This window comes from Allobrachymonas chironomi DSM 19884 (assembly GCF_000374625.1).
Lineage (GTDB): Bacteria > Pseudomonadota > Gammaproteobacteria > Burkholderiales > Burkholderiaceae_C > Brachymonas > Brachymonas chironomi.
Map to the genome: position 1 here is coordinate 226,866 of NZ_KB894765.1, position 57,671 is coordinate 284,536.

The window sequence follows — 57,671 nt, forward strand, 5'->3', positions numbered from 1 at the left end:
AAAGTACCTCGGCAGCTGCTGCGCCAGTACTGGCCAGCGGGCAGTGAGCGTCTGGTAGCGAGATTGAGCACGTTCCCATCGTGCGGACTCACCAATCCACATGGCAACATCCTCTGGGCTGCCCAACGCCAGCTTCTCCGGGAGTCGCTGGACGCCAAGCGCTTTCCACCGGCGCTCACACCAGGATAGTGTGCCGCCCCCTTGCCAGCCTTGCCATGCGCTCACCCAAGCACGAACGCCGTCGACTTGTCTCAGTGCAGCTTGCTCCGTCGGCACACCGAGCGGAACCTCCAATGGCCATTGGCCCTCGCCCGGATCACCAACCAGCCACTCGCGGTGCTTACTTTGAAAGCGACGGGCAAGCAACTGTCGAACATCTTCAGGAAGCTTCAACGCTAGCCTCCTCTCGTGCGTGCTCTGGCAACTTCAACCGCTGACGATCACCGTCGTACTCGATCAGCAGGACGCCTGAGACTCGCCGATCGCTGATATCCACGAAGCAGGCGCCACCGATGAATGGTTCAAGGGTCATGACGGACTTCAGCGGCGTAGCGACCACCATCTGGAATCCGAAATTGGTAAAGATGTTCATCGCCAAAGCGGTGAACTCGTTATCCGCCTTGTCGAAGGCTTCATCCAGCACGACAGGCGCATACATCGGCACGCCGTGGTCGTTCCCGCCCAGTTGATATCGCAGGGCTGCGGCCAAGCACGTGGTGGCCAGCTTCTGCCGTTGGCCGCCAGACTTGCCTGCTCCGCTGCGGTAGATTTCGACCTCGACACCGCTTTCATCGATTTCCCGTCCGATGAACTCAACATGCTGTCGAACATCGAGCACAGTCTCACGCCAGCGCTTTTGCTCGGGGTCCTGACTGGCGAGTCGATCAACAAGTCGTCGCAAGGCTAGAAACCGCGCCTCGGCAAACTCGCGATCCTCCGTCCATGCATGGCTCAGTGCCTGCTGGATCTCCTGCTTGAATTCCTTGACGTCGACAAGCTGCCGATCACTGGCGTCGATGTGGAGATAGGTACGTTGATTGGCGCTCTGGTTGAACGGCACCTGACCAAGACTGTCGTTGACCAGATCCATCCGTTCCAGGATCGCCTTACGCGCATCGTTCAGGTAGGTGGAAAGCGCCGCCAGATTCTGGTGACTTTGGTTCTGCAGCAATTCAAAGAATCGCTGCTCATAGGCGGGTAGCCCATCCGTCTCCAGTCGAACCAGTTTGGCGAAGAAGTCTGGCGCGCTGGCAAGGCTCGTGTCCATGTCGCCCGCGTCCATCGGCCATTGCCGTTTGAAATCAGCAAAACGTGCTTCTATTTCCTTCTCGCAGGCACCAATCCCACGATTGACCTCTTCGATCTCAGCATTGAGTGCGCGTTCTACAGAAGTTGTCACCTTGTCGAGGTTGTCGAGCCGGACTGCATCTGACTGCTTGGCGAAGCGCTCGTCGAGACCCGACACCTGATGGGGCGTCAATGGAACGATAGACGCGTCCTGCAGGAGAGATTCCAGTTTCTGGGTGCTGGTCTTGATCTGGTCAAGAATCGAGTCGTGCGCGCGTGTTGCCTGGCGAAGCTCCTTATCAGCATCCTCAACGAGCTTCTTTTGTTCACCGATCTGCTCGCTGATTTGCAGCAGGGTGGTGTTCCCCTCGCGCGCTTCGCGGATCTGCCGCTCAATGGTGGAGATGCGATCCAGCAATGGGAGCACATCTATTTCCTGCCACTGGAGATTCACCAGAGTCTGGCACTGCATCGCTCGGGTCGCACGATTCTTGTCCTGGTCGGAGAGCTTGTCGATCACCCCGCCGAGGCGCGAAATGGTGTCAGCCAGCTCCTGCGCCTGAGCTTGAAAGAGCCCGAGCTTCTCGCGGTTATCGAATCCGAGCACCCAGTTTCGCCGGTCGCCGACACTTCTTCGGTCGTCTTTCTCGTGCCGGGTTTTGCTGTGCTTGACCTGCCCCTCGCGGGTGATGGCGCGATCAGCACTCCTGAACGACTGAATGGAATCGACGCACGCGTAATCGAAGCGTTGCCGTAGCTCGGCCTGGAGCCAATCGGCATACGCCCCCTCCTTGACGTTCAGCTTGAGGACGAGCGAGTTGCCACCAATGGGCTTGGCCTGCCAGGTCTCCGGGCGGCCAGTCCGGTAATAAACCAGGCGCTGGCCGAGGTGGGTGGTGTTGATGTGGTTGGCTAGCGCTGAATACTGGCGCTCGTCTACCAAGAGTGAGAGCGCGAATCCATGCAGTACGCGCTCAATGGCCCCCTGCCATTCGGCCTCGTCAGGCTTCACCTCGACGAGTTCGCCAACAAAGGGAAGTGCCGACTCCGAGATGCCGATGGCGGCAGCGATGTCTCTACGCATTTCCAGCATGTCCGCCGGAATGTTCGATGGTTGGCGCTGAAGTGCCTGCACCTCTTTCAGTGCTTGCGAAAACGCGGTCTCGGCATCTTTCTTTTCTCGGTCCAGGCGGAACTGCTCGGCCCGGCTATCGTTGCTGCGCTGTTCCCAATTTTCGACTTCCTGCCGCGCGTTGCCCAACAGTTCTGCGAAGGCTTGAGGCGAATCAGGAAGGCTCCAGCCCAGCTTCTTGCACGCATCTTCGGCCTGACCGCGTTTGCGCAGGCGATCCGTGCGCTGGCCCTCCAGCCCCGATTTCTCGGCTTCCCATTGCTCGATCTGATCACCGCCTGCTTCACGGTGCTGCCGCTCCAGATCGCGCAGGATTGCAGCGTGGTTTTCCAGAGTGCTTTGACGTCGCCCCACTTCGCCTTCCGAGCCGTTGGCTTGCACCTCCAGGGATGCCACGTGCTCCTTGAGGAGCTCAATACGGCGAGTCTCACGGTAGCCATCAACCCCCAGCCGAAGCTCATCCAAGCCATTGCGCTGCAGCATCAACGAGTCCCTGTGCTGATGCTGCTCCCGCGCTGGTGCGAGCGTTTGTACCTGTTCGCGAGCCGTGACAACTGCCTGGTGGGCCGCATTGAGTTCGCCGAATTCGCTGACCAAGCGATCCGCCACCTCGAAGGTCTCGGGCTTGTCGAGCATGAAGTCGCGCAGGAAAGTATTGAGGTCGCCGAGGTTCTTGGCCGACTGGGTTTTGTGCAGCAAACGCAGCGCCATTTCGCTCTCGATGCCGAGCAGACGACAGAACCGTTCGCAATAGGGACGAAATTCGTCGCGGGCAAACGCCTCGGGGAAAGACTGTTTGAGCTTTCGTATGTCGAAGTTGGATTGGCCGAAGTCCTCCAGTTCACGCAGGTCAAAGGCCCGCTCCATGACAAGGTAGTGGCGTTTGACGTCGGTACTGCCGTTTGCATTGCCCCGCAACCAGAACACCTGAACCAGCACCACAGACTGACCCAAGGCATTCTGGTAGGTCAGTGCCAAGGCTGACCAGGTCGTCCCTGCGCGCAGGTAGCGGGTCGCGATCTCTCCCGACTCCCCATCCTTCTGTTCAGCCCACGCACCACGTATGTAGGTGACGAGGTTTCGGTCACGACCGCTGCGGTCCGCCTCGCGTGCAGCAGCGTTGAAATCGATCCAGCGAGGTGGCGTCAGCAACGCCGAAAATGCATCGAGCAGTGTCGACTTTCCAGCGCCGGATCGACCCACAAACAGAAAGCCTCGCTCGCTGATCGGCACGTCGTGCAGGCCGGAGAAAGTACCCCAGTTGTAAACCTGCAGGCGGGTCATCCGGAACTGCTCGCGGGCAAACAAGGAGGCGGTTTGGGGTTCCGAGTTCATTGGTCAGCCTCCTCATCAGCTTCAGTCTGAACCAGCTGCGCTGGCGTTTCTCCGGCAGCCATGCGCTGATACAGGTGCGTCAGCGCTTGTATTTCCTCTGCCGAGAAGAGGAGCTTCAGCGTCGGCGAAATCTCGAAGCGATCCTCACTCGAGCGAATTTTCTGCAGGATGCTGTGCTTCTTGATCTTCTCGATGGAGGCATGAACCCGTTTCACGAACCCTGCACGGTCGGTGTTGGCGGCGCGCTCATAGAGGGAGAGAAACTCTGTGATCTCGTCTGTAGACACCACGGCACGGTCGCCCTGCGAGTCCGCCTGGGTCAATCGCTGGCGTAGGTGGAGCAGCAGAATGGAATCAATGAAGGTCAGTTGGGCGCGACGCAGCAGGAGTGGCACTTCGAGGTCGCCGGTATCTGCCTGGCGCGTGAAAGCCACTTGTACGTCTCGGTCGATAACCAGTTCGAGAAACAGCTCGGCAAGACGCCGACGGATCACCGCTTCGTCTCTTACCAAGATCGGCCAGAGTTTTGGATGCCGACGCCCGTCGAGCGACGGCCCTGCCAGCAGCTGCACCAGGGCGCGCCGGGTATCCAGTGCCAACTCGCCGCTGTCGCCCAGGAACAGGGGGTTGGCGGGTGCCGGAGCAGCATCGGGTGCTTGTGCCTCGGCTGGCACTGCCGCTTCGTCGCTGATGGACCCATTTTCAGACCAGTTCATTGGCCCGCTCCCTCAAAAAGAAGATCTTTGGAATTCGGGCGCTACGACGCTGCTCGTCGCCTCCAACCCAGCCTACGGTTTCACTGTGGTCGGCTTTGAACCCATGCCGACTGCCCAACGCCAGCAGGCCGACGACGCTGCCCAACCCCTGTGCAGCGGGGAACTGCTCCAGTACGTCGGCAATCGATGCCTGGGACCGTTGCTCCAGGACAGCCAGCACGTTGGCCTTCAGTGTTCGGAAGTCGATCTCGGACTGTGCGACCAGTTCGCTCACAGACTCAAGGTCGATTGGCGGCGCATCCCCTTCTGCCATCTGCCCAGGCAATGCTTGCAGGGATGGGTCGTGCAGCACCCATTGAGACAAGGAGCGCAACCGACTGCTCGTGAGTTCCAGCGTGTACTGGAGGGTCTCAGTGGCCCTGACTTCATCCTTCAGGCTCAGTGCTGCGCGCTGAGCGTCTTTCAGCAGGTGATTGAGTCGGCGTTGCTCGAGGTATTCACGACTCTGGACGAAGTGCTTCAGGCTGCGCGCGAAGGTCTGGAGCACCTCGTGAACCATGCCGCCCTGCTCAAGAAGGGTGCGCGTCAGCCGCAGAAGGAATCGTCGCTCCTTGGCCTCGAGCTGCCCCACGAACTCCCGCGACATAACGCTATCAAGTGCCTGATCAAGCGTGGCCGCCTGTTCTGGGTCCGTAAGCAAGCGCCAGAAAGCAGAGAAAGTCCTTCCGGCGTCGCTCTCTGAAATCAAATCGATTCCGGCGAACAGCGAATCCAGCACATCCCCTCGATTGCCATCGTTGTCCATGATGCGTTCACGGAGATCGCGATTGAGCTGGTCGAACTGATCGCGGACACGGCGGAAATCACCGGCCAGATCGTCGGCCAGCGTGATGATCTCCCGCGTGCGCTCGAGCGCCGTCGTATGGGGCAGCACGCGCATCTGCCCCTTCTGGATGGCGTCAATCTCCTTGTCGATGCGGGCTTGCTCGGCCATCAGCCGGTCGATGCGGCGGAACTTGTCGGTGTCTGTGTCCTCGGCAAGTCGGGCCAAGGCCTCTATGACGAGCGTCAGGCGGCTTTCGGTCGCGGCTGAGTGCGGTTGCGCCAGGCCAGAGACAAACCGAATGGCTTCGACGGCCGCCGTGGAGAGTTCATATTCCTCTTCTGAAGCCCCAGCCGGGAAGCGTCGCTCGAGGAACCCATCGGCGAGCCAGCTGGCGACATACGCCTGTGCCGTTTGGGGAAAGTCTTCGCCTTGGGCGCGCAGCTCTTCCAGATCCCTTGCGATGCGTTCGTGAAAAATGGAGGCAGGGAGGCTTCGCTCGCCCTCATACAGATGGGACTGAAGCAGGCCAATGACGGTAGGCCCGGTAGTCGAGGCAAGCAGACGCCACAGCGGCTGCGCCCGCATGCGCCGGTAGGTCGCGATGGCTTTGTCTGCTTTCACTCCCATGCTCCAAAGTGGGGGCATCGCCCGTCATGTGGTAATCACAATGCAACGTATACAAGAATCAAAAACATTGCATTGCCACATTCTAGAGCAGCTTATATACTTCCCGCAATAACCCGCACAAGTATTCGTTAACCCGATAGAGCACTCAGGAATGCCCAAAGACCAACTTGCAGAACTGACCCAGCCTCAGCGCGACCGGCTCGCGTTCATTGAGCTGCGCGTGCGCTTCGTGGGGGAGATCCGTCGGCAGGACTTGGTTGCGCGGTTTGGCATCCAGTCCGCAGCGGCAACCCGGGATTTGGCGCTCTATAAAGAGTTGTCTCCGGGGAACATCGACTATGACCCCAAAGGCAAGGCCTACGTCCTGGGGCCAGACTTCCGCCCCATCTTCGACTTTCCTCCGGAGCGGGTGCTGTCTTGGCTGACGCAGGGCTTTGGAGACGGCGAGCCGATGCGGCTCAAGGCGTGGGTGGCCAGCGAAAGCCCCTCACGGCTTACACACCCGGATCTCGATGTGCTGGCAAGCGTGACCCGGGCGATCCATCAGGGGTGTCCGCTTGGCGTTGAGTACTACTCAATATCTAGCGGCTGTACAGAGCGGGAAGTCGTCCCCTTTGCGCTGATCGACAACGGCCTGCGCTGGCATGTCCGTGCCTTCGACCGGAAGTCTCAGGAGTTCCGGGATTTCGTCATTACACGGATCAAGAACCCCGTCGTGCTCAAGGGGCAGCCAGTTGCAGCTCATGAGATGAGCGATCATGACATTCAGTGGACGCGGATCGTCGAACTGGAGTTGGTGCCCCACCCGGGTCAGCCCCGGCCGGAGATCACCGAAATGGATTACGGCATGCGCGACGGCGTGCTGCGGATGAAGCTGCGCGCTGCCACGGCTGGATACATCCTGCGCAAATGGAGTGTCGACTGTTCGCCCGATCATTGCCTGCGCGGACCGGAGTACCGGTTATGGCTCAAAGATCACTTGGCAATTTATGGAGTCAAGAATGCGATTTTGGCACCGGGCTATAAATCGCAAGAACAAAAATTAGTAAAAGCGGAGGCTGACTGATGGGCGACGTAATCCGTTCGTTTCGGTCAAGGGAAAAACAATGACAACCGTGAACTTGGACTCTTCCGCGCTGACTTCTGCGCTTGAACAGTTACGCCTCAAGCTATTAGATCTCACCGGTCGAAATCGCCTGATTAACTTCAAGCACACTGCTGGCAAGTCACTTCAGTTCATTGAGGGTCATCCCGCAGCGATCTATCAGCGACTGGTCGAAGCAAACAACAAAGCCAGCATCAGCATTCTCGGACTGCCAGAACCATCCAGAGGGGACTGGGTGGAGCGCAACGGTCGCTTACAAAGACCAGAGCCTAGGGAATGGGCCAAGTTCCAAGGCATCTCAACGAGCTACGACATCCCTGGTGTCGGTGAGAGCTCGGATGAATCGAATGTCCGATCACTTATGTACCCGGACGATCTCGCAAAGCACTGCCGCAAGATCGAGCGTGAGGCCACGCTCGCTATTGAGGAAACGGGCGCGAACATGCTGTTCTTGGTGCTTGGATTCTTAGAGTTCCCAGACCAGCGTGACAGCGATAAGACGTTCACTGCGCCCTTGATCAGTGTCCCAGTGTCGCTGCAGAAGAAGGAGATCGCGGGCATCCAGCAGTTCTCGCTCCAGTACACAGGCGACGACATTTCGGAAAACCTGTCTCTACGGGAGAAGCTGCGCAACGACTTCGGCTTGGTTTTGCCCGAGCTTGCCGAGGAGCAGATTGACGTCAACGGGTACTTTGCTGAGGTTCAGGCGATCATCAAAAAGCAGCCTGGGTTCGCCCTCAAGCACCGCGTCTCCCTGTGCTTGCTCAGCTTCAGCAACATGCTGCTGGTTCGCGACCTGGACCCCACCAAATGGCCTGAGAACGGCGACGAGAACTCACTGATCGACCACCCCATTGTCAGAGAGGTGTTCGAAGGACGAGCAGATGACGGCGGAGCTGGACTGAGCCTAGCCGAAGAACACCTGGTGGAAGAAGGCCCTGGTGCCAGCATCCCACTGGTCTACGACGCCGACAGCTCTCAGCACAGTGCCCTCATCGATGTCTTGTCACTCAAGAAGAACCTGGTGATCGAAGGCCCACCGGGAACAGGTAAGTCTCAGACCATCACGAACTTGATCGCTGCTTGCCTGGCTGACGGCAAGAAGGTGCTCTTCGTTGCCGAGAAGTTGGCGGCTCTTGAAGTCGTAAAAAACCGTTTGTCATTGGCTGGCCTCGATCCGTTTGTTCTTGAGCTGCACAGCAACAAGACCAACAAGAAGCGAGTCCTAGAGGAAATTTCTAAGCGAACCACCTTCAGGCCCAACCACCCCAATGACCTTCCCCGTCTGCAGCAGCAACTGGAAGCTCACCGCCAGGATCTCAAAGCCTACACAGACCTGATCAACTCCATCGCGCATAACGCGTTTGGTTTGACGCTTCATCAGATCATGTGGAGAGCCGAGAAGCACCGCCAAGGTTTGAGCAACGAAGAGAGCATGCTCAGCCAGATCAGTATCGGCGATGCAACTCAAATTTCCGAATTCGAGTTCGGTCGGCGCATGGACTGCCTGGGATACCTTGGGTCCCAATACAAGTCGGTCGGAGGCTTCGACGCAAGCTGCACCTTCTGGGGCTTCTACCCTGAGCGCCTGATCCCTGGCGATGAAGTCAAGCTGACCCAGCTTTTTGAAACAGCTGATGAGTGGGGCCGGGGCTTGGTAGAGGCCTCGAAGCACTTCTCGCAAGTGCTCGGAGGCCGTGTCCACAGCCTCTCTCTGGCGTTCAGCGGTGAGCAACTTGCCATACTGAAGAACCTGCTTGAGACTGCCAATCAGCAATTGCCGCTGCACCTCATCCCAGGATTCTTTGAGGACGACGAGACGGGAGCCAAAGCCGCTCAAGCACTCGACGCCTTCGCCAAACAAGTCGAACAGTTCCACAGCCTTGAAGGGGCCGTCAACACAGCGCTGAAGCTCGAATCCAGCGTCACGAAGTCCGGGACAGACGGCCTAAAGGGCTTGCAACGAATCGCGGGGAGCTTGGGTGCAGAGCTGGGCACGCTTAACGAGCTTCGCATCCTGCATCAACAACTGGTTGAGACGGCAGGCAAGCTTTCGACGGCAAACACCAACTTGGTGATATTCCTGGGCGAGAAGAAGATCCCTTACAACGGATCGACGCAGAAGCTGGAGCAGTTGCTCAGTTTTACCAATCTCGTGCTGGATGCCCCAGAGGAGCACTTCCACCTCCAGACCCCTGGACTGACTCGCGATGGCGCGGTCCAGGCTCTTGATCAGTTGCTTGCCCTCCAAGGAGAGTGGATCGGTCTTGAAAAAGAACTCGGGGACTCACTCTATGTGGATACCTTGCCCCATGAAGGAGATATCAAGCAAGCCATCCTGACCCTGCGAGAAGGCGATGCGTGGTACCGCATCTTCCAAGGTCGATGGCGCAAGGCAATAGGACTGCACAAGGCACTCCAACGCACCAAGCGCAAAATGCCTGGCCAAAAGCGGCTGGAGCAGCTCGAACAAATCGTCAAACTGACCGGTCTCAAAGAACAGTGGAAGTCCTCTCCGACCTGGACGCAGTTCCTCGGTTTTCCCGCGCCAGCTACCCCATCTCCATTGGATGGATACCTTGCGCTCGCGAAGTGGAATCGGGGCATCAAAGTCGCCTCAGAAGATATCCAAGCCGTTCTGATCGACCCAGTCAGCTTCACCGCCGACCAAGCCCGAGCCCTGCGCCGCGAATTCTCGACGGTCAAGATGGAGATCACGACCGCAATCGCAGCAGTCAAAGACATCAACGCAAAGCTTAAACGCCTCTCTGAATTCGGTGGCAGCAATCTTCTCGATAAGGTGTTGGAGAAGACCCGTGAATTCACAGAAGCCCTCAAAGACCAATTCGAATGGCTTGAGTTGGAGGTTCGCAGCCAGGCGACATTCAGCCAAGTGATCGCCGGATGCGATGCAGCCTTGGAGCGTTCGTCGCTGAAGTCACAGATTCAGGCCAATGCCCGCATCAAGTCGCTCCTCGGCGATCTCTATACGGGCGTGGATACGGACTGCGCGACCGCTATCGAGGCGCTGTCCTTCGGTCAAAGCATCGACGGTCTCAATTTGTCTCCACAGGTCAAGTACAAGCTGCGCACCGGGCATCCGATTGAAGCCTGCCGCACCCTGGCTGCCGCACTGGAACCCGTCCACACGGGACTGCAGCAGGTTGAGAGCCTGAGCAATGCTCTGTCTCAGTTCGGGAAGTTTGAACTGGAAACCTGGACGGGCGCACCTGCAGACGAGGACTTGGAGCTGTTTGTCAGAGCCTTGCATGGCGCAGTTCAAAAGGCAGTGGAGGACAAGGACCTTCTGATTCCTTGGTCCCTGTACCTGACTCGCCGCAAGGAGGCCAACGAGCTGACCCTGTCTGAGTTCGTCGAGCTTCTTGAGAGAAAGCGCATCAAACCTGACGAGTTGTCCGACGCCTACGCCTACTGCACCTACAGCACGATCACTCGGGAAGCCTTCCGCAACATCCCCGAGCTTGGGCGCTTCACGGGCCTCAAACACAACCAGATCCGCGACGAGTTCAAACGACTGGACAAGGAGATCATTGCTCTGCGTGGCAAGGCAATCGCCTACGAATGCACTCGCAAGGCCTCTCCGCCTCCCGGCAGAAACGGTGCCCGCGTTGACGATCGCACTGAGATGGTTCTCCTGAACTACCTCATGCCACAGCAACGCCCGCGCATGCCTGTTCGGAAAATCCTCACCCGGGCTGGTGGGTCGATTCAGGCGCTCAAGCCCTGTTTCATGATGGGGCCGCAAGCTGTAGCGCAATACTTGGCTCCAGGGATCATCAAGTTTGATCTCGTCATCATGGACGAAGCATCCCAGTTGAAGCCCGAGGAGGCCATTGGCTCGGTTGCCCGTGGTGGTCAATTGGTGGTGGTTGGTGATCCCAAACAGCTGCCCCCGACATCGTTCTTCTCCCGGATGACCCAGGACGGTGACGGTGGTGACGATCACTTCACCACCACGGATGCTGAGAGCATTCTGGATGTCTGCTCATCGCACTTCAGGCCAACTCGCTCCCTGCGCTGGCATTACCGTTCTCAGCACCATTCGCTGATCGCCTTTTCGAACCACAGCTTCTACCGTGGCAACCTGGTGATCTTCCCATCGCCGTATGGCCAAGGCGGAAAGCTCGGTGTGCGTGCCGTCTATCTGGCCGATGCCATCTACGAAAACCAGACCAATTTGCGGGAAGCCAAGCGGGTCGTGGATGCGGTCGTCGAGCACATTGCAACTCGCCCCAACGAGTCTCTTGGCATCGTCACACTGAATATCAAGCAGAGAGATTTGATTGCTGAACTGCTGGAAGATCGTCTGAAATCGGTTCGTGGTGCCGACTCCTACCGAGACCATTGGGCGACAGAAGGGCAGCCCTTGTTCATCAAGAACCTTGAGAACGTCCAGGGTGATGAACGCGACGCCATCATCATCTCTACGACTTTCGGCAAACCACCAGGATCCAGCGCTGTTCGTCAGAACTTTGGTCCCATCAGTCGTCACGGCGGCTGGCGTCGATTGAACGTGCTGTTCACCCGCGCCAAGAAGTCGATCGCCCTGTACACGTCCCTGCGTCCTGAAGACATCGTGATGGATGGGACCACTCCGGACGGAACCAAAGCCCTGCGCAACTACCTCGAGTACGCCCGCACAGGCTCTCTGCCGACCATTGAGGAAACAGACCGCGAGCCTGACAGTGATTTCGAGATCTCCGTCATGGACATGCTCAAGATGCGTGGCTATGAAGTCACCCCTCAGCTGGGCGTAGCGGGCTACCGCATTGACATTGCCGTTAAACACCCAGACGCACCAGGCTCGTATCTGGCAGCAATCGAATGCGACGGCGCAACCTACCACTCGGCCCTGTCAGTTCGCGACCGTGATCGCATCCGTCAAGAGATCCTCGAGTCGCTGGGTTGGCGTGGTCGCATTTGGCGTATCTGGTCAACGGACTGGTTCCGCACGCCACGACAGGAAACCGAGAAGCTCATCAGCTTCCTTGAGGATCTGCGCGAGAGCTGGAAGCCTGAGCACGCCTCTGGCGAGGCCTGGATCGAAGAAGGTCAAGGTGCAGATCCGACGATCTCCCGCGTGATTGAAGTAATTGAGCCGGTCGAGAACGCCGCACAAGCCGAAATTGAGCGTGAAGCAGTCAACTCCGTTCTGATCGACACCGAGGATGATCTAGAGGTCGACGTTGGGGATGTTGTTCGCTACGTGGATCTATCGAAGCCAAACGATGTGTTGACGGTTCAGATCACCAGAGGGAAGGACGATTTCTCCAACGGCATCGTGAATGAAAGCCGCCCTCTCGCGCAAGCCCTTCTGGGCGCAGTTGTTGGTGACGAGGTGGCTCTTCATCTTGCTGGTAGCGCATCCAAGACTTTTCAGATCGTTGAAATTGTCCGATCGGAAACGTTACCCAAAATCAATTGAAGCCTTCCAGCATACATAAAGAGATAAAACCAATGGCCAAGACACTTGAAGCCCACGACAAACTGATCCGGGAGATTTTCGAAGGCAGCTACCAGTTCGAGATTCCGGACTACCAGCGCCCCTACGCCTGGACAACCGAGCAGGCCACAGAGCTGTTCGATGATCTGTACTCGGCGATGCAGGATGCGCGTGTCTCAGGGGCAAGTAGCCAGTATTTCCTCGGCAGCATCGTTCTGATCAAGGAGGATCGAGATCCAAAGTCGTTTGTGGTTGATGGCCAGCAGCGACTGTCCACGCTCACCATACTGCTTGCAGTTTTGCGCGTCTTGATGCCGAACTCGGCGTCTTTCCTCACCAAATACCTCTACAAGGAAGGAAATCCTGAGTGGGGCGAGCTGAATGAGTATCGCCTGAAGGCCCGCGAGGAGGACGCCGACTTTTTCCGTACCTACATCCAGGAACAAGGCGGGTTGGAGCGTCTGGTTTCGAGCACTGACAAGTTGAAAGATAGCCGCCTGCGTTACCGAGAAAACGCCACGCTGCTGCTCGAAAAGGCCAAAGCGCTGTCACCTGCCGATCTGAACGCACTGTGGAAATTCCTTGCCAACGACTGCTCGCTGGTTGTCATCTCCACGCCCGACCTCGAAGCCGCATACCGCATCTTCTCCGTACTCAACAACCGGGGACTCGACCTCGCGCCTATCGACATCATCAAGGCGCAGGTGCTGGGCCTGATCCGCACCACAGCAGGCGACGTCAAGAGCCGCGCCTACGCCAAAGAGTGGAGCCGGATCGAAAGCTCGCTGGGTCGCGACGCCTTCGGTGACCTGTTTGGCCACATCCGCAGCATCTACGCCAAGAAGAAGCAGAAGTACATCCTGGTCAAGGAGTTCCAGGAGCACGTCACCGAGTACAAGACCCCCATCGACCTCGTCGACAAGGTCATCAAACCCTATGCCGAAGTGTGGGACTTCGTGCGCGATGCAGACTTCGAGGCCACCGAACACGCCGAGACGATCAACGAACACCTGTCTTGGCTCAACCGCGTGGACTTCAAGGACTGGGTGCCCCCGGCACTGGTCTACTTCAAGCGTTTTCGGCAGCAACCCAAACTGCTTGCAGAGTTTTTCCAGTCACTAGAACGCCTGACCTATTTCCTGTTGGTCACCAAGGTGGGCATCAATGAGCGCATAGAAACCTACGCTGCGCTCACCAAGGAAATTGAACCGGAGGCCTTCAAGGGAGATCTGGCTGCGCTCACCACGCTGACACTGACAGACGCGCAAAAGCGCAAGTTCGTCGCGGCACTCGATGGAGACGTGTACGACGATCTGCCCAAGGCACGGATGGCACTGGTCTTGCGCCTTGAGTCCTTGGTGCGCGCCCCCGGCGTGCAGCTTCAAGATGCCGTGTCTCTGGAGCACGTTCTGCCGCAAACCCCGCCCGACGGTTCGGACTGGATCAAGTGGTTCCCGGATGAAGACGAGCGCGACGGCTGGATGCACCGTCTGGCCAATCTGGTTCCGCTGGATAGGAACAAGAACTCCTCTGCCAGCAACTACGACTTTGCCAAAAAGAAGGACGCCTACTTCCGGGGCAAAGGCACGGCATCTCCCTTCGTGTTGACGCAGGAAGTCAGAGCAGAAAACGAATGGACACCCACGCTTCTGGCAGAGCGCCAGAAACGCCTTCTGGGCGTCCTCAAAGATCATTGGAATCTCGCCGTCTCCACAGGCACGGCGGCGAGCTGAGGAACGTATCGATGCAGAAGAAGCAACAACAAGACCAAAGCCAGATCAAGTGGATTTCCGACTTCATCTGGAACATCGCTGACGACCGCCTGCGCGACGTTTACGTGCGCGGCAAATACCGTGACGTCATCCTGCCCTTCACCGTGCTGCGGCGGCTCGATGCCGTGCTCGAAGCGACGAAAGACGCGGTGCTCGAGCGCAAGAAGTTCCTGGACACCCACAAAGTGGCCGAGCAGGACGGCGCGCTGCGCATGGCGGCAGGCCAAGCCTTCTACAACGTCTCGGAATTCACGCTGGCCAAGCTGAAGGCAAGCGCCGCAGGCCAGCGGCTGCGCGATGACTTCATCGCGTATCTGGACGGCTTTTCGCCCAACGTGCAAGAAATCCTCACCAAGTTCAATTTCCGCAACCAGATCCAGAAGCTGGTGGATTCCCACGTCCTCGGCTACCTGATCGACGACTTCCTCGACCCCGAGGTCAATCTCGCGCCGCTGCCGGTGAAAGATGCCGACGGCCGCATCAAGCTACCCGCGCTTGACAACCACGGCATGGGTACGGTGTTCGAGGAGCTGATCCGCCGCTTCAACGAAGAAAACAACGAAGAGGCAGGCGAGCACTTCACCCCGCGCGACGTGGTGCAACTCATGGCCAAGCTCCTGTTCCTGCCGGTGGCCGACCGGATCGAGTCCAGCACCTATTCGCTCTACGACGGCTCCTGCGGCACCGGCGGCATGCTCACCGTGGCCGAGGAAGCGCTACACGAACTGGCCGACCAGCACGGCAAGGAAGTATCCATCCACCTGTTCGGCCAAGAAATCAGCGACGAAACTTACGCCATCTGCAAGGCCGACCTGCTCTTGAAGGGCGAAGGAGCGGAGGCCGAGAACATCGTCGGCGGCGCGGACAAATCCACCCTGTCCGCCGACCAGTTCCGCAGCCGCGAATTCGATTTCATGATCTCCAACCCACCCTACGGCAAGAGTTGGAAGACCGATCTGGACCGCATGGGCGGCAAGAAGGAATTCAATGACCCGCGCTTCATCGTCAGCCACGCGGGCAACGCCGAATTCAAGCTCATCACCCGCTCCAGCGACGGGCAGCTCATGTTCCAGGTGAACAAGCTGCAAAAGATGAAGCACAACACGCCGCTGGGCAGCCGCATCGCGCTGGTGCATAACGGCTCAGCGCTGTTCACCGGGGACGCAGGCCAGGGCGAGAGCAACATCCGCCGCTGGGTGCTGGAGAACGACTGGCTCGAATCCATCATCGCCCTGCCGCTCAACATCTTCTACAACACGGGCATCGCCACCTACATCTGGGTGCTGGCCAACAAGAAGGCCGAAGCGCGGCGTGGCAAAGTGCAGTTGATCGATGCATCGCAGTGGTTCCAGCCGCTGCGCCGCAACCTCGGCAAGAAGAACTGCGAACTCTCGGACGGAGACATCCAGCGAATCCTCGACCTCTACCTCGGCGAGGCGCAGGAAACCGCCCAGTCCAAATGGTTCGACACCCAGGACTTCGGCTACTGGAAGATTACCGTCGAGCGTCCGCTGCGACTGAAAAGCCAACTCTCCGACGAACGCATCGAGCCCCTGCGTTTTGCCACCGGCGATGAGGCGCTGCGCGCCGAGATCTACGCCACCCACGGCGAGGCGCTTTATACCGAGTTCGCCAAGCGCAAACCGGCCATCGAGGCGTGGCTGAAGGGTGAGGACGAGAACGAAGACGACGACAGCGAAGACGGCGACAGCGGCGATGAAAGTGAAGCACCCGCCGCACGCAAGGCCGTGCCTGCCAAGCGCCGCAAGAAGCTGCTCGACGCATCGACGTGGCAGCGCGACAAGGGGCTAATGGAGGTAGCGCAACGGGCGCAGCAGGCCCTGGGCAGTGCTGTGTTCGACGACCACAATGAGTTCCGCACCCGCTTCGATGCTGCCCTGAAGGCGCAGGGCGACAAGCTCGGCGCGCCGGAGAAAAAGGCCATCTACAAGGCGGTGAGCTGGCGCGACGAAACCGCGCCGCCGGTTATCGCCAAGCGCAGCAAGCTCAAGGCAGGGGAACACTTCGAGCCCGGCTTCGACGGCGCGTACCTGGAAACCGTGGGCAAGGATCGCTTCATGGTCGAGTACGAGCCCGACAGCGAGCTGCGCGACACCGAGCAGGTGCCGTTGAAGGAGCCGGGCGGCATTGACGCCTTCTTCGCCCGCGAGGTGCTGCCACACGCACCGGACGCATGGATCGCCACGGACAAGACCCAGATCGGCTACGAGATTTCTTTCGCCCGCTATTTCTACAAGCCCACGCCCCTGCGCACGCTGGCAGAAATCCGCGCCGACATCGTCAAGCTGGAGCAGCAGACTGAAGGCTTGCTAGACAAGATCGTGGGAGGCGTGCCCGCATGAGCCAACGTATCGACCTTTTGGCGTCCATCGCCAACACGATTCAGGACTATCGGGGCGGGTCGCTCCCGCGGCCCATCCCCGACCACGTCGAGCATTGGGTGCAGCAATTCGACGCTGCTGTGCAGCTGCCCATCCTCCAAGAGATCGACCACGTACTCAAGAAAATCTATTTCTCGAAAGAGGACGTGGCCAAGTTCCTCCGTGGCGCGATGCGCACTCAGAAGCTCACCGGCGACAGACCCGACAAGTTCTGGCGATCCGCCAGCTTCCTCGATATTCAGGGCGGCGGCAGCAGCCAAACCGACATGCTCGCCCTGTTCTCCGAGCAACTGGAAGATGAGCACGGATTCGGCATCGACGACTGCGGCCAAGGTGACGAAGTCTTCATCTATTTGGATGACGGCATTTTCACCGGCAACCGCGTGCGACGTGATCTGGAAGGATGGATTGGTGGCAACGCGCCCGCGCAGGCTAAGGTGCATGTGATCTGCATCGCAGAGCACAGTGGCGGACGGTATTACGCGAACACCAAGATTCAAGAAGTCATCCGAGGTTCGGGAAAGAATATCGATATCACGTGGTGGCACGCCATCGAGCTGGAGGACAGAAAGACCTACAGCGCAACGTCAGACGTGCTGCGCCCGACGGCGATCCCGAACGATCCTGCGGTGCAAGCCCATGTGGCTGCCATGCGGTACCCGCCCACGCTCAGAGCCGCTGGCAACCCCGGCGCTGCGGGTCTGTTCTCCAGCGACGCGGCCAAAATTCTGCTGGAACAGGAGTTCCTGAAAGCCGGTGTCCACATTCGGCAGATTTGCCCCAACCTCAGTGCCGTCCAGCGCCCCCTGGGGCACATGACGCTGGAAACGCTGGGCTTCGGCTCGCTCATCGTCACCTACCGCAATTGCCCCAACAACGCGCCGCTGGCGTTCTGGGTGGATGCGCCGTGGTATCCGCTTTTCCCGCGAACCACGAACACGCAGACGGCGATGAGAAGGATGTTTGCCGATCTGACCGGAGGCGATCTCTGATGAGCGGAAGAGATCAGAGTCGCACTTACAGCCGCAAGGACAGCGTCGTCTTCCTCAAGACCGACGAACCGTTTGGTGGCCTATCCAACATGGCGGGGGGCTACCCGATCCATGTTAATGGGGTACGGATACTAACCTCCGAGGCGCTGTATCAGGCCTGCCGCTTTCCGCATCTTCCCGACGTGCAGAAGCTGATCATCGGCCAGATCAGCCCTATGACGGCCAAAATGCGGAGCAAGCCCTACCGTAAGGATTCGCGCCCGGATTGGGATCAGGTGCGCGTGCGCATCATGCGCTGGAGCCTGCGCATGAAGCTGGCCAACAACTGGAACGCCTTCAGTACGTTGCTGCTGAAGACTGGCGAGCGACCCATCGTCGAGGAATCGCGCAAGGACGATTTTTGGGGAGCCAAGGTCGTTGACGACGGCGACACGCTGGTCGGCATGAACGTTTTGGGCAGGCTACTGATGGAGTTGCGCGAGCAGGTGAAGCAGCAGGGGCGCGACGCAGCCCTGGACATCGCACCGCCGGACATTCCACAGTTCCTGCTGTTCGGGCAGGCGATTGAAGTGGCAGTGGGACTGCCAACGCCGCAGGCCGCCGAAGTACAGGAGCAGGGCTCCCTATTCGGTGCGGACACAGCCATCGCAGTCGAGGCTGTAGCTGATCCGGCACCGGTTGTTCCAGCCAAGACAGTAAATCAAGCCTTTCGCGCATCGGGTCTTCCTTGGGTACCGCATATACCTGAAAGCTGGCAAGTGCTGCGCAATGGCCGCCTATTCGGTCATCGCGTCGAAACGGGCTTCCCCGATCTACCCATTCTGGAAGTGTCGCTGCGCACCGGCGTGCGTGTGCGTGACATGGAAAACCTGAAGCGCAAGCAGGTGATGAGCCAGAAGGAGAAGTACAAACGCGCAGCCAAAGGCGACATTGCCTACAACATGATGCGAATGTGGCAAGGCGCGGTCGGCCCCGCGCCAGTCGATGGACTGGTCAGCCCGGCCTATGTGGTGGTGAAACCCTACGACGAGGCCAACAGCAGTTACTACAGCTACCTGTTTCGCACGGCGGCCTACATGCAGGAGGTCAACAAGTTCTCGCGCGGCATCGTGGCCGACCGCAACCGGCTGTATTGGGAATCCTTCAAGCAGATGCCTTCGCTCGTGCCACCGCGCCCCGAGCAAGACCAGATCGTCGCCTACCTGCGCGCGCAGGACGCGCACATCGCCCGCTTCATCAAGACAAAGCGTGATCTGATCAAGCTGCTCACCGAACAGAAGCTGCGCATCATCGACCACGCCATCATGCGCGGCCTTGATTCATCTGTGGCGCTGAAGGCATCCGGTATCGAATGGCTGGGAGAGGTGCCGGAGCACTGGCAGGTTAAGCGCCTTAAATGGGTTTGTCGGTTCACATACGGTGATTCACTTTCAGATGCGAATCGCCGCCAAGGCGATGTTCCGGTGTACGGCTCCAATGGCCAAGTGGGCGTGCACGACGAAGCCAATACAGTCGGCCCTTGCATAGTGATCGGGCGTAAAGGGTCTTTTGGGAAGGTGAACTATTCCGAGCGCGACCTGTTTGCAATCGACACTACCTATTTCATCGATAGAAGGTGCACGAAAGCTAATGTTAGATGGCTTTATTACCTATTGGTTTGGTGTCGGCTAGATCGAATCTCGAAGGACTCGGCGGTTCCTGGATTGGACAGAACTGACGCGCTGAACACCCTTGTGCCAGTACCAGATTTGGCGGAGCAGTCGCAAATTGCGAAGCAGCTCGACACCGACACAGCAGAGGTAAATGGCGCTATTGCCAAGGTGGAGGAAGAAATCAAGCTGATCCGGGAATACCGCGACCGCCTGATTGCCGATGTGGTCACCGGTCAAGTGGACGTGCGCGGCTGGCAACCCGGCCCGGACGACGTGGTGGACGACGCGGCGCTAGCCGCGCTGGGCGATGAAAACGAAGATGTGACCGAAGAGGAGGATGGCGATGGCGAAGACTGACACCAGCGAGCGCTGGTTCGAGGCGCGCGTCGTGCGCGGCTTGACCGGTGTGCCGCAGCCCGAGTACAGCCATGCGCTGGCTCCCACGGACTTCGCCGCCACCCACAACGGCTACGTGCAGGGCAAGCCCACCGACTACAACCGCGACGTGGCGCTGGATGTGGCGCAGTTGCTGGACTTCTTGCAGGCTACCCAGCCCAAGGCGGTGGACACGCTGGAACTGGCGGCGGACGGCATCAAGCGCACCCAGTTCCTGCACCGGCTGCAAGGCGAGATCACCAAGCGCGGCGTGGTAGACGTGCTGCGCAAGGGCGTGAGCCACGGGCCGGTACACGTCGATCTCTACAAGCTGCTGCCCACGCCGGGCAATGCCGCCGCAGCGGATGCCTTCGGCAAGAACATCTTCAGCGTTACCCGGCAGGTGCGCTACAGCAAGGATTCCGGCAATGAGCTGGACTTGGCTATCTTCATCAACGGTCTGCCGGTACTGACGTTCGAGTTGAAGAACTTGCTGACCAAGCAGACCCTGGCCGACGCCATCGTCCAGTACCAAACTACGCGCAGCCCACAGGAGCTGCTGTTCCAGTTGGGGCGTTGCGTGGCGCACATCGCAGTCGATGACGCGGAGGCCGCGTTCTGCACCGAGCTGAAGGGCAAGGCGTCGTGGTTCCTGCCGTTCAACCAGGGCTGGAACAGCGGCGCGGGCAACCCGCCCAACCCGGATGGTCTAAAGACCGATTACCTGTGGAAGCAGGTGCTGACCCGCGAGTCGCTGTCCAACATCATCGAGAGTTACGCGCAGGTGGTGGAGGAAGAAGAAGCAGACGCCAGCGGCAAGAAACGCAAGAAGCGCAAGCAGATCTTCCCGCGCTTCCATCAGTTGCGCACTGTGCGTGCGCTGCTGCGCCGCGCCCATACCGATGGGGTGGGCAAGCGCTATCTGATCCAGCATTCGGCAGGCAGCGGCAAGAGCAACACGATTGCCTGGCTGGCGCACCAATTGGTGGAGCTGCGCCGCGCGGACGACCCGATGACGGCGCAGTTCGACTCCATCATCGTCATCACCGACCGGCGCGCGCTGGACACACAGATTGCCCGCACCATCAAGGGTTACGACCACGTGGCGGCGATCTTCGGCCACTCCGACAACGCGCAGGAGCTGCGTGAGTACCTGCGCCGGGGCAAGAAGATCATCGTCACCACGGTGCAGAAATTCCCGTTCATCCTCGATGAGCTGGGCGACCTATCCGGCAAGAGCTTTGCACTGTTGATCGACGAAGCGCATTCCAGCCAAGGCGGCAAGACCACGGCGCGGATGCACGAAGCCCTCGGCGGCAAGGTCGCCGAAGAGGAGTTCGAAGAGGACAGCACGCAGGATGCGGTGAACGCGGAAATCGAGAAACGCATCGCCTCCCGCAAGCTGCTGGTCAACGCCAGCTACTTCGCGTTCACGGCCACACCCAAGAACAAGACGCTGGAGTTGTTCGGCGAGAAGACCCTGGTCGGCGAAAAGGTGCAGTTCCGCTCGCCCGAAGAACTGACCTACACCACCAAGCAGGCCATCCAGGAGAAGTTCATCCTCGACGTAGTGGAGAACTACACCACCTACGACAGCTTTTACCAAGTGGCCAAGACGGTGGCGGACGACCCGGAATTCGACAAGGTGAAGGCGCTGAAGAAGATTCGCCATTACGTCGAATCGCACGACAAGGCCATTCGCCGCAAGGCCGAGATCATGGTCGATCACTTCATCGCGCAGGTGGCGGGCAAACAGAAGATCGGTGGCAAGGCGCGGGCGATGATCGTGTGCAACGGCATCGCGCGGGCCATTGACTACTGGCGCGAGGTGTCGGACTACCTCACCCAGATCAAGAGCCCTTACAAGGCCATCGTGGCGTACTCGGGCGACTTCGAGATTGGCGGGCAGAAGAAGACCGAGGCCGATCTCAACGGGTTTCCGAGCAAGGACATTCCGACCAATCTCAAGCAAGACCCGTATCGCTTCCTGATCGTCGCCAACAAGTTCGTCACCGGCTTCGACGAACCCCTGCTGCACACGATGTACGTGGACAAGCCGCTGGCGGGCGTGCTGGCGGTGCAGACCCTGTCACGCCTGAACCGGGCGCATCCGCAGAAGCATGACACCTTCGTGCTCGACTTTGCCGATAACGCTGAGGCAGTGAAGGCGGCGTTCCAGGACTACTACCGCGCCACCATCCAGACTGGCGAAACCGACGCCAACAAGCTGCACGATCTGAAGGCCGAACTCGACGGGCAGCAGGTGTATAGCTGGCAGCAAGTTGAGGAATTGGTGGCGCTCTACTTGAGCGGTGCAGACCGCGACAAGCTCGATCCCATCCTCGATGCGTGCGTGGCCGAATACACCGACAAGCTCGGCGAGGACGATCAGGTCAAGTTCAAGGGGAAGGCTAAGGCCTTCGTGCGCAGCTACGGTTTCCTCGCCGCGATCCTGAGCTACGGCCACCCGGCGTGGGAGAAGCTGTCGATCTTCCTGAATTTCCTCATCCCCAAGCTGCCCGCGCCCAAGGAGGAAGACCTCTCCAAGGGGGTGCTGGAAACCATCGACATGGACAGCTACCGGGTTGAGGCCAAAGCAGCGCTGAAGATGGCAATGGGCGACGCCGACGCCACCGTCGAGCCAGTGCCGCCCGGTGGTGGAGGCGGCAAAGGCGAAGCCGACATCGACAGGCTCTCCGCGATCATCAAGACCTTCAACGACCTCTTCGGCAACATCGAGTGGAAGGACGAGGACAAGATCCGCAAGGTCATCGCCGAGGAGATCCCGGCACGTGTGGCGCAGGACAAGGCCTACCAGAACGCGCAGGCGAACTCCGACAAGCAAAACGCCAAGCTGGAGCACGACAAGGCGCTCAACCGCGTGGTGTTGGAGCTGCTGTCCGACCACACCGAGCTGTTCAAGCAGTTCAGCGACAACCCCAACTTCAAGCGCTGGCTGACGGACACCGTTTTCGATGCGACCTATCAGCAGGGGACGGTTCCGCCGAAGGCTCCGCCACAGGCTGGAGCGTCAGCATGATGACCGGGACAAGAGAGGAGTAGGTATGGAATTGAATCTGGCGAAAACCGTCGTCGGCTACCTGAAGGCGCACCCGGATGAGAAATTCACCGCGCGTCAGATTGCCGAGTGGGTGTTTGCGACCTATCCCGAGCAGTGTCAGGCCAAGAAGCAGAGCAGCCAACGCCTCGAAACGGATGCCGAACTGGTGCAGCAGATTGTGCGCGAGATCAGTTCCCAGTTGCCGCGCCTGCAAAGGAAGCATTTGGAGCTGAAGACGACCGAGGGGCGGCCGCGCAAGCATTACTACTCGGACCGAACGGACAGCGCCGAGGTGGCGGCGGTCGAGAGCGAGGGTGGGGCGTCAATGACGGACGCGAGCACCTTGAAGATCGATGAGCACGCGCTGTATCCGATGTTGTCGCAGTACCTGTGGGAGGAGTTCGGCGTGTTCTCCAAGCGCATCGACGAAAAGCGCTCCTCCAACAAGCGCGGGCCCAACGGTAACCGCTGGTTGTACCCGGATTTGGTCGGCATGGAGGATTTGAGCAAGGAGTGGCACCGCGAAGTTCGCGATTGCGTCACGCAGTATTCCGATAAGCGCACCAAGCTGTGGTCGTTCGAAGTCAAACTGCTGATCAACCGGTCGAACGTGCGCGAATGCTTCTTCCAGGCGGTATCGAATTCGTCGTGGGCCAACTTCGGCTATCTGGTAGCGGCGGAAATCGGTGGCACCGATACGCTGAAGGAACTGCGGATGCTGTTCGCCGCCCACGGCATCGGTTTCATCAAGTTAGACGTGGACAACCCTGCCGACAGTCAGGTGCTGATTCCGGCCCGCGAGCGTGACGAGATCGATTGGGACATGGCCAATCGGCTGGCGACGGAGAATCGGGATTTTCTGGAATACGTGAAGCTGGTGAAGCAGTTCTACCAAACCGGCGAAGCTCGTCCGGCTGACTGGGACGTTCCGGAACTGGACGATTGACCATCTATTCCAGGTGGCCGATGACGTCGAGACGTTCGTCGCCGCGCTGAAACGCACCGAACCAACCGTCACGCGAGTCGGTGCGGGTGCGGCTCACCAGCAGCGTGAACCCCTCGCAGCCGCGCCCTTTGGCGGTGGCGAAGTCGGTGGTGTCGAATTTGGCCTCGCGCACCAGCGTCGTGGCCACCGACTTCATGGCCGATTCGAACAGGTCGAGCAGATGTTCTTGCAGGCTGGCGTCGATGTTGCGCGAGGTCACGTCGTCAATGACGGCTTGCTTGAATCGGTTACTCATGGTCAATGCTCCGTGGTGGGTACGGATGTCATGAACGCGCTGTTCCCGATGGAAGCCAAGCGCATTCGGGATGAAACGATCAGGTGTTGCGAAGTCGCCAAGCGCTGATTACTTGGTGGCAGATGGAATCTCACTGACCCACGCCTGCAACGCCCTCAGTTGCTCGGCGTTTTCGTGGCAGGTTTGGTAGTTGGCGGCAACGGTTCCGGCGACGGCAGAGAGCGCAATGCCTGCGGAGGCCGCATCAGCATCTCGGGCGGGCTCGGGCAGCTCACCGGCTGATGCTCAACGTCCTGCTGTCCTTCGCCCAGTTTGAGCGTGAGGTCACCGGCGAGCGCATCCGCGACAAGATCGCCGCCGCCAAGCGCAAGGGGATGTGGATGGGCGGCGTCCCGCCCCTGGGTTACGACGACGACAACCGCCTGTTGGTCATCAACGAGGCCGAGGCGGCAGTGGTGCGGCGCATCTTCGAGGAGATGCTGACTATTGGCTCTCCAACCCAGATCGCCGTCAATCTGACTGCCGACGGCATCACGACCAAGGCCTGGACGACGCAGGAGGGCCAGACCCGCAGCGGCACGCGCATCGACAAGAAGTACCTGCACAAGCTGCTGCGCAACCGCATCTACCTGGGGGAGTTGTCGCACAAAGGGAACTGGTACCCCGCCGATCATCGACCAGGAGCTTTGGGACAAGGTTCACGCGGTGCTGGCGAGGGATGGGCACGCCCGGTCGGTGGAAACCAAGATCCGGTCGCGTACTGACGCCTTGCTGTGCGGCCTGCTGTACGCCCCCTCGGGCGAACGGATGTACCCGACCTACTCGCGCAAGAACGGGCGCAAGTACCACTACTACGTGTCCAAGTCGGAAAGCCGGTTCGGGGCACCAGGCAAGAGCTACGAGCGCCTGCCTGCGCCGGAGATCGAGGCAGCGGTGGTGGCCCAGATCCGCACGGTGCTGACCAGCCCGGAATCAATCGCATCAGTCGTGCGCCACATCCAGCGCAACGGCGGACAGGTTGACGAGGCCACCACGGTGATGGCGATGGGACGGCTCAACGACGTGTGGGATCAGTTGTTCCCGGTCGAGCGCCACCGCATCGCCAACCTGATGATCGAGCGCATCGACCTCGTCCACATCGGTGAGGTGCAGGGCATCAAGGTGAAGTGGCGGGAACTGGGCTGGGACGCTCTGATCGGTGAGTTTGCCCCAAGTGGCATCGGCGCGGAGCTGGTGGAGGTCGAAGCCTGATGGACGACACACTGGAAACGTTCGTGCCACTGACATTCCGCCGCCGGGGTGCGCGGCGGGTGGCCGCCGACGACCGCCACGTTCACGATGTGACGCTGCTGGAGGGGGTGGCGCGCGGTTTCTACTGGCAGCATCTTGTGGACACCGGCGAGATGAAGAGCGGCTCGGACATCGCCCGGGCGGAAGGATTGCACCCCTCTGTCACCAACGAGTTGATGCGCCTGACCCTGCTCGCGCCTGACATCCTCGAACTGCTGATGGCCGGGCGGCAGCCTCGCCGGATGAACCTGATCTGGTTCCAGCGCAACCCGCTGCCGGTGGAATGGGATGCGCAACGCCAGATCGTGAAGCGCTTTGAGGAGGACGCATGAGCAAGAAGCACAGGGGCCGGTTCAAGGGTGATCCGGTCACCTATCAACTGCCGAACCCGGCAGGCGGTGTGCAACTGGAAACCTTCGTGCCCTGGACGCTGGTGAAGCGAGGGCTGAAGAAGCAGGTCATCACGCCCTTGGACGCTCCACAGGAATTCCTGTCCGAGGCCACCCGGGAGCGGGAAGCCCGGTCGGCCGCGCAGGACACCGCGTTGATGCGGGCGCTCGGACTGGCGCACCACTGGCAACGCCTGCTGGATGCGCAGCGGGCGGCATCAGTAGCCGAGATCGCCAAGGCCGAAGGCATGGACGTGACCCAGGTGCGCCGGGTCATGCGGCTGACGCTCCTGGCCCCGGAGGTCGTGGAACGGCTGGTGGGTTCGCCCGATGCCGTGCTGGAGAAAGTGATGCGCCGCCCCTGGCCCAGCGCCTGGTGCGACCAGATGCGCGTGCTCGCGCCACCCGGGTGAGTGCGTCGCACCCAGCGCCAGCCACCGCCTGCGGGCGGTTTTTTTGTGGCTGCTCGGCACTCGGTCGCCACCGCTACAGGAGTTGCCAACCACAACCCACCGCCTCTAAACCCGCGCCAGCAAAGGAAATGCCCTCGAGAACGCTCGCGTGGCCACCAGAGAAAACGGAGAACAGAGAGGCGTCGGCGGGCGCAAAAACGCCGCCTTCGCAGGGGCGGCGCTCGCGAGGCCAGGCCCGAAAACGGCGCCAACCCTGGGGGAACGGGCAAAAAAAATCCCAACCGATGAGGGTTGGGATTTTAGGTATTGGTGGAGCTGGCGGGAATTGAACCCGCGTCCACAAGCCTTCTTCGTCCGGTTCTACATGCGTAGCCAGCTGATTTGATCTCGCCCATCATGCCGCGCAGTGGCACGCTGCACAACAGGCCAGTCCCCTTGAATCTCGCTACGCGCCAAGGAACACGACGCGCAGCCAGTCAATGTAAATTAACCTTGCAGCCTGGACTGGTCAGCTTGCGCCAACCACCCCTTGCCCAGCCCATTGACCGACTGTTGCAAGGCCCGCTGGATTAAGCAGCGAGTGCGAAACGTTCGTCGTTTGCAGTTACTTTTTTGAATCGAGATTTACGAGCGTGACCCAAGCTCGACATGCCCCGCAACGCTTCCGAACCCGTGTCGAAACCAGTGCAGCCCCAAGGGGAAGTTGATTATAGCCCTCTCGCCCGCCCCTGTCACGCCCTGCCGGACAAGTGCTTGCAGCTCTTGCATCCGGCTACGTTCAGGGCTGCAGGCCGTGTTCGGCAGCAAAACCGGCACGCAACTGGCGCACCTGTTCCTGCGTGATGCAGGCAGGCAGCTGGTGCGCCCGGGCCGGATGCTGCTGCCGCCAGGCCTGCACACCGGCACTCTGGTACGGATCCGCCACTGTATAGCCTACGCGCTGACGGCAGTGCCGGCCCTGCGCATCGCACTGGCGCAGCGTGCTTGCATAAATCACCCGGCCATCGCGCGTCAGGCCCGGAAAGGCGCTGGCTGTCAGTGTCTCGCCAGCACGTGCAGGCAGCGTGGCCAGATTGAAGGCCTGCTGCAACGCACGGCTGTACCACCAGGCCTGGCCACGATACTCGTAGGCCAGATCACCGCCCTGCCCTGCGCCGGGAAAACCGAAAATCGTCTTGCCACTGGCGTGGGCAAACGTATCGCGTAGTCCGCAACCCTTGCCATCGTCCCCGAAACCGTAAATGCGCATGGTCGGCTGGCCTTGCACCGGATTCTGCGGCATGGCGGCAAACTCGGTGCCGTCCACCGATAGCATGGGCAAGGCATACATGGCCCCGTCTTCCCGCGCCCGATCGCGGCAGTGATACACGCGGCCGGAATCGGCCACGATGCGCTGCTGCGCCAGATCCACGGTCAGCGTACGGCTGGACAGGCTGCCTACGCCCATGCTGTCCTCGCCATCGGCATTCGGCCAGCTCAGGGAGCGGATCTTCACCTGTCCCGGCTGATCCCCCGGCAACTCCGCCGCTGCCGCGTAGAAACCCGTCATGCCGCCACGAAACAGCGGCCGGGCCTGCGCCTGCTGCCGCAGCACATCCTGCAGGCGGTAGTGGTCCCCGTTCACATTCACCAGCCAGCGCCAACTGCCCTGCACCGGAAAAGCCTCATTCTGCAAGGGCGTGGTGTAGGCGCGCACCACCGTGCCGCCGAATGCCGGCAGCTCCATCAGGCTCACCTGCCCCAGTCTTGCTCCGGAAAACGAACGCAGCACAAAGCGGCCATCCGGGCTGAAGCGCTCGTAGCTGCCCAATGGCACCAGCGGCTGCCCGGCCGCATCCTGGCTGCTGCCGGCTACGTCCGCAGTCAGTTCGATGAAGGTACTCGGCGCGATACAGGCATCTGCCGGTTCGGCCAGTGCCAGGCCGCCGGCTGTCAGCAGCGCCAATGCAATGGCCAGCTGTCTGGATGCGCGTGCGGTGCCGTTCATGGCGAATGCTGCTCCCGGTTCTGCGTGGCTGTCACGGGCAGCAGGCGCTCCTGCAGCCCCAGCCGCCAATAGACCGGCGGCATGGCCGATACCAGCGGGCGTGTATCGGCCCGGCCTTGCTGCACCAGCCAGGCAGTGGGAAAGTGGCGCCAGGCATCAGCGTCGATCAGCTCCCGGGCGCACAGCGGCTGGCTTTGTGCCAGCGCCTGGCGGTCGGCCACATCCAACGTCTGCACCGCTTCACGGATTTCGCCGGCAGGTACGCGGCCATCATGCACAGGCAGCCAGTCCACGCCCAGTCCCGCCGCCACCTGCCGCACCTCGGCCGCATGCTGTGCCGACAGCACCATGCGTGGCGACCAGACGTAGAGCAGCACCGGGCGCGCCTCGCCATCGGCAGCCGTACTGCGCTGCAGCGCCTGCCAGTCGGTATCGGAAAAGCACGGATCCTGCGCCTGTGCCGCACCCGCCAGAAGCAGCAGCATCAGCGCGAGCACGGCCGGCGAGCGCATGACCTTACTGCAGCCCGATCAGGGCCAGCACTCCGGCTGGCTGCGCGGCTTCGGCGCGGGCTCCCCAGGCGGCCACATCGTGCTCGCCCAGATAGCCCCAGAGCGCCGCCACATCCGGCATGCCGGCCGCTCGGGCGGCGTCGATATCGCGCTTGTCATCGCCCACATAGAGGCAGGCCGATGGCGGCAGCTGCAGCCGGCGCGCTGCTTCCAGCAGCGGCTCGGGATGCGGCTTGGGGTGCGGCGTGGTATCACCCGCCACCACCACGGCAGCGCCCTGCAGCACCGGCATGGTGCGTGCCAGCGGCAAGGTGAAGCGCTCCGTCTTGTTGGTCACGATACCCCAGCGCAGGCCGGCTGCTTCCAGCGCGCGCAGCAACTCGGGCACCCCATCAAAGGCATGCGTCAGCTCGGTCAGGCTGGATTCGTAATTGCGGAAGAATTCTTCGCGGTAGTCCGGAAAATCCGGATGCTCCGGGGTCATGCCAAACGCCAGTCCCAACATGCCGCGTGCACCGGCTCCGGCCATGGGGCGGTAATGCTCCAGCGGCAGCGAAGGCAGGCCACGCGCCACACGCATGCGATCCACCGCTGCGCCCAGATCCGGGGCGCTATCAATCAGGGTGCCGTCCAGATCGAACAGCACGGCCTGGATATTCGAAAATGCCATGAGAAAACCCGTTCAGGCCGGCTTGCGGCAGGCCACCATATAGTTGACATCCACATTCGCATCCAGCCAGTAGCGCTGCGTCAGCGGGTTGTAATGCAGGCCGCGGGTGGAATCGATCGCCAGACCGGATTCGCGGCACTGGCGCATCAGCTCGGCCGGGGTGATCATCTTGGCGTATTCATGGGTGCCACGAGGCACCAGATTCAACAGGTATTCCGCGCCCAGAATCGCAAACAGGAAGGATTTGGGATTGCGGTTGATGGTGGACAGCAGTACCCAGCCACCCGGCTTGACGGCCTGTGCGCAGGCGCGTACCACCGAGGCCGGATCAGGCACGTGTTCCAGCATCTCCATGCAAGTCACGACATCAAATTCGCCGGGGTGCCCGGCAGCAAACTGCTCCACGCTCACCTTCTGGTAGCGCACGTTGTTGACACCGGCTTCCAGCGCATGCAACTGGGCCACGCGCAACGATTCTTCGGCCAGATCGATGCCCGTGACCTGGGCACCCGCCTGCGCCATGGCTTCGGACAGGATACCGCCGCCACAGCCTACATCCAGCACCTGGCGGTCACGCAGGTTGCCGGCCACTTCCTGGATCCAGCCCAGGCGCAGCGGGTTGATGGCATGCAGCGTACGCAGCACGCCAGTGTCATCCCACCACTGGTGTGCCAGATCAGAAAACTTGGCCACTTCCGCCGGATCGACGTTCTCCGCCGGCACGGATTGCTGGGTATTGGTATTTTCCATAGGCTGATTGTGCCTCAAAAACCGGACTGTGCGCATCCACCGTCCAGACGACAAAAAGCCCCGCAGGGCGGGGCTTTTTGGGTCTGCGTGAGCAGAAGGATTAGCGGGTGCCAACCACTTCGATTTCCACGCGACGGTTCTGGGCGCGGCCTTCGCGGGTAGCGTTGGTAGCGACCGGCTGGCTTTCGCCCTTGCCTTCCACGTAGATGCGCTCAGCGGGGATGCCCTTGGACACCAGGTAGTTCTTCACGGCGTTGGCGCGGCGAACAGACAGAGCCTGGTTGTAAGAGTCAGAGCCGATGGAGTCGGTGTGACCGGTGCTGATCACGGCTTCCAGGTTCAGGCCCTGGATCTTGCTGACCAGGTCGTCCAGGGTAGCGCGGCCAGCCGGCTTCAGCACGGACTTGTCGAAGTCGAAGAAGGCGTCAGCAGCGTAGGTCACCTTGCTGGCAACCGGAGCAGCGGTAGCCGGAGCTGCCTGGGCAACGGGCAGGCCGCAAGCCGGGGTGGCAGCGGTAGCCGGAGTCCAGTAGTTATCTTGCCAGCACAGTTCGTTCGTGCCGTTCATCCACACCAGGTTACCGTGGTTGTTAACCCAGTTGTCACCCTTCAGGGTGGTGGATGCAGCCATAGCACTGCCTGCCATAGCGACAGTTGCGAACAACACAGCCACTTTATTCAGTTTCTTCATGTTTATCCTCTTGATTTAATACCACAGCAGGAGCTGCACGATTATGCGAGTTTCGGATGCCCTTGAGCGTAACCCGTCGAACCGATTGTGCCACAGCACGCATTCACTTTAACCGCTCCACAAGGCCTCTGCACGTCTGCCAGGGGGAAATCTCGCCCTTTGTTGCGCGCTTGCCACACGACCGGCCGGACGACCACCTGACAGGGGGCCTTGCGTGTACCGGTAGAATGGAGGCTATCCATATACAGGAAGAGTCCCCTCCAGCATGACAGAATTTGCCAAAGAAACGCTGCCCATCAGTCTAGAAGAAGAGATGCGCCGCAGCTACCTCGATTACGCCATGAGCGTGATTGTAGGCCGTGCCCTGCCCGATGCCCGTGACGGCCTCAAGCCCGTGCACCGCCGTGTGCTGTACGCCATGCACGTGCTCAACAATGACTGGAACCGCCCCTACAAGAAGTCGGCGCGTATCGTCGGTGACGTGATCGGTAAGTACCACCCGCACGGCGATATCGCGGTGTATGACACCATCGTGCGTCTGGCACAGGACTTCAGCATGCGCCACATGCTGGTGGACGGCCAGGGCAACTTCGGTTCGGTCGACGGCGACAGCGCTGCCGCCATGCGTTACACCGAAATCCGCCTGTCGAAGATCGCGCACGAGATGCTGGCCGACATCGACAAGGAAACGGTGGACTTCGGCCCCAACTATGACGGCAGCGAGCAGGAACCGCTGGTACTGCCGACGCGCCTGCCCAGCCTGCTGGTGAACGGCTCTTCCGGTATTGCCGTGGGCATGGCCACCAACATCCCGCCACACAACCTGAACGAGGTGGTGGATGCCTGCCTGCACCTGCTGACGCATCCCGATGCCAGCATCGATGACCTGATCGAGATCATCCCGGCACCGGACTTTCCTACCGGCGGCATCATCTACGGCATCTCCGGCGTACGCGAAGGCTATCGCACCGGGCGTGGCCGCGTGGTGATGCGCGCCAGGGTGCACTTCGAGGACATTGACCGCGGCCAGCGCCAGGCCATCATCGTCGACGAGCTGCCCTACCAGGTCAACAAGAAGACGCTGCAGGAGCGCATTGCCGAACTGGTGCACGAAAAGCGCATCGAGGGCATCAGCCATATCCAGGACGAATCCGACAAGTCGGGCATGCGCCTGGTGATCGAGCTCAAGCGTGGCGAGCTGCCCGAGGTGGTGCTGAACAACCTGTACAAGCACACCCAGCTGCAGGATACCTTCGGCATCAACATGGTGGCGCTGATAGACGGCCAGCCGCGCCTGTGCAATATCAAGGACCTGATCAGCGTGTTCCTGCAACACCGCCGCGAGGTGGTGACGCGCAGGACCATCTTCAATCTGCGCAAGGCCCGCGACCGCGGCCACGTGCTGGAAGGCCTGGCGGTGGCACTGGCCAATATCGACGAGTTCATCCGCATCATCCGCGAGTCCCCGACCCCGCCAGTGGCCAAGGCAGAACTGATGGCACGCAGCTGGGACAGCAGCTTGGTGCGCGAGATGCTGACGCGTGCGCGCGAGGACGGCAGCGTGGTGAATGCCGACGACTATCGCCCCGAGGGACTGGGCCGCCAGTACGGTCTGGGCCAGGACGGCCTGTATCGCCTGAGCGATGTGCAGGCGCAGGAAATCCTGCAGATGCGCCTGCAGCGCCTGACCGGCCTGGAGCAGGACAAGATCGTGGCCGAATACAAGGACGTGATGGCCGAGATCGAGGACCTGCTGGACATCCTGGCGCGCCCGGACCGCGTGTCCAGCATCATCGGCGAGGAACTGAACGCCCTCAAGAGCGAATTCGGTCAGACCAAGCTGGGCGCACGCCGCAGCGAGATCGAGCACAACGCGCTGGAACTGGGCACGGAAGACCTGATCACGCCAACCGACATGGTGGTGACGCTGTCGCATACCGGCTATGTCAAGAGCCAGCCGCTGTCCGAGTATCGCTCGCAGAAGCGGGGTGGCCGCGGCAAGCAGGCCACCACCACCAAGGACGATGACTGGATCGAGCAGCTGTTCATTGCCAACACGCATGACTACCTGCTGTGCTTCAGCAACCGTGGCCGCCTCTACTGGCTCAAGGTCTGGGAAGTACCGACCGGCAGCCGTGGTTCGCGTGGCCGCCCGATCGTCAACATGTTCCCGCTGGAAGACGGCGAGAAGATCACCGTGGTGCTGCCGCTGACCGGCGAGATGCGCACCTTCCCGGCGGACCACTATGTCTTCATGGCCACCGCCCAGGGCACGGTCAAGAAGACTGCCCTGGACGAATTCAGCAATCCGCGCAAGGCCGGCATCATTGCCGTTGGCCTGGACGAAGGCGACTACCTGATCGGTGCCGCCCTGACCGATGGCGCCCATGACGTGATGCTGTTCAGTGATGGCGGCAAGGCGGTGCGCTTCGACGAGAACGATGTGCGCCCGATGGGCCGCCAGGCGCGCGGCGTGCGCGGCATGCAGCTGGAAGACGGCCAGCAGGTGATTTCCCTGCTGGTGGCCGGTGACGAATCGCAAAGCGTGCTGACTGCCACCGAGAACGGCTTTGGCAAGCGCACCAATATTGCCGAGTACACGCGCCATGGCCGTGGCACCAAGGGCATGATCGCGATCCAGCAGAGCGAACGCAACGGCAAGGTCGTGGCCGCCACGCTGGTGCGCGAGGACGACGAGATCATGCTGATTACCGATCGCGGCGTCCTGGTGCGCACCCGCGTCGCCGAAATCCGCGAAATGGGTCGTGCCACCCAGGGCGTGACACTGATCGCGCTGGATGACGGCGCCCAGCTGATCGGCCTGCAGCGCATCGTCGAGAACGATGCCAGCGACGATGCGCCGGATGCCGAAGTCGCAGGAGACGATGCCACGCCCGCAGCCGAGTGATGCACAATGCCTGAACCGTACCGCCTGCCCGGGCGGTACAGTCAGATTTTTTTCCCGTTTTCAGGTAGTACCCAAATGACCATGCGCCTTGCCTCCCCCGTTATTGCTGCCATCGCCCTGTCCATCGGCCTGGCTGCAGCCCCCGCCCAGGCCCAATCCGATGCCGCTGCGCGCAAGGAACTGGCCACCCGTATCGTGAACCTGCAAAAGGCCAGCGACATGGATGCGCTGATCGCGCAACTGGCCAGTTCTGCCAGCCAGACCGTGGTCTCCACCTGGCTGCCCAAGCTGGACCAGCTGCCGCGTTCCAAGCAGCGTACGGCGGCCGACCAACTGGATGCCGAGCTGAAGAAGTTCAACCAGGACAATGTGCGCCTGATCAAGAGCCGCAACGAGCGTATCAGCCTGGATGTGCTGGTGCCGGCCTATGCCGAACGCTTCACGACGGACGAACTGCGCCAGCTGGTAGCCTTCATGGAATCGCCCGTGATCAAGAAGTACTACGCTGCCAACCCGCAAATGGCCAACATGCTGGCGCAGAAACTGGTGGAAGCCACGCGCAAGGATGTGGAAACCCGCATCAAGGCCTTTGACGCCCGCGCCAACCAGATCATCAACAGCAACAAGTAAGTCCCGTCTCCATCATGACCGACGCCCTGCAACGCCCCTACAACTTCTCGGCCGGCCCGGCCACCATGCCTGCTGCCGTGCTGCAACGCGCGGCGGATGAGATGCTGGACTGGCCCTTTCCAGACGGGCGACGCAGCGGCATGGGCGTGATGGAGATGAGCCATCGCAGCGAGGCCTTCGGGCTGATCCTCGAGCAGGCGCTGGCCGACCTGCGCGAGCTGCTGGCAATTCCGGAGCATTTCCGCATCCTGTTCATGCAGGGTGGCGCGCTGGCCGAAAACGCCATCGTGCCGCTCAACCTGAGCCGTGGCGAAGCCGCCGGCTTTGTCGTCACCGGCAGCTGGAGCCAGAAAAGCCTGGCCGAGGCCGGCAAGTATTGCCAGGCCCAGCTGGTCGCCACGTGCGATGGCTATACCGGCATTCCCGATCCGGCCGGCTGGCACATCGATGGCCGCAACCGCTACCTGCACATCTGCAGCAACGAGACCATCCACGGGGTGGAATTCCACACCCTGCCCGATCTCGCCGCACTGGGCTGCGACATCCCGCTGGTAATCGATTTTTCCTCGCACGTGCTGTCGCGCCCGATCGACTGGAGCCGCGTCGGCCTCGCCTTTGGCGGTGCCCAGAAGAACATCGGCCCGGCCGGCCTGACGCTGGTCGTGGTGCGTGAAGACCTGCTGGGCCAGGCGCTACCGGCCTGCCCGAGTGCCTTCAACTACGAGATCGTGGCGAAGAACAATTCCATGTACAACACCCCTCCCACCTACGCCATCTACATGGCCGGCCTGATCTTCCAATGGATCAAGGCCCGGGGCGGCGTGGCGGCGATGGAGGCGCAAAATATCGCCAAGGCCGAGTTGCTGTACCACTTCATCGACCAGTCGGCGTTCTACCGCAACGACGTCGATCCGGCCGTGCGTTCGCGCATGAACGTTCCCTTCTTCCTGGCCGATGAAAGCCGCAATGCGGCCTTTCTGGAAGGCGCGCGCGAACGCGGCCTGCTGCAGCTCAAGGGCCACAAGTCCGTCGGCGGCATGCGTGCCAGCATCTACAACGCCATGCCGCTGGCTGGCGTGCAGGCGCTGGTCGACTACCTGCGCGATTTCGAGGCCGAGCAGGCCTGATTTCCCCCTGACCGTTTTCCTGACCCTGCCATGACCCGGACCATTGCCGACTTGCGCGTCGCCATCGACGCGGTAGACCAACAACTGCTGAAGCTGCTCAACGAGCGCGCTGCGCTGGCCAACGAAGTGGGCGACATCAAGCGCCTGGAAGGCTCGCAGGTGTTCCGCCCCGAGCGCGAGGCGCAGGTCATCCACACCTTGCAGCAGGACAACCTGGGTCCGCTCAAGGACGCCAGCATCGCCAATATCTGGCGCGAGATCATGTCCGCCTGCCGCGCCCTGGAGGCCCCACAGCGCGTTGCCTACCTGGGCCCGGCCGGCACTTTCAGCGAACAGGCCGCCGAAGCCTTCTTCGGCGTCAGCATCGAGCACATCCCCTGCACCAGCATGGACGAGGTGTTCCAGGCGACCGCCGGCGGCCGCGCTGCCTTTGGCGTGGTGCCGGTCGAGAACTCCACCGAAGGCGTGGTAACGCGCACGCTGGACCTGTTCCTGACCTCGCCGCTGCACATCATTGGCGAAACCAGCCTGCTGGTACGCCACAACCTGCTGCGCAAGGACAACCGCCTGGACGATATCGAGGCCGTGTATGCCCACCCGCAGGCACTGGCCCAGTGCCAGAACTGGCTCAACGCCCACCTGCCGCATGCCGAGCGCCACGCCGCCGACAGCAATGCCGAAGGCGCCCGCATCGCTGCCGGCAACCCCAAATGGGCCGCCATTGCCAGCCTGCGCGCCGCCAGCCAGTTCGGCCTGCACGTGGTCTCGCCCTCGATCCAGGACGATGCCTACAACCGCACCCGCTTTGCCGTCATCTGCCTGCCGGAAACACTGGCCATCCCGGAATCTTCCGGTCAGGACTGCACCAGCCTGGTGGTGTCGGTGGTCAACCGGCCCGGTGCCGTCTACGAGCTGCTGGAGCCGCTGAAGCGCCACGGCGTGTCCATGTCGCGCTTCGAATCGCGCCCGGCGCGCAGCGGCCAGCAGTGGGAATACTTCTTCTATATCGACCTGCAGGGCCATATCAGCGATCCCGCCATGGCAGCGGCGCTGGCCGACCTGCGCCCGATCTGCGCCTATTACAAGGTGCTGGGCTCTTACGCCATCAACGGCTGAGGGAGGAGCACCCATGTTCCTGCGCATGGCCCTGATTGGATGCGGCATGATGGGCGGCTCGCTCGCCCTGGCAATGCGCCGCGCACGCCTGGTGCAACAGGTAGTAGGCTACAGCCCGAACGCCGATGACTTGCGCGTGGCCATAGACCGCGGCGTGATCGATGCCGCTGCCGCGACGGTGGCGGATGCCGTGCGTCGCGCCGATTTTGTCGTGCTGGCCGTCCCGGTTGCCGTGACCAGGCAGGTGCTGCAAGAGCTGGCCCCCTGGCTGCGTCCCGATGCCATCATCATGGATGTCGGCTCGACCAAGCAGAACGTGATAGCCGCGGCCCAGGAGGCGCTCGGCCCGCATGTCGGCCAGTTCGTACCGGCCCATCCGATTGCCGGCAAGGAAGTGGCTGGCATCCTGCACGCCGATCCGGACCTGTACCGTGGTCGCCAGGTGATCCTGACGCCGGCGCGCAGCACCCGCATCGGGCCGCTGCAGCAGGCGACCAGCCTGTGGGAAGCGCTGGGCTGCCGCGTCATCACCATGGACCCGCAAGCGCACGATGCCACTTTTGCCGCCGTCAGCCACCTGCCACACATGACCGCCTATGCGCTGATGCACAGCATCCTGCACCAGGATGATGCCGCCGACACGCTGGCGCTGGCCGGTTCCGGCTTCCGCGACTTCACCCGCATTGCCGCCAGCAATCCGGCCATCTGGCGCGACATCTTCCTCTGCAACCGCGAGGAAATGCTGCACCAGACCGATGCCCTGATCGCCTCGCTGCAGACTTTTGCCAAGGCCATCGCCGACAACGATGCCGATACCCTGCTGGCCCTGATCACCGAGGCCAGTAATGCCCGCAGCCAGTGGCGCATGAGCACCATGGACAACAATTCCCTGCCCTGAACCTGATGAGCAAGCCCCCTTTCCTGGATCTCCCCCCCCTGACCGCTGCGCATGGCACGGTTCGCCTGCCCGGCTCCAAGAGCATCAGCAACCGCGTGCTGCTGTTGTCAGGCCTGTGCGCCGGCACCACCGTGTTGCACGGCCTGCTGGATTCCGACGATACACGCGTGATGCTGGCCGCCCTGCAGCAACTGGGCTGCCAGGTGGAGCGCAAGGGCACGACCGCGCGCATCACCGGCAATGGCGGCCGGCTGCCAGACAGTGCGCGCCAGGCCGATGCCCCGCTGCCCCTGTTCCTCGGCAATGCCGGCACCGCCATGCGTCCGCTCACCGCCGCACTGGCCATGCTGGACGGCCACTTCGAGATGACCGGCATCCCGCGCATGTACGAGCGCCCGATCGGTGACCTGGTGGACGGCCTGCTGCAACTGGACTGCGATGTACGTTATCTCGGCAATCCCGGCTATCCGCCGCTGCGCATCGGAGCGCGCCAGTCGCAGGCACGCCAGCCGGTGGAAATCCGCGTGCGTGGCGATGTGTCCAGCCAGTTCCTGACCGCACTGCTGATGGCGGCCCCGCTGGCACAGCACGCCACCACCTTCCGCATCCAGGGCGAGCTGATTTCCAGACCCTATATCGAGATCACGCTGAACCTGATGCGCCGCTATGGCGTGCAGGTCGAGCGCGATACCGAAACCGGCTGGCAGACCTTTACCGTGCCGGCCAACGCCGCCTACCACTCGCCCGGCGAACTGCACGTCGAGGCCGATGCCTCGTCGGCCAGCTACTTCATTGCGCTGGGCGCGATCGCCGCCGACCCGGCGCAGGACCAGGCCGTCACCATCGAAGGTGTGGGCGCCGACTCGATCCAGGGCGATATCCGCTTCATCGAGGCGGCCCGTGCCATGGGGGCCGCTATCCGCAGCACGCCGGACAGCATCAGCGTGCAGCGTGGCCGCTGGCCCCTGCAGGCCATCGACCTGGACTGCAACCACATTCCCGATGCCGCCATGACGCTGGCCATGATGGCGCTGTACGCCGATGGCACCACCACGCTGCGCAATATCGCCAGCTGGCGCGTCAAGGAAACCGATCGCATCGCCGCCATGGCGACCGAGCTGCGCAAGCTGGGAGCCACGGTCGAGGAAGGCCAGGACTTCATCCGCGTGACCCCGCCTGCAGCCGATGGCTGGCGCAGCGCCAGCCTGCACACCTATGACGACCACCGCATGGCCATGTGCGGCTCGCTGGCCGCCTTCAACCCGGCCGGACTGCCGGTGCGCATCGAAGACCCCGCCTGCGTCGGCAAGACCTTCCCCGACTACTTCAGCGTCTTGTTCTCGGTCTGCCAGGCCGACAGCACCACCATTCCGGTGCTGTGCATCGACGGCCCCAGCGCCAGCGGCAAGGGCACCTTGTCGGCCGCCGTGGCGGCCCGCCTGGGCTATGGCCTGCTCGATTCCGGCTCGCTGTACCGCATCGTCGGCCTGGCCGCGCGCCGTGCCGGCCTGCTCGATGCCAACATACAGGCCAACGAAACCGCCATTGCCGAGCTGGCCTCGCGGCTGGACATCTGCTTCGGCGAAGACAGCTGCCTGCTCGACGGCGAAGACATAGGCGACCAGATCCGCACCGAACAGGGTGGCATGGACGCCTCTGCCGTCTCGGGCCTGCCCTCGGTACGGCAGGCGCTGGTGGGCCTGCAACACGGCTTTCGCCGCCTGCCCGGACTGGTGGCGGACGGTCGCGACATGGGCACGGTGATCTTCCCGGACGCCCCGCTCAAGGTGTTTTTGACCGCCAGCGCCGAAAAACGTGCCGAACGCCGCCATAAGCAATTGATTTCCAAGGGAATCGACGCTAAAATAGACGACCTTCGCGCTGACCTGGAAGCACGTGACGAACGGGACCGCTCCCGTGCCGCCGCGCCTCTGAAACCGGCCGAAGATGCCCTGCTGCTCGACAACTCCGACATGGATATTCCTACGTCCGTGAATCAGGTGTTGGCATGGTGGCAAGGCAAACAGCCTTTCGGAACGCTGGCAGAAAGCGCGGACTAAGCTCCGCTGTCTCTTTCTGGCCACAGGGCTGCCATCAGGCAGCCCTGCTGCATTCAGGAGGACTGTTGTCGCTCCGCTGCCCGGGCAGCGGCTGTGTATCACCTTCAACCCCGCGATGCCCGCATCGCAACAACCCCCTGCCGGCGACAGGTGGACCGCAATGGTGCGATCCGCGTTCCCGCCAGCAGACTAGGAACATTCATGTCTGAATCTTTTGCCGAACTCTTTGAAGAATCCCTCAAGCGCGCCGAAATGCGCTCCGGTGAAGTCATCACCGCCGAGGTGGTCCGCGTCGAACACAACCACGTGGTGGTGAACGCAGGCCTCAAGTCCGAAGCCTATGTGCCGATCGAAGAGTTCAAGAACGACCAGGGCGAAATCGAGGTGCAAGCCGGTGATTTCGTCTCCGTGGCCATCACCAGCGCCGAAAACGGCTTTGGCGAGACCATCCTGTCCCGCGACACCGCCAAGCGCCTGGCCTCCTGGCTGCAACTGGAAAAGGCCCTGGAATCCGGCGATTTCGTCACCGGTACCACCAGCGGCAAGGTCAAGGGTGGCCTGACCGTGCTGGTCAACGGCATCCGCGCTTTCCTGCCCGGTTCCCTGGTGGACACCCGTCCGACCAAGGACCTGACCCCCTACGAAAACAAGACCCTGGAATTCAAGGTCATCAAGCTGGACCGCAAGCGCAACAACGTGGTGCTGAGCCGTCGCGCCGTGCTGGAAGCCAGCATGGGCGAAGAGCGCGCCAAGCTGCTGGAAACCCTGAAGGAAGGCGCCATCGTGCACGGCGTGGTCAAGAACATCACCGAATACGGTGCGTTCGTGGACCTGGGCGGTATCGACGGCCTGCTGCACATCACCGACATGGCATGGCGCCGTGTGCGTCACCCCTCCGAGGTGGTGCAGGCTGGCCAGGAACTGGACGCCAAGGTCCTGAAGTTCGACGCCGAGAAGAACCGCGTCTCCCTGGGCCTGAAGCAGCTGGGCGAAGACCCGTGGCTGGGCGTTTCCCGCCGCTACCCGCAGGGCACCCGCCTGTTCGGCAAGGTCACCAACATTGCCGACTACGGCGCCTTCGTCGAGCTGGAGCCCGGCATTGAAGGTCTGGTGCACGTGTCCGAAATGGACTGGACCAACAAGAACGCTGCTCCCAACAAGATCGTGTCCATGGGCGACGAAGTCGAGATCATGGTGCTGGACATCGACGAAGACAAGCGTCGCATCAGCCTGGGCATGAAGCAGTGCAAGGCCAACCCGTGGCAGGATTTTGCCGCCAACACCAAGCGTGGCGACAAGGTTTCCGGCCCGATCAAGTCCATCACCGACTTCGGCATCTTCGTGGGCCTGGCCTCCGGTATCGACGGCCTGGTGCACCTGTCCGACCTGTCCTGGAACGAGCCCGGCGAAGCTGCCGTGCGCAACTACAAGAAGGGCCAGGACGTGGAAGCCGTGGTGCTGGGCGTGGACGTCGAGCGCGAGCGCATCTCCCTGGGCATCAAGCAGCTGGATTCCGACCCGTTCACGACCTTCGTGTCCGTGAATGACAAGGGCCAGTCCGTGACCGGTACCGTCAAGTCTGTCGATGCCAAGGGCGCCGAAATCGACCTGGGCGAAGACGTGATCGGCTACCTGCGTGCCAGCGAAATCAGCCAGGACCGCGTGGAAGACGCCAGCCAGGTGCTGAAGGTGGGCGACGAAGTGACCGCCGTGATCACCAATATCGACCGCAAGAACCGTGGCGTGTCCCTGTCCATCAAGGCCAAGGATTCGGCAGACCAGCAACAGGCCATGAGCGACCTGAACCAGGCTTCTGCCCGCGACCACGCCGGCACCACCAGCCTGGGTGCCCTGCTGCGCGCCAAGCTGGACAACAGCAACAACTGATCGTCCCGCGACGATGCCACGGCAGCATGCTGCCGTGGTGCCGATCCGGCTTGCCGGGTCGGCCAGCTGGCTACCAGCCAGGCCCTCTCCCCGCAGATCTTTCTGTTTCCCGAGGGCTTGCACAACCGCCCTGCCCTGCATGCACGGTTGTGCAAGTCTTTGACCTTTCCCATTTCCATGACACGCTCCGACCTCGTTGACGAATTGGCGGCCCGCTTCAGCCAGCTCACCCACCGCGACGCCGAAATGGCCGTCAAGACCGTGCTCGACAGCATGGCCGATGCCCTGGCCCGCGGTCACCGCATCGAAGTGCGTGGTTTTGGCAGCTTTACCGTCAACCACCGTCCGGCGCGCACCGGCCGCAACCCGCGCACCGGCGAGAGCGTGGAAATCCCCGAAAAGCGCGTACCGCACTTCAAGCCGGGCAAGGCCCTGCGCGAAGCCGTGGACCAGCAACCCGACGACAGCGCACAGGCCTGATTGCCGGCAGCCGCAAGCAGGCATTCCCCGCATACAATGGCCTGCAAGATCCGGATGCCGGTTGCCGCCTGATGCGGTGCCGTGAAGTGCATCCGACGGGAGTTTCCGGATGAAATACGCCATCGGGCTGCTCAAGGCAGTCATCTTTGTCCTGCTGTTCGGCTTTGCCCTGAACAACCGCCAGAACGCCACACTGAATTTCCTGTTCGATTACGCGATCACGCTGCCGATGATCGTGGTGGTGCTGGCCAGCTTTGCCCTCGGCATCGTGCTTGGCATTCTGGTGATGCTGCCGCGCTGGTGGCAGCACCGCCGCCAGGCGCAGCAGGTACGCCAGCAGCTGGAAGCCCTGCAGGCACAACAGGCTGCAGCAGCAGCCGGAATCGCGCCTGTGGCGGTGCCCGCCACGCGCCACCCCGATCCGGATCAGCAGCGTCACATGACTGATCCCTCCCTGCCCATTACCGACGGCCAATAAGTCCGTCCCCTTTCCGGATTTCGCATGGAAAACGATTCTTTCATCTGGCTGCTGCTGGCCCTGCCCGTGGTGTTCGGCCTGGGCTGGATGGCCTCGCGGCTGGACCTGCGCCAGCTGCGCACCGCCAACCGCAGCGCCCCCAAGGCCTATTTCATGGGGCTGAACTATCTGCTCAACGAGCAGCAGGACGAAGCCATCGACGCCTTCATCGAGGCGGTGCAGAAGGACCCTGACACCTCCGAGCTGCACTTCGCGCTGGGCAACCTGTTCCGCCGCCGCGGCGAATACGAGCGCGCCGTGCGGGTGCACCGCCACCTGCTGTCGCGCACCGACCTGTCCATTGCCGATCGCGACCGTGCGCAACACGCACTGGCGCAGGATTTTCTGAAAGCCGGCCTGCTGGATCACGCCGAAGAGGCGCTGCGCGCCCTCAAGGGCAGCACCTATGAAGCGCGGGCACAGCTGGCGCTGCTGGGCATTTACGAGCGTTCGCGTGACTGGGTGCCCGCTGGCGAAGCCGCCCGCGCCCTGGAGTCCACTGGCCAGCAGGATCTGACCCGCCAGCGAGCCCACTACCTGTGTGAACGCGCCCTGGAGGCACATAAGCAGGGGCAGCCGGAACAGGCACAGGAGCTGCTGCTGCAGGCCATGCAGATCGCGCCACAGGCAGCCCGCCCGCGCCTGGAACAGGCCCGGCTGCTGCAGGCGGTCGGCGAACACGCCAAGGCCTTCGAACTGCTGCAACAGGCGATGCGCGACATCCCCGCCTTCGCACCGCTGCTGGCCGCCCCCTTTACCCAGGCCGCGCTCGAAACCGGTCGCACACTGGAAGCCCACGCGCTGCTGGAGCGCATGCAACAGCAGTCGCCTTCGATCGATCTGGTGGAGGCCCTGGCACGGCTGGACCTGCACCTCGATCCGGCCGCCTCCACGGCGGGGCGCTATCTGGGGCACCTGGAGCAAAGCCCCTCGCTGATCGCAGCCTCGCGCTGGCTGGATCTGGAAAAGCTGCAGCAGGATCCGCACCGCGATGTGGTCGATCGCGCTCTCGACAAGGCGATCCGCCCACTGGGTCGCTACCGTTGTGCTGCCTGCGGCTTTGAAGCCCAGCAGCACTACTGGCATTGCCCCGGCTGCCAGAGTTGGGACAGCTACCCGCCGCGCCGCGTGGAAGAGCTGTAAACCGGCGATCCACCACGCCCATAAAAAAACCCGTCACGTTGCCGTGACGGGGTTTGTCTCAGTCCTGTTCTTGCAGGCCCGACGGTATCAGCGCGACATCTGCACCGAGCCGTTGACCATGACACGCACGGTCGATTTGCCAGGCTGCACGGCCAGTTCGGCGGCTGCATCCGCGCTCATGGCGCGTGCCGTCATCATCTTGGGTGCGCCGCCGTAAAAGCCTTCGGCGTTGACCGAGACTTCACGCAGGCTGTAGTTGCTGAAGCCGAAGCTGCGCGTGATGGTGTTGGCCTTGTCGCGGAAGGCGGCAATGGCGCGTTCCTGGGCCTGGGCTTCGGTGCGCTGGCGCAATTCCTTGCTGATATCGAAGCCGACATCGGCAATCGTCAGGGTCGTGATGCGGTCTGCGGTGCGGCTGACGCGGTCGATATCCTTGCCGCTCAGAATCAGTTCGGTACTGCCCTGCCACTGCGTGATGCGGCCATTCTGGTCACGGCTCGGGTAGAGGCTGAAGTTGCCGGTCTGCACCTCCATCGCGCCCTCCTGCTGCTGGCCGCGCGCCACCTGCAGGGCGGCATCCAGCGCCTGCTTGAGCTGGTTCTGCACGGTCTGGGCATCCTTGCCCTGGCGGCTGGTGGACAGGGTGATGCGCAACATGTCCTGCTGGACATCCACGCTGCCTTCAGCCGACAGCTGCGCCACATTGGAAGGTTGGTAGGACATCATCGGGGTATTCTGCGCCATGGCTGCAGTGCTGGCAAGCCAGCCGAAGGCAGCGGCCAGCACGGTGGCACGCAGCAGGGGTACGGGTCGGAATGTCATGCGGTCTCCTGTCTGGTGGAGGGAAAACGGGGATCAGCGGCGGCTCTTGCCGTTGATATGGATGGTGCGGGAATGCTCGCGTACGGCGCGGCGCAGTTCCTGCAACTCCTTCTTGCTCAGGCGGCGCGGCTTGGCACCATTCATGCATTGCTGCTGCATGCTGACGCTTTCACGCAGATCCTGGGCGGACTGGCCTGGAAACGGGACGCCAACTTCTGCAGGCGATACCGGACAGCTGGTTTGCGCCATTGCCATGCCGGAGGTGCCGGTCAAGAACAGGCCCAACGACAGCAAGGGCAGCAGGCGCTGGGGACTTGTGCGGGCCGAATCAAAAAAACCTAACTTCTTCATTCATTATTCCTGAAACTGCACACTTTCCAGTCAAGCAGGCAGTTGCCACGAGAGATGCCCCTAGGTTACCGTCACCAAGGAGGAAAAATAGACCGGCCCGCGTCAGATTGGCAATATCAGGGCAAAACTTGTAACAGTATGAAAAGTCACCATTTCTTACCAGTTTTTTGGGGTTTGCACCCTACCATCATTGGCATGTTACAAATTTCCGGAGGATCAGCATGAACCAGGCGAACGCCCGACCCGACAAGATCGTGATTGTCGATGACGACGCCCGTATCCGAGACCTGTTGCGCCGCTACCTGAGCCAGGAAGGCTTTGAAGTCATGGTGGCGGAGGACGGCAAGAACCTCAATCGCATCCTGCTGCGCGAAACAGTAGACCTGATCGTGCTGGATCTGATGCTGCCCGGCGAAGATGGCCTGTCCATCTGCCGCCGCCTGCGTGCAGCCAATGACCGTACCCCGATCATCATGCTCACCGCCAAGGGCGAGGATGTGGACCGCATTGTCGGTCTGGAAATCGGTGCCGATGACTATCTGGGCAAGCCCTTCAACCCGCGCGAGTTGCTGGCCCGCGTACACGCCGTGCTGCGTCGTCGCCCGGCGGTGGAGGCCCCCGGTGCGCCGGCCACCGAAACCGAGATCGTCAACTTCGGCAATTTCGTGTTCGACCTGAGCGCACGCACGCTGAAGAAGGACGGCGAGGACCTGCCGCTGACGACCGGCGAATTCGCCATGCTGAAGGCGCTGGTGCGTCACCCGCGCCAGCCGCTGTCGCGCGAGAAACTGGCCCAGCTGGCCCGTGGCCGCGAGTTCGAGCCCTTCGACCGCAGTCTGGACGTGCAGGTATCGCGCCTGCGCAAGCTGATCGAATCCGACCCGGCATCGCCGCGCTATATCCAGACCGTCTGGGGCGTGGGCTATGTCTTCGTGCCGGACGGCAACAACAACTGATAGACCCGCAGTGATACGGCCCGCTGCCAGTCCCGCGCTGGCATCGGCTTGCCTGCCCTGCCCCGCTTTTTCCCGAGTTTCACACCGGCGCGCTGTCCTGGCGTACCGGTAATCTCCGGCTGATTCCGCATGCGCCCAGAAGAATCCCACGCACCGACTCCTGCCCCGGCCAGCCCCGAGCCCGCCACGGGCGCGCGTCCCATGCTGCGCAAGGGCGTCGAGGCCACTTCTGCCCTGCTCGGATCGGCAGTGCCGACGCGCTGGGGCCTGAACCTGTTCTGGCGTACCTTCATCATGATTGCGGTGATGCTGCTGGTGAGCACGATCAGCTGGCTGGTCACCATCCGCACCGCCAACATGGAGCCGCGTGCGACCCAGACGGCACAGCAGATCGCCTCGCTGGTCAACCTGAGCCGCACGGCGCTGATCTACTCCGATGCGATCACGCGCTTTTCGCTGATCCGCGAGCTGGCCGAGGAAGAAAGCGTGCGCATCCTGCTGCGCGAACCCGACGATGCCATCCTGCCAATGGCCAGCAGCCCGTTCAATGACCAGGTGGCACGCGAACTGCAACAGCGCCTCGGCACGGACACGGTGCTGGCCAGCCAGGTGAATGGCGAAAAGGGTCTGTGGATCGGCTTTACCATCGACAGCGATGCCTATTGGCTGCTGACCGACGAATCGCGCATTACCCAGTTGGGTGGCACCACCTGGCTGATCTGGCTGCTGATGGCCGCAGCGCTGTCACTGGTCGGGGCCGCGGTCATTGCCGGTCTGGTCAACCGGCCGCTGAAGCAGCTCTCGGTGGCCATCGGCAAGGTGCGGCTGGGCAACTACAACGATGCCCACCTGGACGAGGAAGTGCCGGCACGTGAGCTGCGCGAGGTGAATATCGGCTTCAACCGCATGGTGGAGCAGTTGTCGGCGGTGGAGCAGGAGCGCGTGGTGATGCTGGCCGGCATCTCGCACGATGTGCGCACACCGCTGGCTCGCCTGCGGCTGGAAGTGGAGATGAGCGTGCCCGACGAGGAATCACGCAAATACATGGCGGCCGACATCGAGCAGGTGGACGGCATCATCAACAAGTTCATGGACTACGCCCGCCCGGATGGACGCGAACTGGCCGCGGTGGCGCTGGCGGATGTGGTGCGCACCAGTGCCTATCCCTACCAGAACCAGGACGATATGCTGCTGCGCATCGATGTGCCGGACAACCTGAAGGTCAAGGCCGACGAGATCGAGTTGGCACGGGTGATTTCCAACCTGCTGGAGAATGCCCGCCGCTATGGCAAGACGCCGGGCAGGGAGCTGACCGAAGTTAGCATGAAGGCGCGTGCCGAAGGCAATTTTGTGCTGCTGGAGTTTGCCGACCAGGGCAGCGGCGTACCGCCGGAGATGCTGGACCGGCTGACGCAGCCGTTCTACCGTGCCGACGAGGCGCGCACCTCGGCCGTGGGCAGCGGCCTCGGTCTGGCCATCGTGAAGAAGGTGGTGGAGCACATGGGCGGCGCGCTGCAGCTGAGCAATGGCAAGGAAGGCGGCCTGCAGGCCAACCTGCGCCTGCCCAAGGCCAAGTAAGCCAGCGCTCAGGCCAACGGGAACAGCAGCAGCACAGCGCGGGCTTCCATACTCTGCTCCAGCCCGACCGGGCCCAGCTTCTCCGCCGTCTTGGCCTTGACATTGACCTGGTCGCGCGTGATGCCGAGACAGGCCGCAATGCTTTCCGCCATGGCCGGCTTGTAGGCTGCCAGCTTGGGCTTTTGCGCGATCACCGTGCAGTCCACATTGCCGACCTGCCAGCCGGCTTCGCGCACACGGCGCATGGCTTCGCGCAGCAGCACGCGCGAATCGGCCCCCTTGAAGGCCGGATCGGTATCGGGAAACAGCGTGCCAATGTCGGCCATGCCGGCGGCGCCGAGCAGCGCATCGGTGATGGCGTGCAGCAGCACATCGGCATCGGAATGGCCAAGCAGGCCCTTGTCGTGCGGGATTTGCACGCCGCCCAGCCAGAGCTCGCGGCCTGCGACCAGCTGGTGCGTGTCCCAGCCTTCACCGATACGGAATGGAGGAAAAGTGGCAGTCGTCATGGCTGGATTGTCCCATGGCTGGCGCTGGCGCGCGCCTGCAGCACGGCTTCGGCCAGCGCGAAGTCATCGGCGTAGGTGACCTTGAAGTTCCAGGCACTGCCCTGCACCAGTAGCGGCTGCAGGCCGGCGAGCTCAATCGCGCTGGATTCGTCGGTGATGGCCCCGGGGGCACGCTGTAGACTGTGCTCCAGCGCCTGCAGCAGCAGGCCGATGCGGAACATCTGCGGTGTCTGGGCCAGCCACTTGTCAGCGCGCGGGATGGTGGCCTGCACCCGGGCATCGGCATTCTGCTGCTTGAGGGTATCAGGCAAAGGCAGGGCCAGCAGGCCGCCGACGGCATCATCGACGCAGGCCGTGATGAGTTGGCCGATTTGCGCCGCGGTCAGCAAACAGCGCGCAGCATCGTGGACCAGTACCCAGTCGTGATCAGGCACGCCCTGCTGACGCAGCTGGCGCAGGCCGTTGCGCACGCTTTCGGCACGGCTGTTGCCGCCCACACGGGCGCGCTGCAGCTTGTCGGCCGGCAGCGGCAACGTTTCGCCGTGGGCATCATCGGGGGCCAGTACCAGCAGGATGGCATCGATCTGCGGGCAAGCGTCAAAGGCGGCCACGGTGTGCCAGAGCATGGGCTGGCCGGCCAGGTCCACGTATTGCTTGGGGATGCGGGCACCGGAACGGCTGCCGGTGCCGGCACAGGGAATCAGGGCGTGCATGCGGGGGGTGTCCATGTCCTGCATTGTGCCTTGCAGCAGCCGTCACGCGCATGAGCTCAGGCTCTTTTAAAATGCCGTCATTGCCCATCGCCCTGCCCAAGCCGATGGGTGTTGCTGTTTGTCCGCATCTCGCCCATGAAACTCCCCAAACTCACTCCCGGCCAGCGCCATACCATGCCACGTCCGCTGGCGTCGGCCGATGCCGCCCTGCTGGCCCGGCTGGCCGCGCGCGACAAGGCCGACGGCCGCTGCATGGCCATCGTCACCTCGGATGCGGCGGATGCCCAGCGCCTGCTGGATGAGCTGCCGTTTTTTGATCCGGCACTGCGCTGCGTCCTGTTTCCGGACTGGGAAACCCTGCCCTATGACAGCTTCTCGCCGCACCAGGACCTGATCAGCGAGCGTCTGGCGACGCTGTGGCGTATCAGCCAGCACGACCGCCATGACGGTGCCGATGTGGTGCTGATTCCGGCCAGCACGGCGCTCTACCGGCTCGGCCCACCCTCCTTTCTGGCCGGTTATACCTTCCATTTCAAGACCGGCCAACAGCTGGACGAGGCGGCGCTGCGACGTCAGCTGACCATGGCCGGCTATGCCCATGTGAGCCAGGTGGTGAGCCCCGGCGAATATGCGGTGCGCGGCAGCCTGATCGACCTGTACCCGATGGGCGCGGAGCAGCCGTACCGGGTGGATCTGTTTGATGACGAGATCGACAGCATCCGTACCTTTGACCCGGACAGCCAGCGCAGCCTGGACCCGGTACAGGAAGTGCGCCTGCTGCCGGGACGCGAATTCCCGATGGACGATGCAGCACGCTCCCGCTTCCGCAACAAGTGGCGCGAGCTGATGGAGGGCGACCCGACGCGCAGCCGCATCTACAAGGACATGGGCGAAGGCCTGGCAACCGCCGGTATCGAGTACTACCTGCCGCTGTTCTTTGACGAGACGGCCTCCGTGTTCGATTACCTGCCGGCGGCCAGTACCCTGGTGCTGCACGATGCGCTGGAGCAGCCATTCCAGCGCTTCTGGCAGGACACGCGCGAACGCTACCGGCTGATGGCCGGTGACCCGGAGCGTCCGGCACTGCCGCCCGAAGCCCTGTTCCTGAGCGAGGAGCAGTTTTTCACCCAGGCCAAGCGCTTCGCCCAGTTGTCGCTGCGCCCGCATGGTGGCGATACCAGCTTGTATCCCGAGTTTGCCGCGCTGCCCGACGTGTCTGCCGCACGCGGCAGCGAGGATCCCTTGCTGCGCCTGCAGGGCCATGTGCAGCTCAGCCCGCATCGCGTGCTGCTGCTGGCCGAGAGTGCCGGCCGGCGCGAGAGCCTGCTCGATTTCCTGCGCGCCAGCCATCTGCAGCCGGTAGCGATCGACAGCCTGCAGGAGTTCCTCGACAACGGCGAAAAAATCGGTCTGGCGGCATCGCCGCTGATGGCAGGTTTTGCCTGGAACGAGCTCGGTATTGACCTGATCACCGAAGCCGAGCTGTTTGCCGGCAGCGGCGGCGTGACGCACCGCCGCCGTCGCCGCCAGGAGCAGGCCAGCGATGTCGATACCCTGATCAAGGATCTGAGCGAGCTGAAGGTCGGCGACCCGGTGGTGCACAGTGCGCACGGCATTGGCCGCTACCAGGGCCTGATCAACATGGACGTGGGGCAGAAGAACCCGGACGGATCGGCCGCGCTGCAGGAGTTCCTGCATCTGGAATACGCCGGTGATGCCACGCTGTACGTGCCGGTCAGCCAGCTGCACCTGATCAGCCGCTACACCGGCGTCAGTGCCGATGACGCACCGCTGCACAAGCTGGGAGGCAGCCAGTGGGAAAAGGCCAAGCGCAAGGCGGCCGAGCAGGTACGCGACACGGCGGCCGAACTGCTGAATATCTACGCCCGCCGTGCTGCGCGTGAAGGCTTTGCCTTTCGCTTCTCGCCGGCCGATTACGAGGTGTTTGCCAACGACTTCGGCTTTGACGAAACCGCCGACCAGCTGGCCGCCATCCACAGCGTGATCCAGGACATGGTGTCGCCACGCCCGATGGACCGGCTGGTGTGCGGCGATGTCGGCTTCGGCAAGACCGAAGTCGCCCTGCGCGCCGCCTTTGTCGCCGTGACCGGCGGCAAGCAGGTGGCCTTTCTGGCGCCCACCACGCTGCTGGCCGAACAGCACTTCCAGACCCTGAAAGACCGTTTTGCCAAGTGGCCGGTGAGGGTGGCCGAAATCTCGCGCTTCCGCTCCGGCAAGGAAGTCACGGCGGCCATCAAGGGGATTGCCGATGGCACGGTCGATATCGTCGTGGGCACACACAAGCTCTTGTCGAGCGAGGTGCAGTTCAAGAACCTGGGCCTGCTGATCATTGACGAGGAGCACCGCTTTGGCGTGCGCCACAAGGAGCAGATGAAGCAGATGCGCGCCGAAGTGGACGTGCTGACGCTGACCGCCACCCCGATCCCGCGCACCATGGGCATGGCGCTGGAAGGGCTGCGTGACCTGAGCGTGATTGCCACCGCACCGCAGCGCCGCCTGGCGATCAAGACCTTTGTGCGCAGCGAGAACAGCGGCGTGATCCGCGAGGCGGTGCTGCGCGAGCTGATGCGCGGCGGTCAGGTCTATTTCCTGCACAACGAGGTCGACACCATCGAAAACCGGCGCCAGAAGCTGGAGGAAATCCTGCCCGAGGCGCGCATTGCGGTAGCGCACGGCCAGATGCCCGAGCGCGAGCTGGAGCGCGTGATGCGCGATTTCGTGGCGCAGCGCTTCAACATCCTGCTGTGCTCCACCATCATCGAAACCGGCATCGACGTGCCGACCGCCAACACCATCCTGATCAGCCGCGCCGACAAATTCGGCCTGGCGCAGCTGCACCAGTTGCGCGGACGCGTCGGCCGCAGCCACCACCAGGCCTATGCCTACCTGATGGTGCCCGATATCGAGGGCCTGACCAAGCAGGCCGCGCAGCGGCTCGATGCGATCCAGCAAATGGAAGAGCTCGGCAGCGGCTTCTACCTGGCGATGCACGACCTGGAAATCCGCGGTGCCGGCGAGGTGCTGGGTGACAACCAGAGCGGCAACATGATGGAAATCGGCTTCCAGCTCTACAACGAGATGCTGTCCGAGGCGGTGGAACAGCTCAAGGCCGGCAAGGAGCCCGATCTGCTGTCCCCGCTGCAGGCCGTCACCGAAATCAACCTGCATGCGCCGGCGCTGCTGCCCGATGACTACTGCGGCGATGTGCACCTGCGGCTGTCGTTCTACAAGAAACTGGCCACGGCCAAGACCGCCGACCAGGTGGATCGCCTGCTGGAAGAGCTGGTCGACCGCTTCGGCAAGCTGCCGCCACAGGCCGAAACGCTGGTCTATGTGCACCGGCTGCGCGTGATGAGCCAGCCCTACGGCGTGCTCAAGGTGGAAGCGGCACCGACGGTGATCACCATTACCTTCAAGCCGAATCCGCCGGTGGATCCGATGGCCATCATCCAGCTGATCCAGAAGAACAGGCATATCAAGCTGGCCGGCAACGAGAAACTGCGCATCGAGCGGGCACTGGAAAAACCGCTGGATCGGGCGCTGCTGGTGCGCGATATCCTCAAGAGCCTGGGACAGCCACTGAAAGAGACCGGCACCGCCTGAGTGGAATAACCCGGTTTATGGGGATTGCCTGTGCCATGGCGATCCCCTATGGTAGCCAGCATGGGCGGGTTTACGCTTGCCAAGCACCACCCGTATTGTCCGATGCCTATTCCGAGTGCCAGAACATGACCATGCCCGCCTTCACCCTGCCGCCGATGGATTGCCTGCCTGCCCCCGTGCTGATCGTGGAGGATGAATCGCTGATGCGCGAGAAGCTGCTGCGCCTGCTGCTGCAGCTGGGCTACGCGCAGGACGCCCTGGTGTTCGTCACGAATCTGGCCGAAGCACGTCACTGGCTGGCGCAAAACCCGGCCGCCCTGGCCCTGGTCGATATCGGCCTGCCCGATGGCAGCGGCCTGGACCTGATCGCCGACATGCGCGCGGAGGACCCGGCGATGAGCATCCTGGTGGTGTCATCCTGGAGCACCGAGGACATCATCTTGCAGGCCCTGAAGTGCGGTGCCACCGGCTACGTGCTGAAGGAGCGTGACGACATGGAGATCGCGCTGTCGATCCGCAGCGTGCTGCGCGGTGGCGCCCCGATCGACCCCTTCATTGCACGGCGCATCCTGGAGCAACTGCCGGATGCGCCGAAAGCCGAAAAAGCCAGCCCGCCGCCGCTGCGCAGCCGCCAGAATCCCGACGAAGAGGCCCTGACCCGACGCGAATATGGCATCCTGCAACTGGTAGCCGAAGGTCTGAGCAACCGCGAAATTGCCGAACGCCTGTTCCTCTCACGTCATACGATCGAATGCCACATCAAGCACATCTACCGCAAGCTGGCCGTTTCCGGGCGTACCCGTGCCGTGTACGAAGCGCGTGCGCGCGGCTTGCTGTCCTGATCGTCTGCTGGTTGTGGCTGCTGCCATTGCCAGCAACAGCCACGACTTCCCTCGCGTTTCCGGTTCCGCAGGCATCGGCCCAGGAACCGGCCAGCGCCTGCCAGCCGCAGATTCTCTCGATCCAGGCCGCGCAAGCCGGTGCCAACCCCGACCAGCGTCCGGTCACCGGCTGGCAGGAAGTCGCGCTACCCGACCAGTGGTCGAAGCGCTGGCCCGGTTACGGCGGCACCGCCTGGTACCGCATCCGCTGGCAGCAGCCCTGCCATGCGGCCGTCGGCGTGACACTGGATTCGCTCAGTCAGGCCGGCGCGTTCTACCTGAACGAGGAGCTGATCTGGAGTGACCCGCAGTTCAGCGAGCCGCTGCCACGCAACTGGAACCTGCCGCACTATTGGCTCCTGCCGGCCAGCTCGCTGCAGCCCGGCGAGAACACGCTGTGGTTCCGTGTCACCGGCGTGCACTACCAGCTGGCCGGACTGGGTCGCCTCAGTCTGGGCGATCCGTCCACGCAGCATGCGCTGCAGCAGGACCAGATCCTGCTGCAACGCACCTGGCTGCAGGCCGATATCGCCCTCTCCTTCACCCTCAGCGTGCTGAGTCTGCTGGTCTGGCTGTCCTACCGCCGCGCCACGGTGTTTGGCTGGTTTGCCCTGCTGACCGGTTCCTGGGTGGCATTTGCCAGCTGCCTGCTGCTGACCTCGCCCTGGCCCTGGCCCGATACGGCATCGCTGGAGCGCTTCACGGTGAGCGCACTGGTGTTCTACTGCGCCTGTTTTGCGCTGTTCAGCTGGTCGTTTGCCGAGATGCACTGGCCACGTGCCCGCCGCGCAGTGCTGGTCACGGCGGCGCTACTGATCCTGCTGCCGTGGCTCACCCCGGAGCGCTGGCTGGGCTACAGCACCCTGTTTGCGTTCGTGCTGAGCTCGTCGCTGATCCTGCTCAACTGCCTGCTGCTGCAATGGCCACTGTGGCGCAGGCGCCCGCTGGTGCTGCCCCAGGTGCTGCTGGCGCTCTGGCTGCTGTCGGTGCTGGTGATCGGCCTGCATGACCTGACCGTGGTGCTGTTCTTCCCGCACGAGCGCAATGTGCTGACGCCCTACTCCGGCATCGCCACGCTGCTGTGCATGGGCATGCTGATGGCACTGCGCGTGGCGCGCGACATGCGGCGCATCCGGCGCTTCAACCAGGAGCTCAAGCGGAGCGTGGAAGAGGCGCGCCAGGATCTGCTGGAAGTCAGCGAGCGTCAACTCGCCATGGAGCGTGAACGCTCCCGGCTGCAGGCGCGCATGGATCTGACGCATGACCTGCACGATGGCCTGGGCAGCTCGCTGGTGCGCGCCATCGTCAGCGTGGAGCATGCCATGGGGCCGATGAGCAACCAGGCCTTCCTCGGCTACCTCAAGGTGCTGCGCGATGACCTGCGCCAGATCCTCGATACCGAAGCCAGCTCCACCAGCAAGCCGGCGGCCACGCCGGCCCAGTGGCTGGCGCCGGTCCGACACCGATTCGGCATGCTGTTCGACGAAATCGGCATGGATGTCTCCTGGCAGATTCCGGCCAGCTGGCCGATCCGGCCACAGGCCCGTCTGTGCCTGGCGCTGTCACGGGTGCTGGAAGAAGCCCTGACCAACATCGTCAAGCACAGCCAGGCCAGCCAGGTGCAGGTGGCGTTGCAGCGTATGGACGATCCCGCCGGCATGCAGCTGTGCGTCACGGACAACGGACGCGGCTTCGATGTGGCCGCCATGGAGCAGGCCGGCACCGGGGTTGGCCTGCAGAGCATGCGCGCCCGCATCGAACGTCTTGGGGGACAATGGCAGATCAGCTCGGACAGCCACGGAACGCGCATCTGCCTCCTGCTGCCCGGTGATCCGCCAGCCTGATCCCGGCCGATCTGTTCCGCACTTGCACCGGAGAGACGCACCATGCCACAGTCCCGCCGCACCAGCCAGGTTCCCGGCATGATCCTGGTCGATGCCTACCTGATCCCGGCCGAGCAGGCCGATGCCTACATCGCCGCACGGGAAGCCCTGGCCGACAAGGCCACGCGCGTCCTGCAGGAGATGTGCGTCAGCGTGGAACGCTGCTGGGCCGGCAGCCAGGACGGCGAGGCCATCGTCGGCCTGGATGCCCGGGGCCGGATCCAGGCCCTCACCCATCTCGATCCCGATGCCGTGAGCGCGCTCGGCGAGCTGGACGATGCCGCCCTGCGTGACTGGTTTCTGCTGCAGGACAAGCCCGCAAAACCCTGAGCGACAGCGGGCTGGCCGCTGTGCTATCGTGCCTGTCAGCATCACCAGGAGCCAGCGCCATGAGCACACCGCATGTCGATTACCTGATCATCGGTGCCGGCATCGCCGGTGCCTCGACCGGCTACTGGCTGGCCCCGCATGGCAGCGTGCAACTGCTGGAGCGCGAATCACAGCCCGGCTACCACTCGACCGGCCGCTCTGCCGCCATGTTCATGGAGTGCTACGGCAACGCCCAGGTGCGCGCGCTGACACGTGCCAGCCGCCCCTTCCTGCAACAGCCTCCCGCCGGCTTTGCCGAACACCCGCTGCTGCATACGCGCGGCAGCGTGCTGGTTGCCGCCCCTGGCGACGAAGCCAGGCTGCAGCAGGAATGGCAGATCCTGCGCGAACGCTCGCCGCAACTGCAGCTGCTCAGTGCCGATGCGGTCTGTGCGCTGGTGCCGGTGCTGCGCCCGGACAAGGTGCTCGGTGGCATTCTGGATCCCGATGCCGCCGATATCGATGCCCATGCGCTGCACCAGGGCTATCTGCACGGCCTGCACCATGCCGGCGGGCGCGTCAGCACGAACGCCGAAGTCAGCGCCATCCGGCGCGTGGACGGACGCTGGCTGGTCTCGGCCAGTGGCCAGGACTGGAACGCTGCGGTACTGGTCAACGCTGCCGGTGCCTGGGCAGACGAGATCGCCGCACTGGCCGGCGTGCCGCGTATCGGACTGGAGCCGCGCCGGCGCACCGCCTTCACCTTTGCCGCTCCCGCCGGGCTGGACTTCCAGCACTGGCCGATGGTCGAGAACATCCACGAACAGTGGTATTTCAAGCCCGATGCCGGCCAGCTGCTGGCCTCTCCCGCCAATGCCGATCCGGTCGCACCGCAGGATGTGCAGCCGGAGGAAATCGATATTGCCACCGGCATCTGGCATGTGGAGGAGCAGACCACGCTGCAGGTGCTGCGCCCCTTCCACGCCTGGGCCGGGCTGCGCAGCTTTGTCGCCGACGGCGGACTGGTCAACGGTTACGATCCCGAGGTGCCGGGCTTCTTCTGGGTCGCTGCACAAGGGGGCTACGGCATCCAGACCAGCGCCGCCATGGGCCAGGCCGCCGCCGCCCTGCTGCGCGGCCAGCCACTGCCACCACAGCTGCTGCAGGAAGGCCTGGACCAGGCCATGCTGGGCCCGGCGCGGCTGCGGCAGCCGGCCTGAGCCCCTACAATGACCATCCATACCGATCACCCTTCCCCACACACCATGAGCACTGACGACAGCCTGGTCATCCAGGAGCAACCGCCCTTTTCCCGCCTGAGCGATTACCGCCTGATCGCCTTCGACATGGACTCGACCCTGATCAATATCGAGTGCGTGGACGAGATTGCCGATGCCGTCGGCAAGAAGGCCGAAGTGGCCGCCATCACCGAGGCCGCCATGCAGGGCATCATCACCGATTTCAAGGACAGCCTGCGTCAGCGCGTGGCCCTGCTCGAAGGTGTGCCGGAAAGCGCGCTGCAGCAGATCTACGACCAGCGCCTGCAGCTCAATCCGGGAGCCGAAACCCTGGTGCGCGCCTGCCAGCAGGCCGGCCTGAAGACGCTGCTGGTATCCGGCGGCTTCACCTTCTTCACCGAACGCATCCGCGAGCGTCTGGGACTGGACTTCACGCGCTCCAACCTGCTCGAGGTACGTGACGGCAAGCTCACCGGCCGCATCCTGGAACAGCCCTGGGGCGATATCTGCGACGGCCAGGAAAAGGCCCGCAGCCTGCTTGAAGTGGCCACGCTGATGGGCGTAGAGCCGCAGCGCTGCATCGCCGTGGGCGATGGTGCCAATGACCTGAAAATGATGGCCGAAGCCGGTGTCTCGGTCGCCTACCACGCGAAGCCGACGGTGCGCCGTCAGGCCATGGTGGCAATCAACCAGGGCGGACTGGACCGCCTGCTGGAAGTGCTGCCAGCATGACGGCATCGGACCAGCCGGGCTGGTGGCAACGCAACCGCAAGTCGCTGCTGGTCCAGCTGGCGCTCTTCCTGCTGGTGGCGTTCGGCATCCAGGCCTGGCAAACACGCCACATGGCCAGCGGCCAGGCACCGGATGTGACCATCCAGCGTGCCCTGTCACCCCAGCAGGCACTCAGCCTGGCCGACTGGCGCCAGCAGCAAGCCGGCGAACCGGTGGTGCTCTACTTCTGGGCCAGCTGGTGCACCATCTGCCGCCTGGAGCAGCCCATGATCAACGGCTTGATCCAGAGCCAGCCGGTGCTGCCAATCGCCATGCAGTCCGGCCCGGCCAGCCAGGTGCTGGGCTACGAGCGCCAGCACGGCCTGAACTGGAACAGCGTGGTCGATCCCGATGGCAGCATGGCACGCCATTTTGGCGTCAGTGCCACGCCGAGCTTTGTCGTGCTCGATGCCCAAGGCAACATCAGCAGCACCACCGTCGGCCTGACCAGCCCCTGGGGGCTGCGGCTACGACTGTGGCGCGCCCGGCTGGCGGGCTGAACCGCCCGCCGCCCTCCCTTAACCGGTGTTGCGCAAGCCTGCGGCAATACCGTTGACCGACAGGTGGATGCCCCGCTTGAG

The 57,671-nt window shown here is 62.5% G+C and carries 44 protein-coding genes, 1 other RNA gene and 1 pseudogene (2 of these 46 cut by a window edge); 30 read left to right on the forward strand and 16 right to left on the reverse strand.

Annotation, left to right across the window (positions count from 1 at the left end; translation table 11 throughout):
- The 4 genes in view from C513_RS0101150 to C513_RS0101165 are tightly spaced (each overlapping or abutting the next) and all read right to left on the reverse strand, a layout consistent with a single transcriptional unit that may run on beyond the window.
- Positions 1 to 393 carry the 5' portion of a DUF3322 domain-containing protein gene (locus tag C513_RS0101150; RefSeq protein ID WP_026320412.1) on the reverse strand. Its footprint begins 768 nt before the window's first position, so 393 of the gene's 1,161 nt are visible here — the first part of the coding sequence; the start codon lies at positions 391 to 393; its stop codon lies beyond the left edge, outside the window.
- The gene (locus C513_RS0101155; protein WP_018714191.1) at positions 380 to 3,754 is read right to left on the reverse strand and encodes an ATP-binding protein; all 3,375 of its coding nucleotides are present in this window, start codon (positions 3,752 to 3,754) and stop codon (positions 380 to 382) included. Before C513_RS0101155 ends, C513_RS0101150 begins: the two co-directional genes overlap by 14 nt.
- Complete coding sequence (locus C513_RS0101160) at positions 3,751 to 4,470, reverse strand: DUF4194 domain-containing protein (RefSeq protein WP_018714192.1); 720 nt, start codon at positions 4,468 to 4,470, stop codon at positions 3,751 to 3,753. The genes C513_RS0101155 and C513_RS0101160 overlap by 4 nt, the downstream gene beginning before the upstream one ends.
- On the reverse strand, positions 4,457 to 5,941 hold the full coding sequence (locus tag C513_RS0101165) for a DUF3375 domain-containing protein (RefSeq protein WP_018714193.1): 1,485 nt from the start codon (positions 5,939 to 5,941) through the stop codon (positions 4,457 to 4,459). The genes C513_RS0101160 and C513_RS0101165 overlap by 14 nt, the downstream gene beginning before the upstream one ends.
- Before the next feature lie 133 nt (positions 5,942 to 6,074).
- Here C513_RS0101165 and C513_RS0101170 point away from each other — a divergent pair, with 133 nt between their 5' ends.
- The 8 genes from C513_RS0101170 to C513_RS0101210 are packed head-to-tail and all read left to right on the forward strand — an operon-like array spanning position 6,075 to position 23,692.
- Positions 6,075 to 6,989, forward strand: coding sequence for a helix-turn-helix transcriptional regulator (locus tag C513_RS0101170; RefSeq protein WP_018714194.1), 915 nt, complete (start codon positions 6,075 to 6,077; stop codon positions 6,987 to 6,989).
- Positions 6,990 to 7,029: 40 nt separating this feature from the next.
- The gene (locus C513_RS0101175) at positions 7,030 to 12,474 is read left to right on the forward strand and encodes a DUF4011 domain-containing protein (RefSeq protein WP_018714195.1); all 5,445 of its coding nucleotides are present in this window, start codon (positions 7,030 to 7,032) and stop codon (positions 12,472 to 12,474) included.
- A gap of 32 nt (positions 12,475 to 12,506) precedes the next feature.
- Positions 12,507 to 14,225 carry a DUF262 domain-containing protein gene (locus C513_RS0101180; RefSeq protein WP_018714196.1) on the forward strand — a complete coding sequence of 573 codons (1,719 nt, stop codon included), beginning with the start codon at positions 12,507 to 12,509 and terminating at the stop codon, positions 14,223 to 14,225.
- Between the two features lie 11 nt (positions 14,226 to 14,236).
- Complete coding sequence (locus C513_RS0101185; RefSeq protein ID WP_018714197.1) at positions 14,237 to 16,627, forward strand: type I restriction-modification system subunit M; 2,391 nt, start codon at positions 14,237 to 14,239, stop codon at positions 16,625 to 16,627.
- Complete coding sequence (locus tag C513_RS0101190) at positions 16,624 to 17,658, forward strand: phosphoribosyltransferase-like anti-phage protein (RefSeq protein ID WP_018714198.1); 1,035 nt, start codon at positions 16,624 to 16,626, stop codon at positions 17,656 to 17,658. The genes C513_RS0101185 and C513_RS0101190 overlap by 4 nt, the downstream gene beginning before the upstream one ends.
- Positions 17,658 to 19,667 carry an NADAR family anti-phage protein gene (locus C513_RS14440; RefSeq protein WP_018714199.1) on the forward strand — a complete coding sequence of 670 codons (2,010 nt, stop codon included), beginning with the start codon at positions 17,658 to 17,660 and terminating at the stop codon, positions 19,665 to 19,667. The genes C513_RS0101190 and C513_RS14440 overlap by 1 nt, the downstream gene beginning before the upstream one ends.
- Complete coding sequence (locus C513_RS0101205) at positions 19,654 to 22,725, forward strand: type I restriction endonuclease subunit R (protein WP_018714200.1); 3,072 nt, start codon at positions 19,654 to 19,656, stop codon at positions 22,723 to 22,725. The genes C513_RS14440 and C513_RS0101205 overlap by 14 nt, the downstream gene beginning before the upstream one ends.
- 25 nt (positions 22,726 to 22,750) lie before the next feature.
- Positions 22,751 to 23,692 carry a COG2958 family protein gene (locus C513_RS0101210; protein ID WP_018714201.1) on the forward strand — a complete coding sequence of 314 codons (942 nt, stop codon included), beginning with the start codon at positions 22,751 to 22,753 and terminating at the stop codon, positions 23,690 to 23,692.
- A gap of 4 nt (positions 23,693 to 23,696) precedes the next feature.
- Here C513_RS0101210 and C513_RS0101215 read toward each other — a convergent pair whose 3' ends face one another.
- Positions 23,697 to 23,987 (reverse strand): hypothetical protein, encoded by a 291-nt coding sequence (locus tag C513_RS0101215; protein WP_018714202.1) that lies wholly within the window; start codon positions 23,985 to 23,987, stop codon positions 23,697 to 23,699.
- Between the two features lie 272 nt (positions 23,988 to 24,259).
- Between C513_RS0101215 and C513_RS13505 the strand changes: the two are divergent.
- From C513_RS13505 to C513_RS0101235, 3 genes and pseudogenes are all read left to right on the forward strand, one after another.
- Positions 24,260 to 25,238 (forward strand): annotated as a pseudogene (locus C513_RS13505) (recombinase family protein); the annotation flags it as partial.
- Positions 25,238 to 25,609, forward strand: a complete 372-nt coding sequence (locus C513_RS0101230) for a hypothetical protein (protein ID WP_018714203.1) — start codon at positions 25,238 to 25,240, stop codon at positions 25,607 to 25,609. The pseudogene C513_RS13505 and the gene C513_RS0101230, both read left to right, overlap by 1 nt.
- Positions 25,606 to 26,079 carry a hypothetical protein gene (locus C513_RS0101235; protein WP_018714204.1) on the forward strand — a complete coding sequence of 158 codons (474 nt, stop codon included), beginning with the start codon at positions 25,606 to 25,608 and terminating at the stop codon, positions 26,077 to 26,079. Before C513_RS0101230 ends, C513_RS0101235 begins: the two co-directional genes overlap by 4 nt.
- Before the next feature lie 307 nt (positions 26,080 to 26,386).
- Here the strand turns inward: C513_RS0101235 and ssrA are convergent.
- The 6 genes from ssrA to ompA form a co-directional block, all read right to left on the reverse strand.
- Positions 26,387 to 26,773: a transfer-messenger RNA gene (gene ssrA, locus C513_RS13800) on the reverse strand.
- 84 nt (positions 26,774 to 26,857) lie between these two features.
- Positions 26,858 to 28,066: a hypothetical protein gene (locus tag C513_RS0101245; protein WP_018714205.1), complete on the reverse strand. Its 1,209-nt coding sequence runs from the start codon at positions 28,064 to 28,066 to the stop codon at positions 26,858 to 26,860.
- Positions 28,063 to 28,578 (reverse strand): hypothetical protein, encoded by a 516-nt coding sequence (locus tag C513_RS0101250; protein WP_018714206.1) that lies wholly within the window; start codon positions 28,576 to 28,578, stop codon positions 28,063 to 28,065. Before C513_RS0101250 ends, C513_RS0101245 begins: the two co-directional genes overlap by 4 nt.
- 4 nt (positions 28,579 to 28,582) lie before the next feature.
- Positions 28,583 to 29,248 carry a phosphoglycolate phosphatase gene (gph, locus tag C513_RS0101255; RefSeq protein ID WP_018714207.1) on the reverse strand — a complete coding sequence of 222 codons (666 nt, stop codon included), beginning with the start codon at positions 29,246 to 29,248 and terminating at the stop codon, positions 28,583 to 28,585.
- 12 nt (positions 29,249 to 29,260) lie between these two features.
- A complete protein-coding gene (gene ubiG / locus C513_RS0101260) occupies positions 29,261 to 29,998 on the reverse strand; it encodes a bifunctional 2-polyprenyl-6-hydroxyphenol methylase/3-demethylubiquinol 3-O-methyltransferase UbiG (RefSeq protein WP_018714208.1) in 738 nt (245 codons plus the stop codon).
- 100 nt (positions 29,999 to 30,098) lie between these two features.
- A complete protein-coding gene (gene ompA, locus C513_RS0101270; RefSeq protein WP_026320417.1) occupies positions 30,099 to 30,689 on the reverse strand; it encodes an outer membrane protein OmpA in 591 nt (196 codons plus the stop codon).
- Positions 30,690 to 30,954: 265 nt separating this feature from the next.
- On the opposite strand from ompA, the gene gyrA reads away from it, so the two are divergent.
- From gyrA to lapB, 10 genes are all read left to right on the forward strand, one after another.
- Complete coding sequence (gene gyrA, locus C513_RS0101275; protein WP_018714210.1) at positions 30,955 to 33,597, forward strand: DNA gyrase subunit A; 2,643 nt, start codon at positions 30,955 to 30,957, stop codon at positions 33,595 to 33,597.
- An 81-nt stretch (positions 33,598 to 33,678) separates the two neighbouring features.
- On the forward strand, positions 33,679 to 34,227 hold the full coding sequence (locus C513_RS0101280; RefSeq protein ID WP_033394767.1) for a DUF2059 domain-containing protein: 549 nt from the start codon (positions 33,679 to 33,681) through the stop codon (positions 34,225 to 34,227).
- A 26-nt stretch (positions 34,228 to 34,253) separates the two neighbouring features.
- Positions 34,254 to 35,354, forward strand: coding sequence for a 3-phosphoserine/phosphohydroxythreonine transaminase (serC, locus tag C513_RS0101285; protein WP_026320418.1), 1,101 nt, complete (start codon positions 34,254 to 34,256; stop codon positions 35,352 to 35,354).
- A 30-nt stretch (positions 35,355 to 35,384) separates the two neighbouring features.
- Positions 35,385 to 36,470, forward strand: a complete 1,086-nt coding sequence (gene pheA / locus C513_RS0101290; RefSeq protein ID WP_018714213.1) for a prephenate dehydratase — start codon at positions 35,385 to 35,387, stop codon at positions 36,468 to 36,470.
- A 13-nt stretch (positions 36,471 to 36,483) separates the two neighbouring features.
- Positions 36,484 to 37,368: a prephenate dehydrogenase gene (locus C513_RS0101295; RefSeq protein WP_018714214.1), complete on the forward strand. Its 885-nt coding sequence runs from the start codon at positions 36,484 to 36,486 to the stop codon at positions 37,366 to 37,368.
- Positions 37,369 to 37,373: 5 nt separating this feature from the next.
- On the forward strand, positions 37,374 to 39,428 hold the full coding sequence (locus C513_RS0101300; RefSeq protein WP_018714215.1) for a bifunctional 3-phosphoshikimate 1-carboxyvinyltransferase/cytidylate kinase: 2,055 nt from the start codon (positions 37,374 to 37,376) through the stop codon (positions 39,426 to 39,428).
- Between the two features lie 201 nt (positions 39,429 to 39,629).
- Positions 39,630 to 41,315 carry a 30S ribosomal protein S1 gene (rpsA, locus tag C513_RS0101305; protein WP_018714216.1) on the forward strand — a complete coding sequence of 562 codons (1,686 nt, stop codon included), beginning with the start codon at positions 39,630 to 39,632 and terminating at the stop codon, positions 41,313 to 41,315.
- A gap of 135 nt (positions 41,316 to 41,450) precedes the next feature.
- A complete protein-coding gene (locus C513_RS0101310; protein ID WP_281167653.1) occupies positions 41,451 to 41,795 on the forward strand; it encodes an integration host factor subunit beta in 345 nt (114 codons plus the stop codon).
- A 109-nt stretch (positions 41,796 to 41,904) separates the two neighbouring features.
- A complete protein-coding gene (locus tag C513_RS12380; protein WP_018714218.1) occupies positions 41,905 to 42,273 on the forward strand; it encodes a LapA family protein in 369 nt (122 codons plus the stop codon).
- A gap of 24 nt (positions 42,274 to 42,297) precedes the next feature.
- Positions 42,298 to 43,455 carry a lipopolysaccharide assembly protein LapB gene (lapB, locus tag C513_RS0101320; RefSeq protein ID WP_018714219.1) on the forward strand — a complete coding sequence of 386 codons (1,158 nt, stop codon included), beginning with the start codon at positions 42,298 to 42,300 and terminating at the stop codon, positions 43,453 to 43,455.
- An 87-nt stretch (positions 43,456 to 43,542) separates the two neighbouring features.
- On the opposite strand, the gene C513_RS0101325 is transcribed toward lapB, so the two are convergent.
- Both C513_RS0101325 and C513_RS0101330 read right to left on the reverse strand, forming a co-directional pair.
- Positions 43,543 to 44,277: an SIMPL domain-containing protein gene (locus tag C513_RS0101325; protein ID WP_018714220.1), complete on the reverse strand. Its 735-nt coding sequence runs from the start codon at positions 44,275 to 44,277 to the stop codon at positions 43,543 to 43,545.
- Between the two features lie 33 nt (positions 44,278 to 44,310).
- Positions 44,311 to 44,628 carry a hypothetical protein gene (locus C513_RS0101330; protein ID WP_018714221.1) on the reverse strand — a complete coding sequence of 106 codons (318 nt, stop codon included), beginning with the start codon at positions 44,626 to 44,628 and terminating at the stop codon, positions 44,311 to 44,313.
- 221 nt (positions 44,629 to 44,849) lie between these two features.
- Here C513_RS0101330 and ompR point away from each other — a divergent pair, with 221 nt between their 5' ends.
- Together ompR and C513_RS0101340 are read left to right on the forward strand one after the other, a co-directional pair.
- Positions 44,850 to 45,584 (forward strand): osmolarity response regulator transcription factor OmpR, encoded by a 735-nt coding sequence (gene ompR, locus C513_RS0101335; protein ID WP_018714222.1) that lies wholly within the window; start codon positions 44,850 to 44,852, stop codon positions 45,582 to 45,584.
- Between the two features lie 129 nt (positions 45,585 to 45,713).
- Complete coding sequence (locus C513_RS0101340) at positions 45,714 to 47,162, forward strand: ATP-binding protein (RefSeq protein ID WP_245552781.1); 1,449 nt, start codon at positions 45,714 to 45,716, stop codon at positions 47,160 to 47,162.
- An 8-nt stretch (positions 47,163 to 47,170) separates the two neighbouring features.
- Here C513_RS0101340 and ispF read toward each other — a convergent pair whose 3' ends face one another.
- Both ispF and ispD read right to left on the reverse strand, forming a co-directional pair.
- On the reverse strand, positions 47,171 to 47,671 hold the full coding sequence (gene ispF, locus C513_RS0101345) for a 2-C-methyl-D-erythritol 2,4-cyclodiphosphate synthase (RefSeq protein WP_018714224.1): 501 nt from the start codon (positions 47,669 to 47,671) through the stop codon (positions 47,171 to 47,173).
- Positions 47,668 to 48,408, reverse strand: a complete 741-nt coding sequence (gene ispD, locus C513_RS0101350) for a 2-C-methyl-D-erythritol 4-phosphate cytidylyltransferase (RefSeq protein WP_018714225.1) — start codon at positions 48,406 to 48,408, stop codon at positions 47,668 to 47,670. Before ispD ends, ispF begins: the two co-directional genes overlap by 4 nt.
- A 111-nt stretch (positions 48,409 to 48,519) precedes the next feature.
- Here ispD and mfd point away from each other — a divergent pair, with 111 nt between their 5' ends.
- From mfd to C513_RS0101385, 7 genes are all read left to right on the forward strand, one after another.
- Entirely contained in the window at positions 48,520 to 52,008 is a 3,489-nt protein-coding gene (mfd, locus tag C513_RS0101355; protein WP_026320422.1) for a transcription-repair coupling factor, read from the forward strand.
- Positions 52,009 to 52,139: 131 nt separating this feature from the next.
- Positions 52,140 to 52,850 (forward strand): response regulator transcription factor, encoded by a 711-nt coding sequence (locus tag C513_RS0101360; protein ID WP_026320423.1) that lies wholly within the window; start codon positions 52,140 to 52,142, stop codon positions 52,848 to 52,850.
- A gap of 26 nt (positions 52,851 to 52,876) precedes the next feature.
- Positions 52,877 to 54,733, forward strand: a complete 1,857-nt coding sequence (locus C513_RS12385; RefSeq protein WP_156816001.1) for a sensor histidine kinase — start codon at positions 52,877 to 52,879, stop codon at positions 54,731 to 54,733.
- Positions 54,734 to 54,775: 42 nt separating this feature from the next.
- Positions 54,776 to 55,102, forward strand: coding sequence for a hypothetical protein (locus C513_RS13595; protein WP_018714229.1), 327 nt, complete (start codon positions 54,776 to 54,778; stop codon positions 55,100 to 55,102).
- A 59-nt stretch (positions 55,103 to 55,161) separates the two neighbouring features.
- Positions 55,162 to 56,301, forward strand: coding sequence for an NAD(P)/FAD-dependent oxidoreductase (locus C513_RS0101375; protein ID WP_018714230.1), 1,140 nt, complete (start codon positions 55,162 to 55,164; stop codon positions 56,299 to 56,301).
- Positions 56,302 to 56,346: 45 nt separating this feature from the next.
- Positions 56,347 to 57,051 (forward strand): phosphoserine phosphatase SerB, encoded by a 705-nt coding sequence (gene serB / locus C513_RS0101380; protein ID WP_018714231.1) that lies wholly within the window; start codon positions 56,347 to 56,349, stop codon positions 57,049 to 57,051.
- Entirely contained in the window at positions 57,048 to 57,590 is a 543-nt protein-coding gene (locus C513_RS0101385; RefSeq protein ID WP_018714232.1) for a redoxin domain-containing protein, read from the forward strand. Before serB ends, C513_RS0101385 begins: the two co-directional genes overlap by 4 nt.
- An 18-nt stretch (positions 57,591 to 57,608) precedes the next feature.
- Here C513_RS0101385 and ppc read toward each other — a convergent pair whose 3' ends face one another.
- A protein-coding gene (ppc, locus tag C513_RS0101390; RefSeq protein ID WP_018714233.1) for a phosphoenolpyruvate carboxylase crosses the window boundary here: on the reverse strand, positions 57,609 to 57,671 show its end. The gene runs 2,742 nt beyond the window's last position; only the last 63 of its 2,805 coding nucleotides appear in the window; its start codon lies off the right edge, out of view; the stop codon is at positions 57,609 to 57,611.

Coding starts and splice junctions, on each gene's coding strand:
- C513_RS0101155 (WP_018714191.1), bottom strand. CDS start 3,754: ATGAACTCGGAACCCCAAACCGCCTCCTTGTTTGCCCGCGAGCAGTTC.
- C513_RS0101160 (WP_018714192.1), bottom strand. CDS start 4,470: ATGAACTGGTCTGAAAATGGGTCCATCAGCGACGAAGCGGCAGTGCCA.
- C513_RS0101165 (WP_018714193.1), bottom strand. CDS start 5,941: ATGCCCCCACTTTGGAGCATGGGAGTGAAAGCAGACAAAGCCATCGCG.
- C513_RS0101170 (WP_018714194.1), top strand. CDS start 6,075: ATGCCCAAAGACCAACTTGCAGAACTGACCCAGCCTCAGCGCGACCGG.
- C513_RS0101175 (WP_018714195.1), top strand. CDS start 7,030: ATGACAACCGTGAACTTGGACTCTTCCGCGCTGACTTCTGCGCTTGAA.
- C513_RS0101180 (WP_018714196.1), top strand. CDS start 12,507: ATGGCCAAGACACTTGAAGCCCACGACAAACTGATCCGGGAGATTTTC.
- C513_RS0101185 (WP_018714197.1), top strand. CDS start 14,237: ATGCAGAAGAAGCAACAACAAGACCAAAGCCAGATCAAGTGGATTTCC.
- C513_RS0101190 (WP_018714198.1), top strand. CDS start 16,624: ATGAGCCAACGTATCGACCTTTTGGCGTCCATCGCCAACACGATTCAG.
- C513_RS14440 (WP_018714199.1), top strand. CDS start 17,658: ATGAGCGGAAGAGATCAGAGTCGCACTTACAGCCGCAAGGACAGCGTC.
- C513_RS0101205 (WP_018714200.1), top strand. CDS start 19,654: ATGGCGAAGACTGACACCAGCGAGCGCTGGTTCGAGGCGCGCGTCGTG.
- C513_RS0101210 (WP_018714201.1), top strand. CDS start 22,751: ATGGAATTGAATCTGGCGAAAACCGTCGTCGGCTACCTGAAGGCGCAC.
- C513_RS0101215 (WP_018714202.1), bottom strand. CDS start 23,987: ATGAGTAACCGATTCAAGCAAGCCGTCATTGACGACGTGACCTCGCGC.
- C513_RS0101230 (WP_018714203.1), top strand. CDS start 25,238: ATGGACGACACACTGGAAACGTTCGTGCCACTGACATTCCGCCGCCGG.
- C513_RS0101235 (WP_018714204.1), top strand. CDS start 25,606: ATGAGCAAGAAGCACAGGGGCCGGTTCAAGGGTGATCCGGTCACCTAT.
- C513_RS0101245 (WP_018714205.1), bottom strand. CDS start 28,066: ATGAACGGCACCGCACGCGCATCCAGACAGCTGGCCATTGCATTGGCG.
- C513_RS0101250 (WP_018714206.1), bottom strand. CDS start 28,578: ATGCGCTCGCCGGCCGTGCTCGCGCTGATGCTGCTGCTTCTGGCGGGT.
- gph (WP_018714207.1), bottom strand. CDS start 29,248: ATGGCATTTTCGAATATCCAGGCCGTGCTGTTCGATCTGGACGGCACC.
- ubiG (WP_018714208.1), bottom strand. CDS start 29,998: ATGGAAAATACCAATACCCAGCAATCCGTGCCGGCGGAGAACGTCGAT.
- ompA (WP_026320417.1), bottom strand. CDS start 30,689: ATGAAGAAACTGAATAAAGTGGCTGTGTTGTTCGCAACTGTCGCTATG.
- gyrA (WP_018714210.1), top strand. CDS start 30,955: ATGACAGAATTTGCCAAAGAAACGCTGCCCATCAGTCTAGAAGAAGAG.
- C513_RS0101280 (WP_033394767.1), top strand. CDS start 33,679: ATGCGCCTTGCCTCCCCCGTTATTGCTGCCATCGCCCTGTCCATCGGC.
- pheA (WP_018714213.1), top strand. CDS start 35,385: ATGACCCGGACCATTGCCGACTTGCGCGTCGCCATCGACGCGGTAGAC.
- C513_RS0101295 (WP_018714214.1), top strand. CDS start 36,484: ATGTTCCTGCGCATGGCCCTGATTGGATGCGGCATGATGGGCGGCTCG.
- C513_RS0101300 (WP_018714215.1), top strand. CDS start 37,374: ATGAGCAAGCCCCCTTTCCTGGATCTCCCCCCCCTGACCGCTGCGCAT.
- rpsA (WP_018714216.1), top strand. CDS start 39,630: ATGTCTGAATCTTTTGCCGAACTCTTTGAAGAATCCCTCAAGCGCGCC.
- C513_RS12380 (WP_018714218.1), top strand. CDS start 41,905: ATGAAATACGCCATCGGGCTGCTCAAGGCAGTCATCTTTGTCCTGCTG.
- lapB (WP_018714219.1), top strand. CDS start 42,298: ATGGAAAACGATTCTTTCATCTGGCTGCTGCTGGCCCTGCCCGTGGTG.
- C513_RS0101325 (WP_018714220.1), bottom strand. CDS start 44,277: ATGACATTCCGACCCGTACCCCTGCTGCGTGCCACCGTGCTGGCCGCT.
- C513_RS0101330 (WP_018714221.1), bottom strand. CDS start 44,628: ATGAAGAAGTTAGGTTTTTTTGATTCGGCCCGCACAAGTCCCCAGCGC.
- ompR (WP_018714222.1), top strand. CDS start 44,850: ATGAACCAGGCGAACGCCCGACCCGACAAGATCGTGATTGTCGATGAC.
- C513_RS0101340 (WP_245552781.1), top strand. CDS start 45,714: ATGCGCCCAGAAGAATCCCACGCACCGACTCCTGCCCCGGCCAGCCCC.
- ispF (WP_018714224.1), bottom strand. CDS start 47,671: ATGACGACTGCCACTTTTCCTCCATTCCGTATCGGTGAAGGCTGGGAC.
- ispD (WP_018714225.1), bottom strand. CDS start 48,408: ATGCAGGACATGGACACCCCCCGCATGCACGCCCTGATTCCCTGTGCC.
- mfd (WP_026320422.1), top strand. CDS start 48,520: ATGAAACTCCCCAAACTCACTCCCGGCCAGCGCCATACCATGCCACGT.
- C513_RS0101360 (WP_026320423.1), top strand. CDS start 52,140: ATGCCCGCCTTCACCCTGCCGCCGATGGATTGCCTGCCTGCCCCCGTG.
- C513_RS13595 (WP_018714229.1), top strand. CDS start 54,776: ATGCCACAGTCCCGCCGCACCAGCCAGGTTCCCGGCATGATCCTGGTC.
- C513_RS0101375 (WP_018714230.1), top strand. CDS start 55,162: ATGAGCACACCGCATGTCGATTACCTGATCATCGGTGCCGGCATCGCC.
- serB (WP_018714231.1), top strand. CDS start 56,347: ATGAGCACTGACGACAGCCTGGTCATCCAGGAGCAACCGCCCTTTTCC.
- C513_RS0101385 (WP_018714232.1), top strand. CDS start 57,048: ATGACGGCATCGGACCAGCCGGGCTGGTGGCAACGCAACCGCAAGTCG.